At 72.5% G+C, this 57671-nt stretch carries 48 protein-coding genes and 1 pseudogene (2 of these 49 only partly in view); 34 read left to right on the forward strand and 15 right to left on the reverse strand.

The features are described from left to right. Positions 1-992, forward strand: partial view of a glycosyl hydrolase family 95 catalytic domain-containing protein gene (locus tag ACH4OA_RS22115; protein ID WP_397940499.1) — the end only. It extends 1201 nt beyond the left edge of the window; the window shows 992 of its 2193 coding nt (coding positions 1202-2193); the start codon falls outside the window, past its left edge; its stop codon occupies positions 990-992. Between the two features lie 47 nt (positions 993-1039). Continuing rightward, positions 1040-1753 (forward strand): hypothetical protein, encoded by a 714-nt coding sequence (locus ACH4OA_RS22120; RefSeq protein ID WP_397948583.1) that lies wholly within the window; start codon positions 1040-1042, stop codon positions 1751-1753. 53 nt (positions 1754-1806) lie between these two features. Here the strand turns inward: ACH4OA_RS22120 and ACH4OA_RS22125 are convergent, their stop codons facing one another. Continuing rightward, complete coding sequence (locus ACH4OA_RS22125; protein WP_365941712.1) at positions 1807-2820, reverse strand: LacI family DNA-binding transcriptional regulator; 1014 nt, start codon at positions 2818-2820, stop codon at positions 1807-1809. Positions 2821-2961: 141 nt separating this feature from the next. After that, on the reverse strand, positions 2962-3420 hold the full coding sequence (locus ACH4OA_RS22130) for a lamin tail domain-containing protein (protein WP_397970312.1): 459 nt from the start codon (positions 3418-3420) through the stop codon (positions 2962-2964). Between the two features lie 176 nt (positions 3421-3596). Here ACH4OA_RS22130 and dxr point away from each other — a divergent pair, with 176 nt between their 5' ends. From dxr to ispG, 3 genes are all read left to right on the forward strand, one after another. Next, positions 3597-4868, forward strand: a complete 1272-nt coding sequence (dxr, locus tag ACH4OA_RS22135; protein ID WP_365883857.1) for a 1-deoxy-D-xylulose-5-phosphate reductoisomerase — start codon at positions 3597-3599, stop codon at positions 4866-4868. Continuing rightward, positions 4865-6166, forward strand: coding sequence for a M50 family metallopeptidase (locus ACH4OA_RS22140; protein ID WP_397970315.1), 1302 nt, complete (start codon positions 4865-4867; stop codon positions 6164-6166). Before dxr ends, ACH4OA_RS22140 begins: the two co-directional genes overlap by 4 nt. 172 nt (positions 6167-6338) lie before the next feature. Continuing rightward, positions 6339-7496, forward strand: a complete 1158-nt coding sequence (ispG, locus tag ACH4OA_RS22145; RefSeq protein ID WP_365941710.1) for a flavodoxin-dependent (E)-4-hydroxy-3-methylbut-2-enyl-diphosphate synthase — start codon at positions 6339-6341, stop codon at positions 7494-7496. Between the two features lie 36 nt (positions 7497-7532). On the opposite strand, the gene ACH4OA_RS22150 is transcribed toward ispG, so the two are convergent. Next, on the reverse strand, positions 7533-7952 hold the full coding sequence (locus ACH4OA_RS22150) for an ATP-binding protein (RefSeq protein WP_397970317.1): 420 nt from the start codon (positions 7950-7952) through the stop codon (positions 7533-7535). 136 nt (positions 7953-8088) lie between these two features. Here ACH4OA_RS22150 and ACH4OA_RS22155 point away from each other — a divergent pair. From ACH4OA_RS22155 to ACH4OA_RS22180, 6 genes and pseudogenes are all read left to right on the forward strand, one after another. Then, a pseudogene (locus tag ACH4OA_RS22155) lies at positions 8089-8873 on the forward strand (Scr1 family TA system antitoxin-like transcriptional regulator). Further along, on the forward strand, positions 8870-9067 hold the full coding sequence (locus ACH4OA_RS22160; RefSeq protein WP_397970319.1) for a DUF397 domain-containing protein: 198 nt from the start codon (positions 8870-8872) through the stop codon (positions 9065-9067). Before ACH4OA_RS22155 ends, ACH4OA_RS22160 begins: the two are co-directional and overlap by 4 nt. Before the next feature lie 14 nt (positions 9068-9081). Then, entirely contained in the window at positions 9082-9315 is a 234-nt protein-coding gene (locus tag ACH4OA_RS22165) for a DUF397 domain-containing protein (protein ID WP_397970322.1), read from the forward strand. An 87-nt stretch (positions 9316-9402) separates the two neighbouring features. Further along, positions 9403-10251 carry a GNAT family N-acetyltransferase gene (locus ACH4OA_RS22170; protein WP_397970325.1) on the forward strand — a complete coding sequence of 283 codons (849 nt, stop codon included), beginning with the start codon at positions 9403-9405 and terminating at the stop codon, positions 10249-10251. A 19-nt stretch (positions 10252-10270) separates the two neighbouring features. Further along, the gene (locus tag ACH4OA_RS22175; RefSeq protein WP_365883308.1) at positions 10271-10801 is read left to right on the forward strand and encodes a GNAT family N-acetyltransferase; all 531 of its coding nucleotides are present in this window, start codon (positions 10271-10273) and stop codon (positions 10799-10801) included. A gap of 73 nt (positions 10802-10874) precedes the next feature. Next, the gene (locus tag ACH4OA_RS22180) at positions 10875-12578 is read left to right on the forward strand and encodes a proline--tRNA ligase (RefSeq protein ID WP_365883307.1); all 1704 of its coding nucleotides are present in this window, start codon (positions 10875-10877) and stop codon (positions 12576-12578) included. A 75-nt stretch (positions 12579-12653) separates the two neighbouring features. On the opposite strand, the gene ACH4OA_RS22185 is transcribed toward ACH4OA_RS22180, so the two are convergent. The 3 genes from ACH4OA_RS22185 to ACH4OA_RS22195 all read right to left on the reverse strand — a co-directional run bounded on the left by ACH4OA_RS22185 (position 12654) and on the right by ACH4OA_RS22195 (position 14674). Beyond that, complete coding sequence (locus ACH4OA_RS22185) at positions 12654-13553, reverse strand: aminoglycoside phosphotransferase family protein (RefSeq protein WP_397970328.1); 900 nt, start codon at positions 13551-13553, stop codon at positions 12654-12656. 117 nt (positions 13554-13670) lie between these two features. Further along, the gene (locus ACH4OA_RS22190) at positions 13671-14174 is read right to left on the reverse strand and encodes a ferritin-like domain-containing protein (protein WP_397949182.1); all 504 of its coding nucleotides are present in this window, start codon (positions 14172-14174) and stop codon (positions 13671-13673) included. After that, positions 14171-14674, reverse strand: a complete 504-nt coding sequence (locus ACH4OA_RS22195; RefSeq protein WP_397970331.1) for a hypothetical protein — start codon at positions 14672-14674, stop codon at positions 14171-14173. Before ACH4OA_RS22195 ends, ACH4OA_RS22190 begins: the two co-directional genes overlap by 4 nt. A 234-nt stretch (positions 14675-14908) precedes the next feature. Here ACH4OA_RS22195 and rimP point away from each other — a divergent pair, with 234 nt between their 5' ends. From rimP to ACH4OA_RS22235, 8 genes are all read left to right on the forward strand, one after another. Then, the gene (gene rimP, locus ACH4OA_RS22200; RefSeq protein WP_397970333.1) at positions 14909-15430 is read left to right on the forward strand and encodes a ribosome maturation factor RimP; all 522 of its coding nucleotides are present in this window, start codon (positions 14909-14911) and stop codon (positions 15428-15430) included. Positions 15431-15432: 2 nt separating this feature from the next. Next, a complete protein-coding gene (gene nusA, locus ACH4OA_RS22205) occupies positions 15433-16419 on the forward strand; it encodes a transcription termination factor NusA (RefSeq protein ID WP_365877730.1) in 987 nt (328 codons plus the stop codon). Between the two features lie 110 nt (positions 16420-16529). Then, a complete protein-coding gene (locus ACH4OA_RS22210) occupies positions 16530-16826 on the forward strand; it encodes a YlxR family protein (protein ID WP_365877728.1) in 297 nt (98 codons plus the stop codon). 145 nt (positions 16827-16971) lie between these two features. After that, the gene (gene infB, locus ACH4OA_RS22215; RefSeq protein ID WP_397970335.1) at positions 16972-20088 is read left to right on the forward strand and encodes a translation initiation factor IF-2; all 3117 of its coding nucleotides are present in this window, start codon (positions 16972-16974) and stop codon (positions 20086-20088) included. Between the two features lie 195 nt (positions 20089-20283). Next, positions 20284-20577: a DUF503 domain-containing protein gene (locus tag ACH4OA_RS22220; protein WP_365877722.1), complete on the forward strand. Its 294-nt coding sequence runs from the start codon at positions 20284-20286 to the stop codon at positions 20575-20577. Between the two features lie 42 nt (positions 20578-20619). Continuing rightward, on the forward strand, positions 20620-21096 hold the full coding sequence (gene rbfA / locus ACH4OA_RS22225) for a 30S ribosome-binding factor RbfA (protein ID WP_397940523.1): 477 nt from the start codon (positions 20620-20622) through the stop codon (positions 21094-21096). Further along, positions 21093-21998, forward strand: a complete 906-nt coding sequence (gene truB / locus ACH4OA_RS22230; RefSeq protein WP_397949178.1) for a tRNA pseudouridine(55) synthase TruB — start codon at positions 21093-21095, stop codon at positions 21996-21998. The genes rbfA and truB overlap by 4 nt, the downstream gene beginning before the upstream one ends. A gap of 467 nt (positions 21999-22465) precedes the next feature. Next, positions 22466-23410 carry a bifunctional riboflavin kinase/FAD synthetase gene (locus ACH4OA_RS22235; protein WP_397940527.1) on the forward strand — a complete coding sequence of 315 codons (945 nt, stop codon included), beginning with the start codon at positions 22466-22468 and terminating at the stop codon, positions 23408-23410. 88 nt (positions 23411-23498) lie between these two features. On the opposite strand, the gene ACH4OA_RS22240 is transcribed toward ACH4OA_RS22235, so the two are convergent. The 3 genes from ACH4OA_RS22240 to eccE all read right to left on the reverse strand — a co-directional run bounded on the left by ACH4OA_RS22240 (position 23499) and on the right by eccE (position 29430). Then, complete coding sequence (locus ACH4OA_RS22240) at positions 23499-26960, reverse strand: SCO5717 family growth-regulating ATPase (protein WP_397970338.1); 3462 nt, start codon at positions 26958-26960, stop codon at positions 23499-23501. Between the two features lie 359 nt (positions 26961-27319). Further along, positions 27320-28096: a hypothetical protein gene (locus ACH4OA_RS22245; RefSeq protein WP_365877712.1), complete on the reverse strand. Its 777-nt coding sequence runs from the start codon at positions 28094-28096 to the stop codon at positions 27320-27322. After that, positions 28093-29430 carry a type VII secretion protein EccE gene (gene eccE, locus ACH4OA_RS22250; protein ID WP_397949174.1) on the reverse strand — a complete coding sequence of 446 codons (1338 nt, stop codon included), beginning with the start codon at positions 29428-29430 and terminating at the stop codon, positions 28093-28095. Before eccE ends, ACH4OA_RS22245 begins: the two co-directional genes overlap by 4 nt. Positions 29431-29627: 197 nt before the next feature. Between eccE and eccB the strand changes: the two genes are divergently transcribed. Genes eccB through ACH4OA_RS22265 form a run of 3 tightly spaced genes read left to right on the forward strand, consistent with a single transcriptional unit; the run spans position 29628 to position 33057 of the window. After that, on the forward strand, positions 29628-31154 hold the full coding sequence (eccB, locus tag ACH4OA_RS22255; protein WP_397970341.1) for a type VII secretion protein EccB: 1527 nt from the start codon (positions 29628-29630) through the stop codon (positions 31152-31154). A gap of 11 nt (positions 31155-31165) precedes the next feature. Further along, positions 31166-32461, forward strand: coding sequence for a type VII secretion-associated serine protease mycosin (gene mycP / locus ACH4OA_RS22260; RefSeq protein ID WP_397940536.1), 1296 nt, complete (start codon positions 31166-31168; stop codon positions 32459-32461). Next, a complete protein-coding gene (locus ACH4OA_RS22265) occupies positions 32449-33057 on the forward strand; it encodes a hypothetical protein (protein ID WP_397970344.1) in 609 nt (202 codons plus the stop codon). The genes mycP and ACH4OA_RS22265 overlap by 13 nt, the downstream gene beginning before the upstream one ends. Positions 33058-33132: 75 nt before the next feature. Here the strand turns inward: ACH4OA_RS22265 and ACH4OA_RS22270 are convergent, their stop codons facing one another. The 4 genes from ACH4OA_RS22270 to ACH4OA_RS22285 form a co-directional block, all read right to left on the reverse strand. Beyond that, on the reverse strand, positions 33133-33627 hold the full coding sequence (locus tag ACH4OA_RS22270; protein ID WP_397970346.1) for a hypothetical protein: 495 nt from the start codon (positions 33625-33627) through the stop codon (positions 33133-33135). A gap of 203 nt (positions 33628-33830) precedes the next feature. Further along, positions 33831-34367 (reverse strand): hypothetical protein, encoded by a 537-nt coding sequence (locus ACH4OA_RS22275; RefSeq protein ID WP_397940541.1) that lies wholly within the window; start codon positions 34365-34367, stop codon positions 33831-33833. A gap of 23 nt (positions 34368-34390) precedes the next feature. Further along, complete coding sequence (locus ACH4OA_RS22280) at positions 34391-36670, reverse strand: hypothetical protein (RefSeq protein ID WP_397970349.1); 2280 nt, start codon at positions 36668-36670, stop codon at positions 34391-34393. Positions 36671-36738: 68 nt separating this feature from the next. Then, a complete protein-coding gene (locus ACH4OA_RS22285; RefSeq protein WP_397949167.1) occupies positions 36739-37260 on the reverse strand; it encodes a hypothetical protein in 522 nt (173 codons plus the stop codon). 431 nt (positions 37261-37691) lie between these two features. On the opposite strand from ACH4OA_RS22285, the gene ACH4OA_RS22290 reads away from it, so the two are divergent. From ACH4OA_RS22290 to ACH4OA_RS22325, 8 genes are all read left to right on the forward strand, one after another. Further along, positions 37692-38135 carry a hypothetical protein gene (locus tag ACH4OA_RS22290; protein WP_365876150.1) on the forward strand — a complete coding sequence of 148 codons (444 nt, stop codon included), beginning with the start codon at positions 37692-37694 and terminating at the stop codon, positions 38133-38135. After that, positions 38128-39987: a hypothetical protein gene (locus tag ACH4OA_RS22295; RefSeq protein WP_397970352.1), complete on the forward strand. Its 1860-nt coding sequence runs from the start codon at positions 38128-38130 to the stop codon at positions 39985-39987. The genes ACH4OA_RS22290 and ACH4OA_RS22295 overlap by 8 nt, the downstream gene beginning before the upstream one ends. A gap of 156 nt (positions 39988-40143) precedes the next feature. After that, positions 40144-41313 carry a S8 family serine peptidase gene (locus ACH4OA_RS22300; RefSeq protein WP_397970378.1) on the forward strand — a complete coding sequence of 390 codons (1170 nt, stop codon included), beginning with the start codon at positions 40144-40146 and terminating at the stop codon, positions 41311-41313. Positions 41314-41429: 116 nt separating this feature from the next. Further along, a complete protein-coding gene (locus ACH4OA_RS22305; protein WP_365876146.1) occupies positions 41430-41765 on the forward strand; it encodes a WXG100 family type VII secretion target in 336 nt (111 codons plus the stop codon). Between the two features lie 42 nt (positions 41766-41807). Next, entirely contained in the window at positions 41808-42110 is a 303-nt protein-coding gene (locus ACH4OA_RS22310; RefSeq protein WP_365876144.1) for a WXG100 family type VII secretion target, read from the forward strand. A gap of 99 nt (positions 42111-42209) precedes the next feature. Then, positions 42210-43124: a serine/threonine protein kinase gene (locus tag ACH4OA_RS22315; protein ID WP_397970355.1), complete on the forward strand. Its 915-nt coding sequence runs from the start codon at positions 42210-42212 to the stop codon at positions 43122-43124. A gap of 9 nt (positions 43125-43133) precedes the next feature. Continuing rightward, the gene (locus ACH4OA_RS22320) at positions 43134-45362 is read left to right on the forward strand and encodes a PQQ-binding-like beta-propeller repeat protein (RefSeq protein WP_397970358.1); all 2229 of its coding nucleotides are present in this window, start codon (positions 43134-43136) and stop codon (positions 45360-45362) included. A 154-nt stretch (positions 45363-45516) separates the two neighbouring features. Beyond that, a complete protein-coding gene (locus ACH4OA_RS22325) occupies positions 45517-47595 on the forward strand; it encodes a protein kinase (RefSeq protein ID WP_397970361.1) in 2079 nt (692 codons plus the stop codon). Between the two features lie 114 nt (positions 47596-47709). Here ACH4OA_RS22325 and eccCa read toward each other — a convergent pair whose 3' ends face one another. After that, positions 47710-51675, reverse strand: a complete 3966-nt coding sequence (gene eccCa, locus ACH4OA_RS22330) for a type VII secretion protein EccCa (RefSeq protein ID WP_397970364.1) — start codon at positions 51673-51675, stop codon at positions 47710-47712. 298 nt (positions 51676-51973) lie between these two features. On the opposite strand from eccCa, the gene eccD reads away from it, so the two are divergent. After that, positions 51974-53473, forward strand: a complete 1500-nt coding sequence (gene eccD / locus ACH4OA_RS22335; RefSeq protein WP_397940580.1) for a type VII secretion integral membrane protein EccD — start codon at positions 51974-51976, stop codon at positions 53471-53473. 72 nt (positions 53474-53545) lie between these two features. On the opposite strand, the gene ACH4OA_RS22340 is transcribed toward eccD, so the two are convergent. Next, positions 53546-53839, reverse strand: a complete 294-nt coding sequence (locus ACH4OA_RS22340; protein ID WP_397940557.1) for a DUF397 domain-containing protein — start codon at positions 53837-53839, stop codon at positions 53546-53548. Between the two features lie 267 nt (positions 53840-54106). Between ACH4OA_RS22340 and rpsO the strand changes: the two genes are divergently transcribed. The 3 genes from rpsO to ACH4OA_RS22355 form a co-directional block, all read left to right on the forward strand. Then, positions 54107-54394: a 30S ribosomal protein S15 gene (rpsO, locus tag ACH4OA_RS22345; RefSeq protein ID WP_365876131.1), complete on the forward strand. Its 288-nt coding sequence runs from the start codon at positions 54107-54109 to the stop codon at positions 54392-54394. A 343-nt stretch (positions 54395-54737) separates the two neighbouring features. Beyond that, entirely contained in the window at positions 54738-56981 is a 2244-nt protein-coding gene (locus ACH4OA_RS22350) for a polyribonucleotide nucleotidyltransferase (protein WP_397940559.1), read from the forward strand. Further along, positions 56978-57671: the 5' portion of a M16 family metallopeptidase gene (locus ACH4OA_RS22355; RefSeq protein ID WP_397970367.1), read on the forward strand. The gene runs 686 nt beyond the window's last position; only the first 694 of its 1380 coding nucleotides appear in the window; it begins with the start codon at positions 56978-56980; its stop codon lies beyond the right edge, outside the window. Before ACH4OA_RS22350 ends, ACH4OA_RS22355 begins: the two co-directional genes overlap by 4 nt.

Genomic DNA, 57671 nt, shown 5'->3' on the forward strand with positions numbered 1-57671 from the left:
AGTCCGGGCTGTCGTACCACTTCAGCCGCGAGTACCCGCTGCACCTGTGGACCGCCGGCGCCGACTGGCTGCTCAAACCGCTGGTCGACCACGACGAGATCCACGGCGGCCGGGACCCGCGCACCGCCGCCGCGCTCGCCGAGGCGGCCCTGTTCTACGAGGACTTCCTCACCCGCACCGACCCGGCCGGACATCTGGTCGTCGCGCCCTCGTACTCGCCCGAGAACCGGCCCGCGAACGGCAGTTGGGGCGCGGTCAACGCGGCCATGGACCTCTTTGCCGCCCGGCACGCCCTGCGCACCGCCGCCCGCTACCACCCCGAGCACGCCGACCGGTGGCGGGCGCTGGCCGACCGGCTGCCGCCGCACCGGGTCAACGCCGACGGCGCCCTCGCCGAATGGGCCTGGCCCGGCCTCGCCGACTCCTACGACCACCGCCACCTCAGCCACCTCTACGGCGTCTGGCCGCTGGAGGAGATCACCCCGTACGACACCCCGGCCCTGGCCGCCGCCGCCCACCGGGCGCTCGTGCTGCGCGGCGCCGAGAACGACTCCGCCCACGGCCATCTGCACCACGCCCTGATCGCCGCCCGGCTCCGCGACCGGGACCGGGCGGGCCGGGCGCTGCGCCGGGTGCTGGACGGCGACTTCTTCCACGCCTCCCTGATGAGCACCCACTATCCCGGCCGCGACGTCTACAACGCGGACGCCGCGCACACCCTGCCCGGCGTGCTGATCGAGATGCTCGTGCAGACCACCCCGGACCGCCTGGTCCTGCTGCCCGCCGTGCCGGACGCCTGTCCGCGCGGCGAACTGCGCGGTGTGCGCGCCCGGTTCGGCGCGGAGATCGACCTCGCCTGGGGCCCGGACGGCGCCCGGGCCGTCGTGCGGCCCCACCGCACGCACCGCGTCGAACTGCGGACTTCCTCCGGCACCGAGCCGTTGCTCCTGGTCGCCGGGGAAGACCGCGTCCTCACCCTGAGGACGTGGTGACGGAAGGAAACTCCCCACCCCCACACCCCACCCATGGAAGGGACACCATGGAAACCACCACCCTGCGCAGGGCCGCCACGGCCCTGGTCGCTCCCGCACTCGCCCTCGGCGCCACGATCGCCCTCGCCTCGGCGCCCGCCTCCGCCGCCGTGTGGAGCACCTGCGACCAGTGGGGCAACACCACGCTGAACGGCTACACCCTCTACAACAACATCTGGGGCTCGGGCGCCGGCAGCCAGTGCATCTCGGCCAACTCCGGGACCAACTGGAGCGTGACGGCGAACCACCCCAACACCGGCGGCATCAAGTCCTACCCGAACGCCAAGAAGGTGATCAACAAGCCGATCGGCTCCCTGACCTCGCTCACCAGCGACTACAACGTCACCGTCCCGGCGTCCGGCGCGTACAACACGTCGTACGACATCTGGGACACCGGCTACAAGTACGAGATCATGCTCTGGGTCAACAAGACCGGCGCCGTCGGCCCGCTCGGCACCTCGCAGGGCACGGTCACCGTCGGCGGCTCCACCTGGACCGTCTACAAGGGCACCAACGGCGCCAACGAGGTGTTCTCCTTCATCCGCAGCGGCAACTCCTCGGCGGGCACGGTGAACATCCTGCCGATCCTGAAGTGGATCAAGGACACCAAGGGCTGGTTCGGCAACGTCACCATCGGGGACGTGCAGTTCGGCTACGAGATCACGTCCTCGTCCGGCGGCCTGAACTTCACCACCAACAACCTGACGGTCAGCGGCGGTTGAGCCGAACCGGGGCCGGCTCCCGCGCGGGGGCCGGCCCCTCGGGTCCGGCGGGGTCAGGGCGCGGCCGGCGCCGGTCCCGAGCTGGCCCGGAGCGTCAGCTCGGGCCGCAGCAGCACGACCTCGTCGCCGCCGCGTCCGTCCAGCTTGGCCACCAGGTGCTCCACGGCACGCCGGCCCATCTCCTGGGCCGGGATGCCCACCGAGGTCAGCCGCACCGAGGACTGCACGGCGACCTGGTCCGGGCAGACCGCGACCACGGACACGTCCTCGGGCACGGCCCGGCCCTGCTGGCGCAGCAGCGCGAGCAGCGGCTCCACCGCCGACTCGTTCTGCACCACGAACCCGCTGGTCGCCGGGCGCTCGTCGAAGATCCGGGCCAGGGTGAGGGCCATCGCGTCGTAGCCGCCCTCGCACGGCCGGTGCAGCAGTCTCAGGCCCGTCTCGCGGGCCCGCGAGCGCAGCCCGTCCAGGGTGCGCTCGGCGAAGCCGGTGTGCCGTTCGTAGACCGCCGGGGCCTCGCCGATGACGGCGATGTCACGGTGGCCGAGCGCGGCCAGATGCTCCACGCACAGCGCGCCGGTCGCGGTCCAGTCCAGATCCACGCAGGTCAGGCCGGTGGTGTCGGCGGGCAGGCCGATGAGCACCGACGGCTGGCCGGACTCCCGCAGCAGCGGCAGCCGTTCGTCCTCCAGCTCGACGTCCATCAGGATCATGGCGTCGGCGAGACCGCTGCCGGTGACCCGGCGCACCGCGTCGGGGCCCTCCTCGCCGGTGAGCAGCAGCACGTCGTAGCCGTGGGTGCGGGCCGTGGTGGCCACCGCGATGGCGATCTCCATCATCACCGGCACGTACAGGTCGGTGCGGAGTGGGATCATCAGGGCGATGATGTTCGACCGCTTGCCGGCCAGCGCGCGGGCGCCCGCGTTCGGGTGGTAGCCCAGTTTCCGGATGCTCTCCTCGACCCGCTGCCGGGTGGTGGTGGAGATGGACCGCTTGCCGCTGAGGACATAGCTCACCGTGCTCGCCGAGACTCCGGCGTGCTGGGCGACCTCGGCGAGGGTGACCATCCGGCTCTCCAAGCTATGTGAAGCGCTTCGACTCTGCGCCTGACCGACTGTGGGGTGAAGGCGAGTACGACACTAGCTCCCGGGCAGGCGGGGTGTCCATACGACTGTCGAAGCGCTTCGACAATCCCGGCCCCGCGGGAGCTAGCAGTACTTGTCGCTCGGGTCCCGCGTGGTCCAGGAGCAGGAGGCGGCCTTGGTGCCGTTCGCCTTCGTCAGCGTGGCCGTGTCCTTGTCGTTGTTCCAGACGTAGGCGCGCCGGTCCTGGTACTTGTCCGCCGCGCTGTCCGAGCCGCTGCCGGTGTGGACCTTCAGGTACTTCCCGGCGCCGATCTTGACGTTCGGGAAGACGTACTTGTGGCGGGAGGCGTCCTGCAGCACCCAGCCCTTGAGCGAGACCGCCGAGCCGCTGGTGTTCTTGAGCTGCACCCACTCGGCGTTCAGGCTCTTGTTGGAGCGGTTGTCCGAGCCGGGGCTGTCGAACCACACGTGGTGGATCCTGACGCCACCGGCGGCCTCGGCCGGGGTGCTGAGCAGGGTGCCGGTGAGCAGGGCCGCGCCGGCGAGGGCGGGCAGGGCAGCGCGTAGGCGCACAGTGCGCATGGAGATATCCCCCCAGGATGTCGTCCGCGAAATCATGTGGAAAGAAGTGTTACCACATGATCTTCACCGTGGATTCACATCGGGAGAATCACGCCATCCGGCGAGGAAACCCGGCAACGCGCCCGCGCGGGGGACGCACTGTCCGGACGGCCGCCGCTTACCGCAACAATGGGGGGATGACCGACAGTCCCGCCCGTCCGGCACCCCTCGCCGATCCGCACCGCGTCTACGACCCCGTCCCCGGCGACGGCCCCAAGGACGTGGTGATCCTCGGCTCCACCGGATCCATCGGCACCCAGGCCATCGACCTCGTGCTGCGCAACCCCGGCCGCTTCCGGGTCACCGCCCTGTCCGCGAACGGCGCCCGGCCGGCCCTCCTCGCCGAGCAGGCGCACCGGCTGCGGGTGCGGACCGTGGCGGTCGCCCGCGAGGACGTCGTCCCCGCGCTGCGCGAGGCGCTCGCCGCCGAGTACGGCGGCACCGAGCCGCTGCCCGAGATCCTCGCCGGACCCCGGGCCGCCACCGAGCTGGCCGCCTCCGACTGCCACACCGTCCTCAACGGCATCACCGGCTCCATCGGCCTCGCCCCGACCCTGGCCGCCCTGGAGGCGGGCCGCACCCTCGCGCTCGCCAACAAGGAGTCGCTGATCGTCGGCGGCCCGCTGGTCACCGCGCGCGCCCAGCCGGGCCAGATCATCCCGGTGGACTCCGAGCACGCGGCCCTCTTCCAGGCGCTCGCCGCCGGCACCCGCGCCGACGTCCGCAAGCTGGTCGTCACCGCGTCCGGCGGGCCCTTCCGCGGCCGGAGCAGGGCCGAGCTGGCCGACGTCACCGTCCAGGACGCGCTGGCCCACCCCACCTGGGCGATGGGCCCGGTGATCACCGTCAACTCCGCGACCCTGGTCAACAAGGGCCTGGAGGTCATCGAGGCACACCTCCTCTACGACATCCCGTTCGACCGCATCGAGGTGGTCGTGCACCCGCAGTCGTACGTCCACTCGATGATCGAGTTCACCGACGGGTCGACGATCGCCCAGGCGACGCCCCCGGACATGCGCGGCCCCATCGCCATCGGCCTGGGCTGGCCCGAACGCGTCCCGGACGCCGCGCCCGCCTTCGACTGGAGCACCGCGTCCACCTGGGAGTTCTTCCCGCTGGACGACGAGGCGTTCCCGTCGGTGAACCTCGCCCGGCACGTGGGGCGGCTCGCGGGAACGGCCCCGGCGGTGTTCAATGCCGCCAACGAGGAGTGCGTCGAAGCCTTCCTGAACGGCGCGCTGCCCTTCAACGGGATCATGGAGACCGTCACCCGGGTGGTCGAGGAACACGGCACCCCGGTCACGGGAACCTCACTCACGGTGTCGGACGTCCTCGAAGCGGAGACCTGGGCCCGGGCCCGGGCCCGTGAACTCACAGCCACGACGGCGACCGCGGAGGCGCGTGCATGACGACCTTGATGTTCATCCTCGGCATAGTGGTCTTCGCGGTCGGCCTGCTCGTCTCGATCGCCTGGCACGAGCTGGGGCACCTGTCCACGGCCAAGCTCTTCGGCATCCGCGTCCCGCAGTACATGGTCGGCTTCGGCCCCACCATCTGGTCGCGGACCAAGGGCGAGACCGAGTACGGCGTCAAGGCGGTCCCGCTCGGCGGCTACATCCGCATGATCGGCATGTTCCCGCCCGACGAGTCCGGCCGGGTCACCGCCCGCTCCACCTCCCCGTGGCGCGGCATGATCGAGGACGCCCGCTCGGCGGCCTTCGAGGAACTCAAGCCCGGCGACGAGACGCGCATGTTCTACACGCGCAGGCCGTGGAAGCGGGTCATCGTCATGTTCGCGGGCCCCTTCATGAACCTGGTGCTCGCCATCGCCCTGTTCCTCACCGTGCTGATGGGCTTCGGCATCCAGAAGGAAACCACCGTCGTGGAATCCGTCTCGCCCTGCGTCATCGCGCAGAGCCAGCACCGCGACAGCTGCAAGAAGGCCGACCCCGCGTCCCCCGCCGCGCGGGCCGGCATGAAGGCGGGCGACCGGATCGTCTCCTTCGACGGCAAGCCGACCCGGGACTGGAACACGCTGTCGGACCTCATCCGCGACAGCGCCGGGAAGGACGTCGCCTTCGTCGTGGACCGGCACGGCCGGCCCGTGACCCTGCACGCGAGGATCGCCACCAACCAGGTCGCCAAGAAGGACGCCGGCGGCAACTACGTCGACGGCTACGTCAAGGCCGGCTTCCTCGGCTTCAGCCCCGCCACCGGTGTGGTCAAGCAGGACCTCGGCGAGTCCGTGACCTGGATGGCCGACCGGGTCGGCGACGCCGTCGACTCCCTCGTCGCGCTGCCCGGCAAGATCCCGGCCCTGTGGAACGCGGCCTTCGGCGACGGCCCGCGCGAGCAGGACTCCCCGATGGGCATCGTCGGCGCCGCCCGCGTCACCGGCGAGATCGCCACCCTGGACATCCCCGCCTCGCAGCAGCTCGCGATGTTCGTCTTCCTGCTGGCCGGCTTCAACCTCTCGCTGTTCCTGTTCAACATGCTCCCGCTGCTCCCGCTCGACGGCGGGCACATCGCGGGCGCCCTGTGGGAGGCGCTGCGCAGGAACGTGGCACGAGTGCTGCGCCGGCCGGACCCCGGTCCGTTCGACGTCGCCAAGCTGATGCCGGTGGCGTACGTGGTGGCCGGGATCTTCGTCTGCTTCACCCTGCTGGTCCTGGTCGCCGACGTGGTCAATCCGGTCAGAATCTCCTAGGGCCACGGGGCCTCGGGCGGCCCGGAACCGGTGTCGTACCGGGCCGCCCCCGGACGTGTGGCTTTCCGGGGCGGGATGTGCCCGCGCCCGCCCCGGTGCCGTAATCTCGGAGCCTGGAGCCCGCCGTATCACGGGACCGGATCCTGAACCACGACTTGGGGTTGCACAGCAGATGACTGCGATTTCACTCGGCATGCCGTCCGTTCCGACCAGGCTGGCCGAGCGCCGCAAGAGCCGGCAGATCCAGGTCGGAAGCGTGGCGGTCGGTGGGGACGCGCCGGTCTCGGTCCAGTCGATGACCACCACCCGTACGTCCGACATCGGTGCGACGCTCCAGCAGATCGCCGAGCTGACCGCGTCCGGCTGTCAGATCGTCCGGGTGGCCTGCCCGACCCAGGACGACGCCGACGCCCTCGCCACCATCGCCCGGAAGTCGCAGATCCCGGTCATCGCGGACATCCACTTCCAGCCGAAGTACGTGTTCGCCGCCATCGAGGCCGGCTGCGCCGCGGTCCGTGTCAACCCCGGCAACATCAAGCAGTTCGACGACAAGGTGAAGGAGATCGCGCGCGCCGCCAAGGACCACGGCACGCCGATCCGCATCGGCGTCAACGCCGGCTCCCTGGACCGGCGGCTGCTGCAGAAGTACGGCAAGGCCACGCCCGAGGCGCTGGTGGAGTCCGCGCTGTGGGAGGCGTCGCTCTTCGAGGAGCACGACTTCCGGGACATCAAGATCTCCGTCAAGCACAACGACCCGGTCGTCATGATCGAGGCGTACCGGCAGCTCGCCGAGCAGTGCGACTACCCGCTGCACCTCGGCGTGACCGAGGCCGGCCCGGCGTTCCAGGGCACCATCAAGTCGGCGGTCGCCTTCGGCGCGCTGCTGAGCCAGGGCATCGGCGACACCATCCGCGTCTCCCTCTCCGCCCCGCCGGCCGAGGAGGTCAAGGTCGGCATCCAGATCCTGGAGTCCCTGAACCTGCGCCAGCGCGGCCTGGAGATCGTCTCCTGCCCGTCCTGCGGCCGCGCCCAGGTCGACGTCTACAAGCTGGCCGAAGAGGTCACCGCCGGTCTGACCGGCATGGAGGTGCCGCTCCGCGTCGCCGTCATGGGCTGTGTCGTCAACGGTCCGGGCGAGGCCCGCGAGGCCGACCTCGGCGTCGCCTCCGGCAACGGCAAGGGCCAGATCTTCGTCAAGGGCGAGGTCATCAAGACCGTCCCCGAGTCCAAGATCGTGGAGACCCTCATCGAGGAGGCCATGAAGCTGGCCGAGCAGATGGAGAAGGACGGCGCGGCGTCGGGCGAGCCGTCGGTGTCGGTCGCGGGCTGACACGCCGCTTTCCCTCCGCTTTCCCTCCGAGTCCCGTCACCGTCCGGTGGCGGGACTCGGTCGTACCTCCGCCCAGACGGTCTTGCCCGGCTGCCTCGGTGTGACGCCCCACTTGTCGGCGAGCGCCTCGACCAGCATCAGCCCCCGGCCGGACTCGCCGCACGGGGCCCGCAGCTCGGGCAGCCGCTCGGTCCGGGTGTCCGAGACCTCCAGGCGCAGGGCGTCCGGGTCCGCGGTGAGCCGCAGCCGGAAATCCCGCCCGGGTACGTGCCCGTGCCGGACCGCGTTCGAGACGAGTTCCGCGGCGATCAGCGTGACGGTCTGGTTGGCGGGCCCGTCGTAGGGGTGCCCCCACTCGTGCAGCCGGTGCGAGACCAGCCGCCGGGCGAGCCGTGCGCCGCGCGGGGTGGACGTGAACCGCATCGAGAATTCGTGGGTGGAGATTTCTGACTTCATGCCGCTTACGGTTACGCACGCTCAGTAACGTTGAACAGCGGCCGCACCATGACTGTTCAGGCGTTGTACGACCGTGGGGCGCCGCTGTACGCGGGCGCGCCGTGACCGAGGGCGGTGCGAGGACGATGGGGTGTACATGAGCGAGGAAGTCCAGGAAGAACCTGGGGGAGTGGAGCCCGAGCCGGGATCGGCCGTCCCGCTTCTGTTCGGTCGGCTGCTGAAGCGACTGCGCATGCAGGCGGGCATGGACCGTGCCCAACTAGGTTCCCGTACCGGCTACTCGGCGGCGTCCATCGCGTCGTTCGAGCAGGGCAGGCGCATCCCGAACGAGAAGTTCATCATGCAGGTCGACGACGTGCTGGACGCGCGGGGGGCGCTGACCGATTTCCTTGAGGAGATGGAGAAGGCACAGTACCCGGCGTTCTTCCAAGATGCTGCGGCCCTGGAGCGGAAAGCCGTTGCGCTGCACGTGTTCGCCACGAAGGCTCTCCCGGGACTTCTCCAGACAGAGGAGTACGCGCGGGCGGTGTTCAGGATGTGGCGGCCACTCCTGGCCGAGGAAACGGTGCAGAAGCGTGTCGCGGCCCGCCTGGCCCGGCAGGAGATCTTCACCCAAGCCGTGTTCCCGACCATCAGCTTCGTGATCGAGGAGCATCTGCTGTACCGCCCCCTAGGCGGACAGGCGGTGATGCGTGGACAGTTGGAGCAGATCCTCCTTCACGGACAGCGTCGTAACGTCGAGATCCAGGTGATGCCGACCGCCCGTGACACGCCTACGTGGAGACGTACAAGCACAGCCGCCTCTACACCGATCGCCAAACGGTCAGGGAGCTGGAGGAGCAGTACAACCTCCTGCGTGCCCAGGCATTGACCCCGCACGAATCGCTATCCATCGTAGAGAAGTTGCTGGGAGAGACATGAACGTCGAAGAGTCGACCGAGCTGGCGTGGTTCAAGAGCAGCTACAGCACTGGCCAGGGCGGCGAATGCGTAGAGGTCGCCGCCTGCCCGATCACCATCCATGTCCGGGACTCCAAGCAGGACCCTGCCACCGCCCCGGCCCTCGCCGTGCCGACGGCTGCCTGGGAGGCGTTCCTCGGGCTCGTCCGATCCTGACCGCCGGGAGAGACATGAAGTGGTTCAAGAGCAGCTATAGCAGCGGCGCGGGCGGCGAATGCGTAGAGGTCGCCCTCACCTGGCACAAGTCCAGCTACAGCGATGGTGAAGGCGGCGAATGCGTAGAGGTCGCCGCCTGCCCGACCACCATCCACGTCCGGGACTCCAAGCAGGACCCCTCCGCGCCCGCCCTCGCCGTGCCGACCGCCGCCTGGGAGGCCTTCCTCGGGTTCGCCGTGCGTCCGTGAAGTGATCCGTTCCCGACGCGAGGCGCCGCACAACCGCACGAGGTACAGTGCCGGAACCAGCAGAACCCCCAGCGTGAGGCCCCGTACGTGTTGACCCAGACCACAACCCGGGTCCTGGAACCGAGTGACCTGGACGCGGCGCTCGCCGTACTCGACCGTGAGCCGGTCGCCAACGCCTTCGTGACCTCGCGGGTCCAGGTGGCCGGCCTGGACCCCTGGCGGCTCGGCGGCGAGATGTGGGGCTGGTACGAGGACGGCATGCTCACGTCGCTGTGCTATGCGGGCGCCAACCTCGTGCCCATCTGCGCCACGCCCCGCGCGGTCCGCGCCTTCGCCGACCGCGCCCGGCGGGCCGGCCGCCGCTGCTCCTCCATCGTGGGGCCCGCCGAGGCCACCGCGCAGTTGTGGCGGCTGCTGGAGCCGCACTGGGGCCCGGCCCGCGACGTCCGCCCCCGCCAGCCGCTGATGGTCACCGACCGCATGCCCGCCGACATCGCCCCGGACCCGTACGTCCGCCGCGTCCGCAAGGACGAGCTGGAGACGATCATGCCGGCCTGCGTGGCGATGTTCACCGAGGAGGTCGGCGTCTCCCCGATGTCCGGCGACGGCGGCCTGCTCTACCAGGCCAGGATCGCCGAACTCGTCGGCTCCGGCCGCTCCTTCGCCCGCGTGGACGAGCGGGGCCGGGTCGTGTTCAAGGCGGAGATCGGCGCGGCGACGCCCCGCGCCTGCCAGATCCAGGGCGTCTGGGTGGCCCCCGAGTACCGGGGCCGGGGCCTGGCCGCGCCCGGCATGGCGGCGGTCCTGCGCTACGCCCTGGCGGACGTGGCCCCCGTCGCGAGCCTCTACGTCAACGACTACAACACGGCCGCGAGAAGGACGTACCGGCGCGTGGGTTTCCAGGAGACCGGCGCCTTCATGAGTGTGCTCTTCTGAGCCCCTGTACGCTCCCCGCATGGACGCAGTGATCGGCCCCCTGGACCTGTCGGCCCACGTGGACGAGGCCCTGGCCGTGCAAGCCGTCGCCTTCGGACTGGGCCCGGACGAGGTGGCCGTACGCCGCCAGATCGTCCAGCGCCACATGCAGTACCAGGGCGCGCGGGCCTACGGCGCGACCGTCGACGGCCGGCTCGTCGGCTTCGTCTACGGCATGCCCAACAGCCGCACCCACTGGTGGTCCACCGTCGTGGAGCCGTACCTGCGGGCGGGCGGCAACGACTTCTGGCTGGACGACTCCTTCGTCATCACCGAACTGCACGTCCATCCCGGCCACCAGAACCGCGGCATCGGCCGGCGGCTGATCACCACCATCACCGCCACCGCCGCCGAGCCGCGCTCGATCCTCTCCGCGATCGACACCGACAGCCCCGCCCGCGGCCTCTACCACTCCCTCGGCTACGTCGACCTCGCCCGTCAGGTGCACTTCCCGAGCGCCCCGAGGCCCTACGCCGTGATGGGCGCCCCGCTGCCGCTGCGCGGGCGTTAACCGATTACCACCGGCACGGGCGGCCCGGTTAACCTCCATGCCATCACCTTTACCCGGCAGGAGTACGAGAACCATGGCCAACGTACCGGTCCAGCGCATGTCCCAGTTGATGGCGAAGACGCTGCGCGACGACCCGGCGGACGCCGAGGTCCTCAGCCACAAGCTCCTCGTCCGCGCCGGCTACGTCCGCCGCACTGCCGCCGGCATCTGGAGCTGGCTGCCCCTCGGCAAGAAGGTCCTCGCGAACGTGGAGCGCGTCGTGCGCGAGGAGATGGACGCCATCGGCGCCCAGGAGGTCACCCTGCCCGCCCTGCTGCCCCGTGAGCCCTACGAGGCGACCGGCCGCTGGGACGAGTACGGCCAGGAACTCTTCCGGCTCAAGGACCGCAAGGGCGGCGACTACCTCCTCGGCCCCACCCACGAGGAGATCTTCACCCTGCTGGTCAAGGACCAGTGCACGTCCTACAAGGACCTGCCGGTGATCCTCTACCAGATCCAGACCAAGTTCCGCGACGAGGCCCGCCCCCGCGCCGGCATCCTGCGCGGCCGCGAGTTCCTGATGAAGGACTCGTACTCCTTCGACCTGGACGACGACGGCCTCGGCCGCTCCTACGCCCTGCACCGCGAGGCCTACCAGCGCGTCTTCGCCCGCCTCGGCCTGGACTACCGCATCTGCGCCGCCACCGCCGGCGCCATGGGCGGCTCCCGCTCCGAGGAGTTCCTCGCCCCGTCCGAGGCCGGCGAGGACACCTTCGCGGACTGCCCGAACTGCGACTTCGCCGCCAACACCGAGGCGATCACCTACGAGCTGCGGCCCGTCGACGCCTCGGCCGTGCCCGCGCTGGAGGAGATCCCCACCCCGGACACCCCGACCATCGAGACGCTGGCCGCCTCGCTGGGCGTCCCCGCCTCCGCCACGCTGAAGAACCTGCTGGTCAAGGTGGACGGCGAGATCGTCGCCGTGGGCGTGCCCGGGGACCGCGAAGTGGACCTGGACAAGGTCGAGGCGCACTTCGCCCCGGCCGCCGTCGAGATGGTCACCGAGGCGGACTTCGCCGGCCGCCCCGACCTGGTCCGCGGCTACGTCGGCCCGCAGGGCCTGGGCGAGAAGGTGACGTACATCGCCGACCCGCGCGTGGCCCCCGGCACCGCCTGGATCACCGGCGCCAACAAGGAGCACACCCACGCGAGGAACGTCGTCGCCGGCCGCGACTTCGAGGTCGACGCCTACGTGGACGTCGTCGTCGTCCAGGACGGCGACCCGTGCCCCAAGTGCGGCACCGGCCTGAAGCTGGACCGCGCCATCGAGATCGGCCACATCTTCCAGCTCGGCCGCAAGTACACCGACGCGCTCAAGCTGGACGTCCTCGGCCAGAACGGCAAGCCGGTCCGGGTCACCATGGGCTCCTACGGCATCGGCGTCTCCCGCGCTGTCGCCGCGCTCGCCGAGCAGACCGCCGACGACAAGGGCCTGGTGTGGCCCAAGGAGGTCGCCCCGGCCGACGTGCACGTGGTCGCCGCCGGCAAGGCGCTCCAGACCGAACTGGCGCTGGACGTCGCCGGGAAGCTGGCCGCCGCGGGCGTCCGCGTCCTGGTGGACGACCGGGCCGGCGTCTCCCCGGGCGTGAAGTTCACCGACTCCGAGCTGATCGGCGTGCCGCAGATCCTCGTCGCCGGCCGCCGCGCCGCCGACGGCGTGCTGGAGCTGAAGGACCGCCGCACCGGTGAGCGCGAGGAGCTGACGGTCGAGGAAGCGATCGCCCGCCTGACGGCCTGACCACCTCCCGGCCGCCGCGTCCCGGCCGCCGTGCCCCGGCCGGGGCACGGCGACCAGCCGGCTGGAGTCGGCCGGCTAGAGCCAGCCGGCGAACTCCAGCAGCAGTTCCGCGTCCTTCGGCCGCCCCACGCGCAGTGCCCGCACCCCGGACTCCACCGCCCGGAACAGCGTCCAGCCGCGCAGCCGCTCCTGGTCGACCTCCAGGGACTCCGCGAGCCGCTTGATCCGGCGCCGGGTGGTGGCCGCGCCGGAGGCCTGCGCGATCAGGTCCTCCACCCGGTCCCGGACCAGCCGCGCCAGGTCGAAGGCGCTCTCGCCGACCACCGGGTCCGGACCCACCGCGAGCCACGGCATCCGCTCGCCCGAGAGCACCTTGCTCTGCCGGAACGTGCCGTGCAGCAGCAACGGCGCGGGCGGCGCGTCGAGCAGCTCCTCGCGGGCCGCGAGCGCCGCACCCACCAGCGGGGCCACGTCCGGATCGGCGTCCGCGCTCGCCCGCATGGCCGCCGCCTGCCGCCCGGTGCGCTCGGCGACGGTCTCGAAGACCTGCCCCGCCGGCGGCTCCACCCACAGCCTGCGCAGCGTCCCCGCCGCCTCCAGCAGCGCCTTCGCCTCCGGCAGCGAGCGCACCGACACGTCCGGGTGCAGCCGCTCCAGCAGCAGCGCCCCGTCCTGTGCCGCGGGCTCCAGCAACCGCACCGCGCCCCGCCCGGACCAGTGCGACAGCGCCGCCCGCTCGCTCTCCGGACGGGCCCGGGGCGGCGCCAGCTTCAGCACGGCCGGGTCGCCGTCCGGCCGCCGCACCAGCACCACCAGGCTGCTGCGCCCGCCCGGCACCTGCACCCGCTCGACGGTCAGCCCGCGCCGGGCGACGGCCTCCCCGGCCGCCGCGGGCAGCCCGGCCAGCCAGCCGTCCCCGGCCGGTGCCGTCTCGTCGAGCGCCCGCACCAGGCGGGGCGGCGGTTCCAGAGCCATGCGCGCGTGTTCCCTTCCTGTGGGGCCTAGTGGGCCCTGCCGGGCCTGTTCGCGTCCTGTCGGGGCCGTCCCCGGGCGGTGCCCCGGTCTCCGCCCGGCTCCCTTGCTCCCCGCCGCCTAGCGCCGCGCCGGAGCCGGACCAGTGGCGGAGGCCGACGGGGTCGTGCCGGCCGCGCCCGTCCGCTCGGCGGACCGCTCGGCGAGCCCAGGGAAGGCTACGCTCTCCCCGCTCCAGCGCACCGCCCGCACCGCGGCCTCCCGCAGCGCCCCGGCCGCGTCGGCCCGCCGCGCCCCGGTCGCCGCCCGCACCAGGTCCGAGTACACCCCGGCCACCCGCTCCTCCAGCCGCGCGGCCAGCCGCAGCGCGGCGGCGCCGTCCCCGACCGGGAACGGCAGGGTGTACGCGGCGCTCGCGGCGACCGGCGTGGCGCCCAGGTCCCGCACCGCGCGCACGAGCGCGTCCCGGCGGGCGCGGTGGGCGTCGTACGCCGTGCGCGCCTCCGCCCGGCGCCGCTCACCGATCCGCCCGCCGACGACGCCGTAGCCGTACACGGCCGCGTGCTCAGCGGCCAACGCCGCCTGCAACGCACCCACCTCGGCCCGCTCAGTCCCGTCGCTCACCTGACCCCCTCCGTCAGCAGGTACGCGTGTGCGGCGCCGGCCGCCGCTACCGAGGCCAGCAGTCGGGCCAGCTCGCCCGGTGCCTCCAGCAGGTCCTTGGCGCGCCGGTCGGACAGGGCCCGCTCGGCGGCGGCCAGCCCGGCGACGGCGTCCTTCCCGGCGGCCGGGACGGGCGTGGTGGTGGCGGAAGCGGAAGCGGTGGGGCTCGCCGTGACCGTGGTGCCCTCCTCGAAGGCCGCCGCGTGCGCCGCGACCTGCGCCCGCAGCGGGCGCAGCCGGTCCGCCAGCCCGGGATGCGCGGCGAGCACCGCGTCGTAGCGCCCCAGCAGCTCCCGGCTGTCGCGCGCCGCACGCGCGCGTGCCCGCGCGACGGCCGACGGGCCGTCGTCGCCGTCCGGGCCGGCCGAGCAGCCCGCCAGCAGGGCGGCACCCGCGGCCGAGGCGAGCAGGGATCTTCTGCGCGGCCCCGACGGGGCGCGCGACGGTGGCGGATACGGCACGGCTGACGTCCTCGCGGGGCTCGTACGAACACACGGGCGGGGAAGAGCGGCCCGCCGTTGATCACCGTACCCGCGCACCGCCCCGGCCGCCCTCACCGGCTCGGCGCCCCGGCGCACACCCCCGGTCCGGCCCCCCGGCCGGAGGCAGGACGCAACACCCTCCGCGACCCGATACCCTTTGACCAGACACGCGACCCATCCCACAACAGCACACGCGGCCGAGGAGTCACCCGGATGAGCACCACCCAGAGCGAGAGGCTGCGAGAGCTGCTGGAACCGCTCGTCACCTCCCATGGGCTGGATCTGGAAGAGATCGCCGTGGACTCCGTAGGACGCAAGCGGGTGCTGCGCGTCGTCGTGGACTCCGACACCGGAGCGGACCTGGACACCGTCGCCGAGGTGAGCCGCGCTCTCTCGGCGCACCTGGACGAGACGAACGCGATGGGCGAGGACGCGTACGACCTGGAGGTCGGAACCCCTGGCGCCGAGCGCCTCCTCACCGAGCACCGGCACTTCGTGCGTGCCACGGGCCGGCTGGTGAAGTTCCAGCTCACGGAGGGCGGCGAGCTGGTCGCGCGCATCCTGGAGGCCGACGACGAGGGCCTCGACGTGGAGGTGCCCGGCGTGAAGGGCCGCAAGGCCACCGCCCGCAGGATCACCTTCCCCGAGATCGCCAGGGCGCGTGTGCAGGTCGAGTTCAACCGCAAGGACAGCAAGATCAGCGAGAAGGACATGAAGGAAGAGGAGGAGGCGTAGCCGTGGACATCGACATGAGCGCCCTGCGGGGTCTGGTGCGGGAGAAGGAGATCTCCTTCGACCTGCTGGTCGAGGCGATCGAGTCGGCCCTCCTCATCGCCTACCACCGCACCGAGGGAAGCCGCCGACACGCGCGCGTGGAGCTCAACCGGCAGACCGGTCATGTGACCGTGTGGGCGAAGGAGGACCCGGAGGACCTCGCGGAGGGCCAGGAGTCCCGCGAGTTCGACGACACGCCGTCCGGTTTCGGCCGTATCGCCGCCACCACCGCCAAGCAGGTGATCCTGCAGCGGCTGCGCGACGCCGAGGACGACGCGACGCTGGGCGAGTACGCCGGCCGTGAGGGCGACATCGTCACCGGCGTGGTGCAGCAGGGCCGCGACCCGAAGAACGTGCTGGTGGACATCGGCAAGCTGGAGGCCATCCTGCCGGTGCAGGAGCAGGTGCCCGGCGAGACCTACCCGCACGGCATGCGCCTGCGGTCGTACGTCGTCCGGGTGGCCCGGGGCGTCCGCGGACCGTCGGTCACCCTCTCGCGTACCCACCCGAACCTGGTGAAGAAACTCTTCGCCCTGGAGGTCCCGGAGATCGCGGACGGCTCGGTGGAGATCACCGCGATCGCCCGTGAGGCCGGTCACCGCACGAAGATCGCCGTACGGTCCACCCGTTCGGGCCTGAACGCCAAGGGCGCCTGCATCGGCCCGATGGGCGGCCGGGTGCGCAACGTGATGGGCGAGCTGAGCGGCGAGAAGATCGACATCGTCGACTGGTCGGACGACCCGGCCGAGATGGTCGCGAACGCCCTGTCACCCGCCCGGGTGAACAAGGTGGAGGTCGTGGACATGGCCGCCCGCTCCGCGCGGGTGACCGTGCCGGACTACCAGCTGTCGCTGGCGATCGGCAAGGAGGGCCAGAACGCCCGCCTCGCGGCCCGGCTGACCGGCTGGCGGATCGACATCCGGCCGGACACCGAGCAGACCGGGGAGTAGGCGCGGGGGTCCGGGAATAGATCCGGACCGTCCGACGCTGAGATCACGACAAGAGCCGTTCGATTTTTGCCCCACAGGGGTGAGGTCGCTACGGGGAGGTAGACTTAACTGTGTCTGGCCGGACGCACGCCGGATCATGCCCTGAACGCACCTGTCTGGGGTGCCGGAAGCGGGCGGCCAAGGACGATCTCCTGCGGATCGTGGAGAGCGGGGACGCATGCGTCCCCGATCCTCGCGGTACGCTGCCCGGCCGGGGTGCGTACGTGCACCCCGCCCTGGTCTGTCTCGACCAGGCGGTTCGCCGCCGGGCGTTCCCGCGGGCACTGCGCGTCCCGGGACCGCTCGACACAAAGGCGTTGCGCCGATACGTCGAGCAGACGACAGTTGCCGAGCAGGCAACACCGTAAGACGTGCCGTACGGAACACCGTGCGGCTTGGTACCTCGCGAGTCGAAAGCAGGTCGAGATTGCGATGAGCACTCGATGAGTACGCGATGAGTACGCCCATGAACTAGCGACGGTCCGGCTTCAACCCGGACCTCAAAGGAGCGAAGTGGCTAAGGTCCGGGTATACGAACTCGCCAAGGAGTTCGGAGTAGAGAGCAAGGTCGTCATGGCCAAGCTCCAGGAACTCGGTGAATTCGTCCGTTCGGCGTCTTCGACCATCGAAGCGCCGGTTGTACGCAAGCTGACCGACGCCTTCCAGGGCGGTGGCAACGGCAGGTCCGCCGGCAAGCCCGCCCCGCGCAAGGCCTCCCCGAGGCCCGCCGCGCCGTCCCCGGCGCAGGCGGCCCGTCCGGCTGCCCCGGCCCCCCGGCCGGCGGCGCCCAAGCCCCAGTCGGCACCGGCGGCACCCGCCGCCCAGCAGCCCGCCGCCCCGGCGGCGCCCGCTGCGCCGTCTCCCGCGGCATCCGCGCCGGCCCCGGGCCCGCGCCCGGTGCCCGGCCCCAAGCCCGCGCCGCGTCCGGCCCCGGCCGCCCCGGAGTTCACCGCTCCGCCGGCCGCCCCCGCCGCGCAGGCACCCCAGGCCCCGCAGGCTCCGCAGGCTCCGGCCGCCCAGGGCCAGCGTCCCGGCTCCCGTCCGGGTGCCCCGAAGCCCGGTGGCGCCCGTCCGGCCTCCGGCCAGGGCCAGGCGCCCCGTCCGGGCCAGGGCGGCGGCCGCCCCGGCGGCCAGTCCGCGCGTCCCGGTGCCCGTCCGGCCGGCCCGCGTCCGGGCAACAACCCCTTCACCTCCGGCGGCAACGCCGGCATGGCGCGCCCGCAGGCGCCCCGTCCGCAGGGCGGCCCGCGCCCGGGCGGTCCCGGTGCCCCCGGCGCCGGTCCCCGTCCGCAGGCGCCCGGCCAGCAGGGCGGCGGTCCGCGTCCGCAGGCCGCGGGCGGTTCCCGTCCGTCGCCGGCCGGTATGCCCCGTCCGCAGGGCGGCCCGCGTCCCGGCCCGGCCGGTCCGCGTCCTAACCCCGGCATGATGCCGCAGCGTCCCGCTGCCGGCCCGCGTCCGGGCGGCGGTGGCCCCGGCGGCCGCGGTCCCGGTGCCGGCGGTCGTCCCGGTGGCGGCGGCGGTCGTCCGGGCGGTGGCGGCTTCGCCGGCCGTCCCGGCGGCGGTGGCGGCGGCTTCGCCGGCCGTCCGGCCGGTCCCGGTGGCGGCGGCGGCGGTTTCGCCGGCCGTCCGGGTGGTCCCGGCGGTGGCGGCGGTGGCCGTCCCGGCTTCGGCGGCCGTCCCGGCGGTCCCGGTGGCCGCGGTGGCACGCAGGGCGCCTTCGGCCGTCCCGGCGGTCCCGCGCGCCGCGGCCGCAAGTCGAAGCGGCAGAGGCGCCAGGAGTACGAGGCCATGCAGGCCCCGAGCGTCGGCGGCGTGATGCTGCCGCGCGGCGGCGGCGAGACCATCCGTCTCTCCCGCGGCGCGTCGCTCACCGACTTCGCGGAGAAGATCAACGCCAACCCGGCGTCGCTCGTCGCGGTCATGATGAACCTCGGCGAGATGGTCACCGCGACCCAGTCCGTCTCCGACGAGACCCTCCAGCTCCTCGCCGGCGAGATGAACTACACGGTTCAGATCGTCAGCCCGGAGGAGGAGGACCGCGAGCTGCTCGAGTCCTTCGACATCGAGTTCGGCGAGGACGAGGGCGACGAGGAGGACCTGGTGGTCCGCCCGCCGGTCGTCACCGTCATGGGTCACGTCGACCACGGTAAGACCCGGCTGCTCGACGCCATCCGCAAGACGAACGTCATCGCGGGCGAGGCCGGCGGCATCACCCAGCACATCGGTGCCTACCAGGTCGCGACCGAGGTCAACGACGAAGAGCGCAAGATCACCTTCATCGACACCCCGGGTCACGAGGCGTTCACCGCCATGCGTGCCCGTGGTGCGAAGTCGACCGACATCGCGATCCTGGTCGTCGCGGCCAACGACGGCGTCATGCCGCAGACGGTCGAGGCGCTCAACCACGCCAAGGCGGCCGACGTGCCGATCGTGGTCGCGGTCAACAAGATCGACGTCGAGGGTGCCGACCCGACCAAGGTGCGCGGTCAGCTGACCGAGTACGGCCTCGTGGCCGAGGAGTACGGCGGCGACACCATGTTCGTCGACATCTCCGCCAAGCAGGGTCTGCACATCGACTCGCTGCTGGAGGCCGTGATCCTGACGGCCGATGCCTCGCTCGACCTGCGGGCCAACCCGAACCAGGACGCGCAGGGCATCTCGATCGAGTCCCGTCTCGACCGCGGCCGCGGTGCCGTGGCGACGGTCCTCGTCCAGCGCGGCACGCTGCGGGTCGGCGACACGATGGTCGTGGGCGACGCCTACGGCCGGGTGCGCGCCATGCTCGACGACAACGGCAACAACGTCGCCGAGGCCGGACCCTCGACGCCGGTGCAGGTCCTGGGCCTGACCAACGTCCCGGGTGCGGGCGACAACTTCCTGGTGGTCGACGAGGACCGTACGGCCCGTCAGATCGCCGAGAAGCGCGCCGCCCGCGAGCGCAACGCGGCCTTCGCCAAGCGCACGCGCCGCGTCTCGCTCGAGGACCTGGACAAGGTGCTCAAGGCCGGCGAGGTCCAGCAGCTGAACCTGATCATCAAGGGTGACGCTTCCGGTTCCGTCGAGGCCCTCGAGTCCTCGCTGCTCCAGCTGGACGTCGGCGAAGAGGTCGACATCCGCGTCCTGCACCGCGGCGTCGGTGCGGTCACGGAGTCCGACATCGACCTGGCGATGGGCTCCGACGCCATCGTGATCGGCTTCAACGTCCGTGCGGCAGGCCGCGCGGCGCAGATGGCCGAGCGCGAGGGTGTGGACGTCCGGTACTACTCGGTCATCTACCAGGCGATCGAGGAGATCGAGGCGGCCCTCAAGGGCATGCTCAAGCCGGAGTACGAAGAGGTCGAGCTGGGCACGGCGGAGATCCGCGAGGTCTTCAAGTCGTCCAAGCTGGGCAACATCGCCGGTGTCCTGGTCCGCTCGGGCGAGGTCAAGCGCAACACCAAGGCGCGCCTCATCCGCGACGGCAAGGTGGTCGCGGAGAACCTCACCATCTCCGGTCTGCGCCGCTTCAAGGACGACGTCACCGAGATCCGCGAAGGCTTCGAGGGCGGTATCAACCTCGGAAACTTCAACGACATCAAGGTCGACGACGTCATCGCGACGTACGAGATGCGCGAGAAGCCGCGGGCGTAACACGCCTACGGCGCACGCTGGCCGACGGGACTTCCGGTCCCGTCGGCCGGCGTGGCTTTTCCGGTGCCTCCGGGCACCCGGCCGTGCCGAAACCCTGTCGAGCCACCGGCGGGTACGCGGTACGGTTCTTGATGTCCCCGGCCACACGGACCCGGGGCCGTCGATCCCGTACCGGCGGGTGAACCGGTTACACACATGTACGTGGGGACTCTGTCCTTCGACCTCCTCCTCGGTGACGTCCACTCGCTGAAGGAGAAGCGCTCCGTGGTCCGCCCGATCGTCGCCGAACTCCAGCGGAAGTACGCCGTGAGCGCGGCCGAGGTGGACCACATGGACCTGCACCGGCGGGCGGTCATCGGCCTCGCCACGGTCTCCGGGGACGCGGCGCACCTCACCGACGTGCTCGACCGGTGCGAACGGCTGGTCGCCGGCCGCCCCGAGGTGGAGCTGCTGTCCGTACGACGGCGCTTCCACGGCGACGACGACTGACCACGAAACGCAAGCAAGAAAGAAAGAACGGGAGACGGACCAGTGGCCGACAACGCGCGGGCGAAAAGGCTGGCGGACCTCATCCGGGAGGTGGTGGCCCAGAAGCTGCAGCGCGGGATCAAGGACCCGCGGCTCGGCTCGCACGTCACCATCACGGACACCCGGGTCACGGGTGACCTGCGGGAGGCGACCGTCTTCTACACGGTCTACGGCGACGAGGAGGAGCGGGCCGCCGCCGCGGCGGGCCTGGAGAGCGCCAAGGGCGTCCTGCGCTCCGAGGTGGGCCGCGCTGCCGGGGTGAAGTTCACCCCCACCCTGACCTTCGTCGCGGACGCCCTGCCCGACACCGCCCGGAACATCGAGGACCTGCTCGACAAGGCCCGGCAGTCCGACCAGAAGGTGCGCGAGGCGGCCACGGGCGCCGCGTACGCCGGCGGAGCGGACCCCTACAAGAAGCCGGCCGACGAGGATGCCGCCCCGGACGACGGCACCGACACGGACGGCGACGTCGCGGAATGACCCAGAAGCACACCACGCCCGACGGCCTCGTCATCGTCGACAAGCCGTCGGGCTTCACTTCGCACGACGTGGTCGCCAAGATGCGCGGGATCGCCAGGACCCGCCGCGTCGGCCACGCCGGCACCCTCGACCCGATGGCGACCGGCGTGCTGGTCCTCGGTGTCGAGCGCGCCACCAAACTGCTCGGGCACCTCGCGCTCACCGAGAAGGAGTACCTGGGCACCGTCCGCCTGGGCCAGAACACCGTGACCGACGACGCCGAGGGCGAGATCACCTCGTCCACCGACGCCTCCAAGGTCACCCGGGACGCCATCGACGCGGGCATCGCCAAGCTCACCGGCGACATCATGCAGGTGCCGTCCAAGGTCAGCGCCATCAAGATCGACGGCGTGCGGTCGTACAAGCGGGCCCGTGACGGCGAGGACTTCGAGATCCCGGCCCGGCCGGTCACCGTCTCCTCCTTCGCCGTGTACGACGTCCGGGACGCGGTCGCCGAGGACGGCACGCCCGTGCTCGACCTGGTCGTGTCGGTAGTCTGCTCCTCCGGCACCTACATCCGCGCCCTCGCGCGCGATCTGGGCGCCGGCCTCGGCGTCGGCGGCCACCTCACCGCGCTGCGCCGCACCCGGGTCGGCCCGTACAAGCTGGACGCGGCCCGGACCCTGGACCAGCTCCAGCAGGACCTGACCGTGATGCCGATCGCCGAGGCCGCGGGCGCCGCGTTCCCGCGCTGGCAGGTCGACGCCAGGCGGTCCCGGCTGCTGCTGAACGGCGTCCGGCTGGACATGCCCGACGAGTACGCGGACGCCGGTCCGGTGGCCGTCTTCGATGACGACGGCCGCTTCGTCGCGCTCGTGGAGCAGCACCGGGGCAAGGCCAAGAGCCTGGCCGTCTTCGGCTGAGCCGGGCCCTCGCCGGGTCCTTTGCCGAGGGTCCTCCAGGCCCTCCGCCGCTTCCGCGTTGCCCGCCGCTCCGGTGGCGTCCGCCGCTCCCGCGTTGCCCGCCGCTCCGGTGGCGTCCGCCGCTCCCGTGTTGCCCGCCGCTCCCGTGTTCTCCGCCGCTCCGGTGGCGTCCGCCGTGGAGCGGCGGCCGGCCACGGGTCCGGCCCTGCCGCCACTCCACGGCCCCCCTCGGTTCCCCCTCTCCCAGAGTTGTCCAGCGGGCCCCGCCGATTCACCCGGCCGGCCGGGCGCGCGGAGTGAACCGGGGAGCGGAAAGGGGCGCGTTCCCCGGCCCGGACGGCGGCGCGGAACGTGCGCCCGGTCACAGCCCCCATGCCGATGCGGGGGCGCGGCACCCGGCATGGCACCCTTAGACCTGCACCACGAGGTCAAGGTAGACACGGACAAGGGTTCGAGGAGCGGTCACAGTGCAGCGCTGGCGTGGCTTGGAGGACATCCCCCAGGACTGGGGGCGCAGCGTCGTCACCATCGGTTCCTACGACGGCGTGCACCGCGGCCACCAGCTGATCATCAAGCACGCCGTGGACCGCGCCCGGGAACTGGGCGTGCCGGTCGTCGCCGTCACCTTCGACCCGCATCCCAGCGAGGTCGTCCGCCCCGGCAGCCACCCGCCGCTGCTCGCCCCGCACCACCGCCGCGCGGAACTGATGGCCGGGCTGGGCGTCGACGCGGTGCTCGTCCTGCCGTTCACCACGGAGTTCTCGAAGCTGTCACCGGCCGAGTTCGTGGTGAAGGTGCTGGTCGACAAGTTGCACGCCAAGGCGGTCGTGGAGGGCCCCAACTTCCGCTTCGGCCACAAGGCGGCCGGCAACGTCGAGTTCCTCGCCGCACAGGGCAAGGTCTACGACTTCGAGGTCGACGTGGTCGACCTGTACGTGACCGGCGAGGCGGGCGGCGGCGAGCCGTTCTCCTCCACGCTGACCCGCCGCCTGGTCGCCGCGGGCGACGTCGCGGGCGCCCGGGAGATCCTGGGCCGTCCGCACCGCGTGGAGGGCATCGTCGTCCGTGGCGCCCAGCGCGGCCGCGAGCTGGGCTTCCCGACCGCCAACGTCGAGACGCTGCCGCACACCGCCGTCCCCGCCGACGGCGTGTACGCCGGCTATCTGCACGTCCAGGGCGAGGCCATGCCGGCCGCGATCTCCGTCGGCACGAACCCGCAGTTCGACGGCACCGAGCGCACGGTGGAGGCGTACGCCATCGACCGCGTCGGCCTCGATCTGTACGGCCTGCACGTCGCCGTCGACTTCCTCGCCTATGTGCGCGGCCAGGCCAAGTTCGAGTCGCTGGACGCCCTGCTGGAGCAGATGGCCGAGGACGTGCAGCGCTGCCGGGAGATCGTGGCGGCGCAGTAGTCCGCTCACCGCCCCTCGGGGCCACGACACGGAAGGGCGGCCGGTGCTCGACGCACCGGCCGCCTTTTTCCCTTGGCGCCTGTAGCCCCTACTGCTCGGGCGGAGCCTGCGGCGGCTGCTGCCCCGGGTGCGGCTGGGGCTGGGCCTGCGGCTGTCCGGGCTGCGGGTAGCCCGGCTGCTGGGCCGGGTACGGCTGCGGCCCGCCCTGCTGCGGCGGGTACGGCTGCTGCTGCGGGGCGTAGGGCCGGCCCGGTGCCTGCGGGTACGGCTGTCCAGGAGCCTGGGGGTACGGCTGATCCGGTGCCTGGGGATACGGCTGGCCCGGTGCCTGGGGGTAGGGCTGGCCGGCACCGTACACCTGGCCGGGCGTCTGGTGTCCCGGCATCGGCGGGGCGGCCACCGGCGGCGGGTTGCCGTCGCTCGTCCACAGGCCCTGCGACTGCTGGTGCCGGGTGAAGTCCTCGGCGATCAGCGCCGCGAGGTTGAAGTACGCCTCGCGCGTCTTCGGCCGCATCATGTCGAGGTCGACCTCGGCACCGGCGGCCAGGTGCTCGTCGAACGGCACCACCACGACCCCGCGCGTGCGGGTCTCGAAGTGCGCGACTATGTCCTCCACCTTGATCATCTTCCCGGTCTCGCGCACGCCGGAGATCACGGTCAGGGACCGGGAGACCAGATCGGCGTACCCGTGCGCGGACAGCCAGTCCAGCGTCGTACTGGCGCTGCTCGCGCCGTCCACGGACGGCGTGGAGATGATGATCAGCTGGTCGGCGAGGTCCAGCACACCGCGCATGGCGCTGTACAGCAGACCGGTGCCCGAGTCGGTCAGGATGACCGGGTACTGCCTTCCGAGGACGTCGATCGCCCGCCGGTAGTCCTCGTCGTTGAACGTGGTCGAGACGGCCGGGTCCACGTCGTTGGCGATGATCTCCAGACCGGAGGGCGCCTGGGAGGTGAACCGCCGGATGTCCATGTACGAGTTCAGGTACGGAATCGCCTGGACGAGGTCGCGGATGGTGGCCCCGGTCTCCCGGCGCACGCGCCGCCCGAGCGTGCCGGCGTCCGGGTTGGCGTCGATGGCGAGGATCTTGTCCTGCCGCTCGGTGGCCAGGGTGGAGCCGAGCGCGGTCGTCGTGGTCGTCTTGCCGACGCCGCCCTTGAGGCTGATGACCGCGATCCGGTAGCAGGACAGCACCGGCGTGCGGATCAGCTCCAGCTTGCGCTGCCGCTCCGCCTCCTCCTTCTTGCCGCCCAGCTTGAACCGGCCGCCGGCCGCCGTGGGCCGGCCGCTCTTGGCCTTCTGCTTCTTGTTGTTGAGCAGCCGGTCCGAGGACAGCTCGACGGCGGCGGTGTAACCGAGCGGCGCGGCACCGGGGTTGGTCGGCTGCCGCTGGTCGTGCTGCACGGCCTGCGGCCACGCGGCACCGGTACGCGGGTCGACCGGCGCCTGCGGGGCCTGCGGAGCGCCGGGACCGGCGTCCTGGCCCTGCGGAGGCTGCGGGAAGCCGTAACCGGGCTGCTGCGGCGGGGCGCCGGGTGTCCCCGGCTGCGGGAACCCGTAACCGGCCTGCTGTGCGGCGGTGTTGGGGACGCCGGGAGGTGGGAAGCCGTAACCGCCGGGTGCGGCAGGGCCGTTGGCGTGCGGCTGGGGCCCGCTGCCGGGGGCCGGGGGCTGCGGGAAGCCGTAACCGCCGGGCTGGGGCGGGGTGTCGGGACCACCGGGCTGCGGAAAGCCGTAACCGTCCGGGGGAGTGGGGCCGTTGGGGGCCGGCTGGGGGCCGCCGGGAATCGGCTGCGGAGCGCCCGCCGGTGCCCCGGGCTGACCCGGCTGTCCCTGCTGGCCCGGCTGGTGCCACGCGGTGGGTGCGGGCTGCGGGGCCTGCGGGTGGAACGGCGGCTGCGGGAAGGGCCCCTGCTGGGACGGCGGTTGCGGGAACGGCGGCTGCTGACCGGGCGCGCCGGCCGGTGACCGGCCGTCCGCCGGCTGCGGCTGGTGACCGGGCATGGGGCCGGGCTGCTGCGGGACGCCCTGCTGCGGCCACTGGGCGGCGGGCGCCGGGGCCGCGGGCTGGTACGAGGGCGGCAGCGGAGGCAGCCCGTCCTGCGGCGCCGGCGGCGTCCAGCCGGGCTGGGCGCCCTGGGCGCCGGGCGGCACGGCGGCGTACGGGGCGCCGGGACCGGGCTGCGGCACACCGGGCTGGGACACGCCGGGCGGCGGGAAGCCGTAGCCGCCGGGCTGCGGTGCACCGGGAGGAGCCGCCTGAGGCAGCGGCCCGCCGGGCTGGGCGGTGCCGGGCTGGGCAGTGCCCGCCGCTGCGGTGCCGGGCTGCTGGGCGCCTGGAGCGGTCGCGGCGGCCTGCTCGGCGGCGTACGGGACACCGGGGCCGGGCTGGGGCACGCCGGGCGGCGGGAAGCCGTAGCCGCCGGGCTGCGGTGCGCCGGGCGGGGTCGCGTCAGGCAGCGGCCCGCCGGGCTGGGCGGCGCCAGGCCGGGCGGTACCGGGCTGCTGGGCCTCCGTGTCGGGTGCGGCGGTGTGCTCCGGGGCGTGGTCCGATGTGTCGTCACCCGGGGCACCCTCGCCCGGGGCCTCGTCCCCGGGAGCACTGTCCGGCGCGGCGGAGTCCTCCGGCGCGGTCTGCCGGGACGTGCCGTCCTCGGCCGCGCCCTCCGTCTCCTCGGCGCCGTCGTCCTCGGCGGCACCGTCCTCCGCTGCGGAATCCCCGGCCGCCTCCGCCGGGCCGCTCTCGCCCCGTACCCCGTCCGTCTTCTCGTCGTCCTCCTGGTCCCGCTCCCCGCTCCGCTCCTCGTCGGACGCGGCCTCCTCCGCAGCGGCGGTCCGCGCCACCGCGTCCTCGGCCGGGGCGGCTTCGTCGTCTCGGGAGTGGCCGTCCGCGCCCTCCGCCGAGCCGGTGCCCGCGGACGCGGTCCGCTGCCCGGCCGCCGCCACGCGCTCGGCGATCTCGTCCATCTGGCGTTGCAGCGAGCCGGCGGAGAACCGCATGGTGGCCCCGCTCCGCAAGTCCCCGTCGTCCGGCTCCGGTTCCACCGCGGCGGCCGGGGCCGCCTGCGGCTGCTGCGGCTCGAAGCCCTCGGGCAGCCGGGGCACCGGGACGGGACCGCCGGCCGGCGGCGCGGGCTGCGCGGCCGGGGCGTACGGCGTGCCCGGCGCGGGCGGAGCGTACGGCGTGCCCGGCGGCGGGAAGGCGGTCCCCGGGACGGGCGGGGGCGGCGGGTACGCGGCACCCTGCGGCGCGGTGAACGGGGTTCCCTGCGCGGGAGTTCCCGGCACCGGAGTGCCCTGCGGGGGAGTGCCGGCCGGCTGGGCGGCCGGCGCGGGCGGCGTCGGACCCGGGACCGGCGGGCCGGCCGGGAACGACGGCACACCGGGTCCGGCCGGGGCGCCCGGCGCCCCGGAGGCGTTCTGCGTGTACCAGGCGGGGGGAGCGTAGTCGATGGTGAACTCGCCGGTGGTCTCGACGGCCTCCGCGTCGGGCTGGTCATCGCCGGGTGTGTCCCAGCCCCCGCGCATCCCGTCCCGATCGCTGCTCACAGTTCCTCCTGGTGTGGTCGAGCACCCTCATGCCGTGCCGGGGCGACCATGTCGTGTCGTACCGAATCGTCCGTAGTCGTTCGGGGCGGCCCGGCTCAGCGGACCTGCCCCGGGACACCGACGCCCGGCCCACGGGTCCTGCCATCGCGCCCACTCCCAGCCTAATCACCAGGAGCCACCCCCCGGCAGGCCCGCCCGCCTCCGTGTGGACGCATCGCGAGGCCGCCGCCCGCCCGGAGACCGGGTGCCCGCCTCCGCCCCGGCCGGAGGAAACAGGGAGCAAACGGCAGGCATGCGGCGAAGACGGACCGGGCGGGACGTGCGCACGGGTATGAACAAATGGGACGCGCAGGGGCAGTTCAGTCCATCCGCCGCGGCGTGCCCAACAATCCGATCTCGGCGTCGGTCGGTTGGGTCAGCACATATTGCCGGTCACGGTCGGTGCACCACAGGGTGACGCCGTCGGGCAGCGCCGGCAGCGACTCCACCTCGGTCCGCGACAGGCCCATGGTGCGCCCGAGTTCGGCCGCCTCGTCCGGCGAGACCCGCTGGATGCCGGCCAGCCGCGCCTGCCGCAGCAGCCGGGGCGCGACCGGGCTGAGGTACGGCAGCAGGGTCAGCACCGACTGCCAGGGCCCGGACACCACCCGGCCGCGCGGCGGACGCATACCGCAGTCCCGCACCACCAGCACCGGCGTACCGGCGGAGGCGCCCTGCGGCGGGACCCGCCCCACCTCGTACACGGACAGGCCGTTCTGCCCGCCGCCCATGGCGTGCACCATCTGCATCCACGCCTGCGGCCGGCCGGTCTCCACGGCGACCCGGGCGCCGGTGGCCGCCGTGCGCAGCGCCAGCACCTGCGCCGTCCACAGACCGCCGATCAGGACCACGTCGTAGGGCGTGGGCCGGTTGATGCCCAGCACGGCCGGCTGGCCCTCGGCGTCGACACCCGCCACCACGCCGTCGTCCCCGATCGGCAGGGCGAGCGCGTCCAGGTGCTGGGCGGACAGGCCGTGCCGGCCGTGCCGGGGCCCGATCAGACCGAGTCCGTGCCGCAGCAGCCCGGCCGCCCGCCGCGGCCCGGAGGGCTCCCGCGCGGCCGGTCCCGCCGGGGAGGTCGTGCCCATCGTCGTCATCGCGCACCTCCGAGGGGCAGAGTGGCCAGCATGCCGGGAAGCTGCTCGCGGTCGAGCCGGGCCAGGCCCGCCCCGGACCGCCGGGCCGCGTCCTCCAGCGCGCGCCGGGCCGCCACGAGTTCGTCGTCACTGCGCCCGGTCACCCGCAGGTGCCCGCACAGCGACACCTCCTGCCGCTCGCCGCGCGCCAGCGTCAGACTGAAGGTGGTCGCCAGGGCCGGCACCGCCGTGACCCGGGCGACGAACTGCGGCAGGGACTCGGCCCCGCCCCCGCCCAGCGGCGGCCACCGCCGCACCCAGTACGTCGTGTGCCGCCGGTTGTCGCAGCGCCAGCTCCGCCCGGACTCCTCCGTGCGCCGCTCCCGGGTCTCGCTGCGTCCCGCCTCCGCGGTGACCAGCGGGTTCGCGCAGGCCGAGGTGGCGACGGCGGCGACCAGCTCCTCCTCGTCCAGCACCCGCGCCCGGAACCCGGCGCCGGTCAGCCGGCTCGCCAGATGGTCCGCGATCCGTACGACGCACTTCTGCGCCCCTTCCAGCCCGCCGCCGCGCGCCGCCACGGCCTCCGCGCACAGCTCCGGGTCCAGCTTGAGCGCGATCCAGGTGATGCGCACGGCCGGGGCGCCGGTCTGCTCCTGCAACGGGACGTAGTTGGCGACGGCCACCGACTGCTGGGGCAGGTGCAGCGCGGGCGCGGGCTGGGTGTGCAGCACGACCTGGGCGGACTCCAGGCGGATGCCGTCCACCTCCAGCGCGTCGCGCACCAGGCCCAGCGGCAGCGGCTGGCGGCTCCGCTCGGCGCGCAGCGCGGTCGCGTCGGCCTCCACCTGGAGCACGGCGGTGACGAACGTGCCGTCGCCGATGACGCCGACCGGCCGGCGGTCACGCCCGCCGTACGAGGAGGTGCGCAGGGCCGGTTCGCACTCCACCGCCGGGACCAGCCCGGGCTCCGTGCCCGGCGGCACCGGGGTGTGCGCGGCCCGCTTCTGCCGCGCCCGCAGCTCCCGCGCGGTGGCGAGCCACTCGGGCAGGGACCGGCCCCGCCGCCGTACGAACGCCAGCAGGAGCAGCACCAGCGCGAGCACCGCGGCCGGTACCAGGGCCGCCATGCCGACGGCCCAGCCGGCCAGCAGCACGCCCGCCGCCAGCTCCACCAGCACCAGCCGTTGCAAACGGAACGAACCGGCCTGGCCCGGCCGTTGCCTGAGGCCGGGCGTGACCTGCTGGCGGTCCGCGCCGCGCCGGGCGGACGCGTCGCGCGCCGGCGTCCCGGACCCGGCCGCACGGCCTCGTGCCGCCGACCGGCCGCGTGCTCGCGTCCGCGTTCCGGAAGCCATCACTCCATCCCCCCGTTTTGCTCACAACTCACTGGAACCAGGCCACCGAACAAGGCCCTTGAGGGCCCCGGTACCCTACCCGCTCCACGCGGTCCGCTCCGTACCAGGCATAGTAGGGGCCGGGTCCGACAACGGAGGGCGGGGGAGCGTGGTCCCCGGGCGCGCTCCGCGGGAGACACGGGGAGAAACAGGCACAGATGGCATCTCGGCGGGACCAACTCAACGCCTACACCTTCGCGAAGCGCCGCATGCTCGCGTCGTTCGTGCAGTCGTCACCGGATGCCTCCGACGAGGGGGCGCCCCGGCCGCTGCGCGCCATCCTGCCCGGTGCCATCGTCGGCGTGGTCGTGCTGGCGGCCTTCGGGGCCTGGGGCATGTTCAAACCGACGGCCCCGCAAGGCTGGGACGATCCCGGGCAGAAGGTGATCATCGCCAGCAAGTCCACCACCCGCTACGTCGTTCTGAAGACCAAGGACAAGGTCCAGCTCCACCCGGTCCTCAACATGGCCTCGGCCAAGCTGGTCCTCGACACCCAGAACGACGTCGACGTGGTCACCGTGGACGAGTCGGTCCTCGACAACGGCAAGATCCCGCACGGCGTCACCATCGGCATCCCCTACGCCCCGGACCGGCTGCCCTCCGGCAAGGAGGCCGGCGCCGCCAAGGAGTGGGCCGTCTGCGAACGCCCGAGCGGCAACGGCGGCGCCCTCCAGAAGGCCGCGTTCGTCCTGGCCGAACGGGACCGCGGCAAGCTGGGCGGCCGGCAGCGGCTGCACGGCGGCGAACTCCTCTACGTCGCCACCCCGGACAAGCAGCAGTACGTCGTCGACGCGCACGGCCGGGCGTACCCGCTGGACGCCGGCGACAGCCTGCTCCTGCAGACCATCGTGGGCGCCGACCGCGTCCCGCAGAAGGTCACCAAGGAGTGGATCGACACCCTGCACCCCGGCGACCGCATCAGCTTCCCGCCGGTCGACGGCGTGCCGGGCGCCCCCGCCGGCGCCCCGGGCCAGCTCGACCCGGACGCCAACCGCGTCGGCATGGTGCTCCGGGCACCGGTCAACGGCCAGGAGCAGTACTTCGTCGTGCTGCCCCACCGGGTCGCGCCCGTCTCCGACTTCGTCGCCCAGCTCCTCCTGGTCAGCGAGGACCTCGTGAAGCTGGGCCAGGCCGGACACCCGCTGGAGGTCAGCGCGGGCGCCATCACCCGGGGCGAGCCGTTCGCCGCCGACCACCAGTGGCCCACCGAGAAGCCCAAGGCGGTCAACAACCCCGCCACCGCCGACGGCAGCCGCAACACCCTGTGCAACGTGCTGAACCACGTCGACCCCGGCAACGGCGACACGACCCTGACCACCTGGGCCGGCACCGACTTCCCCGCGGTCCTGCCCACCGGCTCCTCCAGCGCCTACGTCACCGCCGGATCCGGCCAGCTCTACCGCCAGTTCAAGGGCAGCGAGACCAAGGCCGGCCCGGTCTTCCTCGTCACCGACACCGGCCTGCGCTACGCCCTGCAGTCCAACGACGACAGCGCCGGCGACGACAAGGGCGTCGGCGTCGACGCCAAGCAGCGCCAACAGCTCCGCCAGGAAGCCAAGCTGGCGCAGACCCGCCTCGGCTACGCCGACCTCGACCCCGCGCCCGTCCCCGCGGCCTGGTCGCAGTTCCTGCCGACCGGCCCCCGCCTGTCGACCGCGGCGGCCCGCCAGCCGCAGGGCTCCTGAGGAGTACGACGATGGGTACGACGACGACGCCCGGCCCCGGCCGCCGCGCCACCCTCGCGGCGGTGCCCCGCGGCCGCGCGGCCCTGGCCGCCGCCGCGGCCGTGGCCGCGGTGCTGCCGGCCGCGCCGGCCGCCGCGGCCGATCCGGGCTCCGGCCAGTGCGAGTTCTCCAGGACCAACCACAAGTACGCCGGCACCCCCTGGGCGCTCCAGCGCGTCAACCTCGACGAGCTGTGGAGCGAGTCCAAGGGCAAGGGCGTACGCGTCGCGGTCGTCGACACCGGCGTCGACACGGCCAACCCGCAGCTCACCCAGGCCGTGGACGCCTCCCTGGGCGCCAACTTCCTGCCCTCCAAGGACAGCCAGGGCGAGCCCATCGACCGCGGCAACACCAAGGGCACCACGGACACGGTCGGCCACGGCACCCGGGTGGCGGGCATCATCGCGGCCCGCCCCATGAAGGGCACCGGCTTCGTCGGACTCGCCCCCGAGGCCACCATCATCCCGGTCAAGCAGAACGACGCCGAAGGCCACGGCACGGCCCTCACGCTCGCGCGGGCCATCCGGCACGCGATCGCCAAGAAGGCCGACGTCATCAACATCTCCCAGGACACGACCGACGCCGCCCGACCGGACCCCGACCTGCAACGGGCGGTGGACGAGGCGCTGGCGGCCCGTATCGTCGTGGTCGCCTCGGCGGGCAACGGCGGCGGCAACGGCGCCTCGAAGAAGACGTACCCCGCGTCCTACCCCGGCGTCCTCGCCGTGGGCGCCTCCGACCGCAACAACGAACGCGCGGCCTTCTCCCAGTCCGGCGACTTCGTCGGCGTCTCCGCGCCCGGCGTCGACATGATCTCCACCGTGCCGAAGGGCGGCCACTGCCCGGACAACGGCACCAGCTTCTCCGCGCCGTACGTGGCCGGCGTGGCCGCGCTGATCAAGGCCAAGCACCGCGACTGGACGCCCCGCGAGGTCGTGGCCCAGATCGAGCAGACCGCCGAACGTTCCATCCCGGGCCACGACCGCCTGGTCGGCTGGGGCGTGGTGGACCCGGTCCGCGCCCTCACCGAGGACGATCACCCCATCGAGTCGCCCCACCCCGACGCCGGCCTCACCCACGCGGAAGCCCCCACCCCCGCCAAGCTCACCCTCGGCGAGACCCCGCGCGAACGCACGGCCCGCATCGCGACGTACGTCGCCGTGGCCGTGGCGGTCCTGGTGGCGGCCCTGAGCGGCGCGGCGGTGGCGGTGCGCGACGCCCGCCGCAGGCGCCGCGGACTCAGGGGAGGCGGAGCATGGACGCGCTGAACCAGCTGAACGTGATCGGCCTGGTGCTGTCCGCCGTGCTGGGGGCCATGGCCTGCGTGAAGGCCGACTGGGTGCGCTCCTGGCGCGCGAACGTCAACCCCTCGGCCCCGGAACTGCCCGGCTCCGCCTTCGTCACCGCCCGCGTCCTCTTCCTGGGCCTGGCGGCCATCGGCGTCTACCTGGCCGTCCAGGGTTTCGGCGTCTCCGACGACGGGTCCTGGAGCGACGACGAGCTGAGCAGCGCGGTACGGCACGCGACCGACGACCTCGACGGCTTCATGTTCCGCACCGATCAGGGCGACAACCCCGACTCCTTCACCGACTACGCCTCGCTGGTGCAGGACCGGGTGACCGAGGCCGGCGGCGGCGACGCACCGGAGTTCGGGGTGGCGGTCGAGCCCGCCGAGGGCAACACGGCCGCCGACGCCTCCCTCACGATCACCGCGGACGGCACGGACGCCGAGTTCTGCGCCCGCCTGCGGCGCGTCCGCTCCAAGAAGGACGACTACACACCGCCGGGCATCACCGGCGGGCAGGGAACGATCACCTACCAGGCGTACCGTCTGCGGACGTCGGTACGCGAGGGAGGGTGCTGACGACCGCCGGGCCGCTCAGCCCGCGGACGCCGTGAGCCGGGCCGCTCAGCCCGCGGCCGCCGTGAGCCGGGCCGGTCAGCCCGCGGACGCCGTGAGCCGGGCCGACGGCTCGTCGCCCGCCTGGGCCTGTGCGGCCCGCCGCGCGAAGACGCCGGCGAACCGGTCGGCGAAGGAGTCCGCGGTGGGGACCCCGGGACCGGCTTCGGCCATGGACAGCATGATGACGCTGCCCACCCGCACCTGGACCATCAGGCCCTTCGAACCCTCGGCCGTCGACGCGCTCAGACCGGCCACGGCGTCGCGCTGGTCGCCGAGGTGCGGGGCCGGCACGGTCCTGGCCGCCGGCACCCACTGCTTCCACGCCTTCCAGACGGTTCCGTACGCGGCGCGGGCCGTGTCCTCGTCGCGGTACGTCTGGACGACGAAGGAGAGGTCCGGCTTCCCCTGCCGGCGGAACACCGAGGCACCCAGCACCCGGACGTGATCGCAGGAGTTCCGCCCCGCCACGTCATGGCACCGACGCAGGCCCATCTCCTTGGCCTTTTTCACCGGGTAGGCGACCGGCTCCATGGAGGCCTTCCACCCCGGCAGGGCCGCGGCATCCGGCAACACCGCCGCGGCCTGACCGGCCCCGAGAGCGGAATGTGCTCCCGCTTCCTCACTCCCGCACCCGCTCACCAGCACAAGGGAACCAACGAGGGCCAGAGCAGCCTTACGCACAGGCATCGGACTTCCCCACGGACGGCTGTGACAAGGTCTGGCCCGGCATGCCCTCACTGACACACACTGGATCGCTCCACCGCTGCCGTGTACGTGGTGATCAGCTTCTTCATGGCTGCGGCATCACTGTGCTTCGAGCCTGTAGCCAGCACAGCCGTGTAAAGGATCTGGTCACGCTTGTTGCGGCAACCCTCCGTCTTGCCGAAAGCCTGGTTCCCCGAGTAGGCGAACCGGCCGTCGTCAGTTCGGTGACCGACCTTTTCAAGGGTCAGCCCTTTGGCGAACTCGAGCACCGACATGTCGCTCCACCACTCCTGTGCGGTGTAGACGACGCGTGTTCCGTCGACGGAGACAGCGCAGCGAGTGGCCTTGGGCGAAGTAGCCGTGACCTTGGTCGAGACCTTCTCTCCAGGTGGGAGGAAGTCGGCCAGCGCTGCGGCATCGATGGCGGTGCCACACGCGGAGCGCGGCGTCGAGTACTCGCGCTGCTGCCCCTCTCCGGAGCAGCTCGCGAGTGCGAGGAGAAGGGCGGAGACCGCGATGGACGCCCCTGCACGGCGGCCCCGGCGGGGGCCGAAAGTCACATTCATGGCACTCTCGTCATGGCAGGTTGTCAGGAAGTCGTTCTGCTGCCGGGAGCCTGTCCCTGCAAGATGTCGTTGGCGTTGATGTAGCCCTGGCGAGCCCCTTCGCGCGACCACGTCCCGATGTCGTCCACGTTCCCGAGGTGGTACTGCTTGGCGGCCCCTTGCGCGCCCATCGCCACGTATTCGTTGTTCTTCTCCAGGCCGGCCTGCCAGCGGCTGCCCATCTCATCGGCGGCCTCTTCGAGCGCGTGTCCCTCGGCGTCCTTGTAGATGTGTTCCAGAAGCATGCTCGTGGCCGTACCGGCCGCCCCGCCGGCAGCCGCGCCGACCCAGGGAGTTGCGATGAACGACGTTCCGACGCCCACGACCGTTCCCACACCACCGGAAATAGCGTTCTTGCGCTGCGAGACGCTGTAGTCGAAGTCGTGATCCTTGTCACCGGCCGGCTTCGCGATCTCCTCCTGCCGTCCGAGACCGAGGACACCCGACACTTCGCCGGACCGCTGGGCGATGTACTTGACCGTGGTTTCCTGATCCTGGGAGAAGCGCTGGTCCGCCGGCAGGTCCGGGTCCAGGTGGTATTCCATCAGTTTGGACATGTAGGCCTGCTGCCCCACTTCGACTGCCGCGTAGCCCTTGGGATCCTGGCCGACGGTGAAAAGGAACTTGCTGACATCCCGGTGCCCCACCTCGGAATCGGTTCCCGCGATCGGATAGAGCTTCTCGATCTGCTTCCAGTCCTCCGAGTCCCGGCTCACGTCGGTCGTGGCGCGGTTGATGTCCGGCAGGTACTCGGAAGCGATCTGTCCCATGCTGTCGGACATCACACTGTGATCGGTGAGCCGTTCCGGATCGTCTCCCACCGACGAGACGATGGCGTTGAAGAGCTTGGCCTGTTCCTTGCTGTGCGGCGCGGTGTCCTGTGTGGGGATCTCTCCCGCGGGATGCCCGGTTGCCGCGGCTTCCAGGGCCGACGCGAGGTTGTTGCGGCCGTCCGTGCTCTCGCCGCGGCTGAGGTCGTTGTTGCTCTCGTGCGGCCAGTGGCGGTCTTCGAAGAGGTACTTGAAGTTGGAGACCGCGTGCTTGCGGTCGCCGTCCTTCGGGAGGAAGTCGTCGTTGAAGAAGTCGGTCGCGGCGTCGGGGTTGTTGGACAGACCCTTGAGGTAGCCCGACAGGGGGTCGAAGCCGGTGTCGCCGCCTTTCATGTGGTTCAGGTACGGGTCGAAGCCCATGCGCTGCCAGGCGTAGTGCGAGCCGTCGCCCGTGAACTTCCGCTCCGTCTCCATGAGGCCCTTGCCGTACTGCTTCATGAAGTCGTCGTCGTAGTCGCCCACCCGCATGAGGTTGCTCATGACCTGGAAGCCGAGCAGACCGCCGCGCTTGCCGCCGACCTCCTGGTCGCCGATGTCGACCATGTGCCGCTTCCACTCGGTCATGTCGGCCGTGTCGCTCTGGGTGGCGGTGGCGAGGGTGAGGCCGAGGTTCTTCTGCAACTCGCCGAGTTGGTCGCGCCGTTCCCGGTTGATGTCCCAGGAGACCTGGCTGTCGCTGACGTTGGCCCAGAAGGACAGCGTCTTCTCCGGCCCGAGGTCCTTCGCGAACCGCTCCGAGAACAGCGGATCGTCGTGGTACTTCTTCAGCCCCGCGTTGAGCCGGTCGAAGTCTTCCACCGACAGGTCGTCGGGGTCCTTCCTGGCCAGCTTCGCCAGTTCGTCGGCTTCCTTGACGGCTGCTGCCGCGGTGTCCCGGTCCTGGTAGCTGGCGTCCGAGAAACCCATCCGGGACTGGTCGACGATGGCCGTGAGGACGTCCTTGGCCGAGTTGTCGCTCTCGGTGGCCTTGCCGAGGATGCCCTGGATCTCGTCGCGGAGGTCGTCGACGTCCTTCTGGTTGGTGGCGCCCGTGTTGCCGCTCGGGTCCGAACTCCAGTCGGGCCGCGTGTTGCCCATGACCGTGAACTTGCCGCCGCCCGCGTCGATGACGGTCAGGTTCTTCTTCTGCCCGCGCGAGACGGCGTCCGTCAGCTGCTGGTGGAACGACTTCAGCTCCTCCCGGGTGTCCCGCAGGATGTTGTGGATGGTGGTCGCCTGCGTGTGGGCGTCACCGAACTCACCGGCCGTCTTGCCGATGAACTGCTTGGACACCTGGGCGTTCACACCGGCCCAGTCGGCCGTCGTCGCGGCCTTGTGTAGACCGTCCTCGGCGTCCTTCTTCAGGTCCGCGAGGTGCTTGACCAGCGTCGACCAGTCGGCGATGGCGTCGTCCAGCAGCTTGAAATTGGCGTGGTAAAGAGCGTTGAAGTCCATTGGTGGTGGTCCCCCGGAACAGCGGTGCCGATGGTGTGATCGTCTGCGTCGTCTACCGCCCGACGCCGCTACTCGTCCTTCTTGCCCTTGTCCTTGCCGTCGTCCCCGTAGTCGTTCTTCTTGCCCGGCGCCCCCACCCGCTCGTCGAACCCGTCGTCCAGCGCGTCGATGCTGCTCATCTGGCGCTGGATGTAGTGCTCGTCGTTCGCGTGCACGGCCTTGGTGGTCTGCATGTGGTTGGCGATCTGGGCGCAGGCGTCCATCAGGGACTTCAACTGCTCTTCCCAGCGGCTCGACACGTGCTGGAGCCCGGCGCCGAGGGCGAAGCCCTGCGTGGACAGGTCGCCCGCCGCCGAGTCGCTGGACGGGGTGGCCACCCGGGCCTTGTCCCACAACTGGTCGTACAGGTGGTGCGCGGAGCTGCCGATCTTCTCCAGGTCCTTGTGGCCGACCTTCAGGTCACCGGTCTTGCTGGGGAGGACGTACGGCCCGTACGTGCCACCGCCCCCGTCGACATGGTTGAGCTGCATGTGCGTCGACTGCCCCTGGGCAGCGTCTGCCTTGAGCTGCTCCCATTCGTCCCATGCCATGGAAGGGCCCCTTCCCCCGCGATTAGTCCGATGCCGTGTCAACCTAGCAATCAACGCCGGGGAAAATTTGCGCCATGTCTGCCATATGCGATGTACCGGGCGTGAAAATTCGGCGGAGGGACCGGCCGCCGGCCACCTGGCGCGACTGCCCGGACGGGACGGCGGGTAAGCGCGCGCATGTGAATCTTCTGCGCAGACTGCGGTCCCTTTCTGTCGTTATCAACCGCCTTGTCGGTCTCCGGTGACCCGGAGCCGGTCGGATCCGGACAGCATCGCAACTGAACCGTCGCGGAGTTCAGTTGGCCGCCATTTCCGCAATGACTACAGTGGTCGCCGGTGGACCGGTGCGCGGCCCTGCGCCGCCCGGTCTGCTGGCTGTACCAACGGGGAACGGGGAAGGGGTCGCGGTGAGCGGCGGTAGCGGCTCGGGTATGAGGCGTGGCATCGATGCGCTGGCGAAGTTCAAGAAGAAGGTCGACGACGCGCTGAAGGCCTTCGAGGGCGCTCCCGGCAGCCCGTCCAGGCTCGCGGAACACAGGATCAGCGCCTCCTCGTTCAGCGGCTCGAACATCCCCTTCCACGAGGCGACCGAGCTGCACGGCAAGTACGAGCAGGTGCACGAGCGCCTCACCACGCTGTCGCGGAACCTCGGGATGCAGATCGAGGCCCTGACGCTCGCGGCCCACGCGGCCGACGTCACGTACGACGGCACGGACGACGAGGTGCGGCGCCGCTTCTGGCAGATCCGCGCGCACCTGGACCACGAGCACCGCGAGGCCACGGAGCCCAAGGAGAAGCACGCCGACCCGAAGCCCGCCAAGACTGCCGAGCACGGCGGCGACCACCAGTCCGCGGGGGCGAGTTCCATTGACTGACAACTGGCAGCACAAGTCCGAGTACAAGACCGACGTCGAGCAGGCCAACCGCCAGGTCGGCATGGTCAACAGGCTCAGCCGGCTGCAGAACGGGCTCAGGGGCACCCCGATCGGTGCGGCCCTGTCCCTGGGCCGCACCGACTTCGAGGACCGCGATCTCAACGCGATGATCGACCTGGTCCACCACGCCAACCCCGAGCACCTGGAGACGGCCAGCAAGACGCTGTGGGACGCCCGCACGGCGATCCACGACGCGGCGACGGACCTGGAGACCCACCTCAAGGGCGTCGACTGGGAGGGCGAGGGCGCCGAGCAGTTCCGCACCTGGACCGACGGCCTCGTCGACTGGACGAAGAAGCTGGCGACCTTCGCCGACGTCGCCGCCACCGAGATCTCCGCCGCCGCGACGGGCCTGGCCTCGGTGCGCAGCGCCATGCCCGAGCGCGACCCCCGGCCCGCGGCCGAGCAGAAGCGTCCCCACGAGCTGCCCAAGACCAAGCAGGTCGACGACGACCCGGAGTACGCCGCCGCGCTGAAGGTCGAGAAGAACCGGCAGGAGGCGATCAACCAGATGAACCGGTTGGCGTCCTTCTACGCCGTGTCCGCGACCGCGCTGGGGCTGGCGATGGCTACGGACCCGAAGCCGTACAAGGCCATTCCGGACGTGGGCGTGCCCCGGCCGACGGGGCGGAGCGAGGACCGGGTTCCGTACGGCCCGGGACCGGGTGGCTCGGCGACGCCCCGGCAGAGCGTGGGACGCAGCCACGCAAGCGTGGCGGGGGGCGGCTCCGGCAGCGCAACGTCGCACGGAACGGGTGCCGGCGGACACGTGCCGCCCCTGAAGGAGGTCCACGACCCTGTCGTGCCTTCCACCGGCGGTGGCCACGACGTCGGCACGGAGATCAACACGACGACCACGCTGCCTCCCCAGACTCCGGCCGCACCGCCCGGCACCCCGACGCCGACCGTCCCGACCAGCAGTGGCGGCGGCCCGCTGCCTCCGCTGCCCACGGGCCCGATGGGACCGCCCGTCACACCGACGTCCGGCCGCACCCCCGGCTACGGGCCGCCCGGCCGTCCGGCCGTCCCCGCGCAGGGCCGTACCGGTCCCGCGGGCACCGGGAACGGCCGGGTGTCGCAGGGCCGTACCGGTCCCGCGGGCACCGGGAACGGCCGGGTACCGCAGGGCCAGCCGGGACGCACCACCGCCGGCGGCCGGGCTCCGCAGGGTCCGACGGGACAGGCCGCCCGTGCCATGGGACGCGCGACCCCGGCGGGCCAGCCGGGCGCGCGGGGACCCGTGCAGACCGGGCGCACCGCACAGTCGGGACGCGCACCGGTGGGACGCCCCGTCACCGGCGGGACGCCGAGGACGACCGGCATGCCCGGCGGACGCACCGCGGCGACCGGCCCCGCCGGTCCCGCCGGTGCGGCGCGCAACGGCGTCGTGGGCGGCAAGCAGGTCACCGGCCGTACGTCCGCGGGGGCGGCCAACCCCCGGGTCCCGCGCGGCATGGTCGTCGGCGCCGAGGAACCGGCGTCCTCCACGCCGTCCAAGGGCGCGCTGGGCCGGCGGGGCGTCGTCGGCGCCCCCACGGCCAAGCCGGAACCCGGCGCGGGCCAGGCGGCGCTGCGCTCGGCGGCCAACCCCGAGGGCGTCGTCGGCGCACCGCGCAACACCTCCGGCTCCCCGCTCAAGGGCTCCGAGGCCGGTGCCAAGGGGCTCGGCCGCGGAGCGGTGGGCGGTCGCCAGGCACCGGCCGCCGAGACCGGCCGCACCGGCGCACCCGCCAGGACGGAACAGCACCGCTCGTCGCAGGAGCGGCGTGATGTGCCCCAGAAGAGCGACTGAACACGAGCGAGGACGTACACAGGCATGAAGCCAGGGACCGGCCGACGCGGCCCGAGGACCGCCCTCCTGACGAGGCGCACCGCGAGACGGCTGTCTGCGGTGTGCTCGGCACTGGGCACGCTGGTGATCGCGTCGGCGGGACTGGCCTCCGGAGCCGTGGCCGCGGACGGCGCTCCGCCCAAGCAGTGGTATCTGGACGCGATGGGCGCCGACGAGATCTGGAAGCACAGCACCGGCAAGGGGGTGAAGGTTGCCGTCATCGACACCGGAGTGAATCCGCAGACGCCTTCGCTCAAGGGGCAGGTGCTCGTCGATGAGGTCCCGAGCGCCGCGAAATACCACGTCACTCAGGACTACGACGGACACGGCACGTCGATGGCGGAGATCATCGCCGGCACGGGAGCCGGTGGCGGCATCAAGGGGCTTGCTCCCGGCGCGAAGATCATTCCGATTCGTATCGGACTCGATCAGCTGACGGACGAGACGGAGCGGGCGAAGTCCCTCACCTCCGAGAAGGCGATCAGGGTCGCGGCCGACAGCGACGCCAAAATCATCAACATGTCGTTCGGAAGCCCGTACTACAGTTCCGAGGAGGAGGACGCCATCAAGTACGCCGCCTCCAAGGGAAAGTTGATGTTCGCCTCCGTCGGCAACAGCGGGAACAAGGGGAACAAGGGCGAATATCCGGCCGCTGACCCCTACGTTGTCGGTGTCGCCGCCATCGACAAGACCGGCACCGTGGGCGACTTCTCCACGTACGGCAACGACGTGGACCTCTCGGCACCCGGTCTCAACGTCCCCACGTGGTGTGACAAGACCTTCCGGAAGTACTGCCCCGGGCAGGGGACGAGCCAGGCCTCCGCCATAGCCTCCGCCTCCGCCGCCCTGGTCTGGTCCGCCCACCCCGACTGGACGGCCAACCAGGTCCTCCGTTCCTTCATCGACACCGCCGGCCGCACCTGGGCCAAGGACGAGCCCAGCAAGTACCTCGGCTACGGCATCATCCGGCCCCGCCGTGTGCTGATCGACAAGGACATCGATCCGGGACCGGCGAACCGCGACCCCCTCGCCGCCGAGAACGGAACGGACCCGGACGAGGACGTCACCGCCACGCCGAGCCTGTCGGTCGCGCCCTCCTCCGGGGAACCCGCCGAGGGAGCCAAGGAAAAGGAAGCCGGTTCCGCCGGCGGACCCACCTCCGCCGCCGCGAAGGACACGGAATCGGGCGGTGACACCCGGACCTGGGTGATCATCGGCGCCGTGGCCGCCGTACTCGTCATCGGAGGCGCCGGTTTCGCCGTGCTGCGCGCACGCCGTAACGCCTGAGCGGTCTCCCGCATACCCGCTCGTCCGCCGAGTGGGCAGAAATCCGCTTGCCGGCCGTACCGACGCCGCCTCAGGCTCGGCACCCGGCAAGGTCAGTCACAACGAAAGGCATCGACATGGCGACGCAGCGCCAGAAGGTAAGCGACAAGGACATCGTCGTCCTCGAAAAGGAGCTTCTGCACCGTTTCGAGGGCATCAAGGGCCAGCTCAAGGAACTGCAGGCCCTCATCGACAGCCTCGAGGGCAACTGGAAGGGCATCGGCGCCGGTGCCTTCAACTCCAAGCAGACCGAGATCAACGAGCGCATGGTCAAGATCGGCAACATCCTGGCCAAGTTCATCGAGGCCATGAGCACCACCCGGAAGATCAAGGACGGCACGGAGGACGAGGTCCGCTCGCAGGTGCAGAGCATCGACGTCGGCCTCGGCGGCTCGGCGCTGTCCAGCTACTGATCCCCTCCAGACCACCACCTCCTCGTAAGCAACGGAGCAATCATGGGCGCCAACAACAGCGGCGAGCTCGAAGTTTCCTACGGCAGCCTCGACGAGACCGCCACCCAGCTGGCCAACCACGCGCGGCGGCTCGAAGAGGGCCTCGAGGCCATCAAGCAGAAGGTCGCCGGCGTCGCCAGCATGTGGGAGGGCGAGGCGCACAACGCCTACGCCGAGCAGCAGGCCGCCTGGGACCGTGAGGCCAAGGGCATCCACGAAGCCCTGGTCCAGATCGGCAAGGTCGTGCACGCGGCCGGCGGCGACTACCAGGGCGGCGACCGGAAGGCCGCCAGCTACTTCATGTAGGACCGGCCGGCACGGTACGGCAGCGGGGTGGGCACGCACGGGAGGTGCCCACCCTCTGTCGTGCCGCACGGCCAGCGCGGAACGGACACCAGGACAGCGATGCATGCCACAGAGGGCGCCACGGGCGTGGCCGCCGGGGGAGGAGCGGGCGGCACCGGCCCGGCGCGGCGGCGGGTGGGCCCGTACACCCTGATCACCGCCCTGGACGAGGCGCGCACCCGGCTCCCCGTCCCCGAGCGGCGGTACATCGCCCGCGGCGCCGACTCCACGGACACCGTCCTGCTGTCCCTGCCGCTGCCCGGCGCCGATCCGCGGCGCTTCCTCGCCGAGGCCGAGGACTCCCGCTATCTCCTCGGCCCCTGCGCCGCCCCGGCCACGGCCGTCGCCGGCCCGGACGGGCCCGCCTGGCACGCCCGTCCCTATCTGCCCGTCCTGCCGCTGCCGACCGCCCTCGCCGTGCACGGCGGGCCGCTGCCCGAGCGGACGGTACGTGCGCTCGGCGCGGCCCTCGCCGAGACCCTGGCCATCGTGCACGGGCAGGGCCTGGCCTTCGCGGGCGTGTCCCCCGCGGCCGTGCTCCTCGCCGCCGACGGCCCGCGCCTGACCTGCTTCGGCGCCGTACGCGCCGCCGCCCCGGACGGCACGCCCCGGTCCGGGCTGCCCGGCCTGGAGGCGGGCAGCCTGCCGCCGGAGCAGGCGTCCGGCGGCCGCCCGCGCCCGCTCGGGGACGTGTACGCCCTCGGTGCGACGCTCGCGTACGCCGCCACCGGCCACACGGCCCCGGAGCGCGACGAACTCCCGGCCGCCCTGCGCACCGTCATCGGCCGGTGTCTCGCCCGCGACCCCGGCTCCCGGCCACAACTTGCCGAACTCATAGCGGAGGTGGGGGATACCAGCGACTCCCCGCTCGCCCCGGGCCGGCTTCCCGGCCGGGTGATCGCCGCCCTCGCCCACCAGTCGGCGGCCCTCCTCACGGCGGAGACGGCCGTCGGGGCCGCCCCCGTCCGGAACTGACGTACGCCGATGCCCACTCCCCTCACCCACGACGACCCCCGGGCGATCGGCCCCTACCGGCCCGTCGCCCGCCTCGGCACCGGCGGCATGGGCACCGTCTATCTGGCCCGAACCGCGGGCGGCCGTACCGTCGCGCTGAAGACCATGCACGCCCGTATCGCCTCCGACCCGGCCTTCCGCACCCGGTTCCGGCTGGAGACGGACGCGGCCCGGGTGGTCGGGGAGCGGTACGGCGCCGGGGTCGTGGCCGCGGACGTGCGGGCCGAGACACCCTGGCTGGCCACCGAGTACGTGCTCGGACCGCCCCTGGACGAGGCCGTCGAGCTGTGCGGCCCGCTGCCCGAGGCGACGGTGCGGGCCCTCGGCGCGGCGCTGTGCGGGGCGCTGGGACAACTGCACGCCTCCGACGTCGTCCACCGGGACCTCAAGCCGTCCAACGTCCTCGTCACCGCCTACGGCCCGAAGGTCATCGACTTCGGCATCGCCCGCGCGGCCGGCGACGAGCACCTCACCCGGGTCGGGGTCGCGGTCGGCACGCCCGCCTTCATGTCACCGGAGCAGGCGGCCGGGCAGGAGCACTCCGCGGCGGGCGACGTGTTCGCGCTCGCCGGGCTGCTGGTCTTCGCGGCCGCCGGGCACCCGCCGTTCGGCCACGGCCAGGCCGCCGACCTGCTGTACCGGGTCCAGTACGCCGAGCCCGGCCTGACCGGCGTACCCGACGCCCTGGTGCCCGTCCTCGCGCAGTGCCTGGACAAGAACCCCTTCCGCCGGCCGACGACCGGCCGGCTGGCCGCGCAACTGCACGACGGCACCGGCGAGTTCGCCGACCATCTGCCGGACGCGCTGCTGGCCGACATCGGGCACCGCGCGACCGAGGTCTGGCAGCTCGCCCCGCGGCGGCTGCCGGCTCCGGCCGACGCGCCGGACACCGCGGCGACGGCCGCGCCCGCGCGGTGGACCCGCCGCCGGCTGCTGTTCACCGGCGCGGGCACGGCGGCGGCGGTGGCCGGCGCGGGCGCCGGCGCGTGGGGCCTGTACGCGGCGGCCGGCGGCGGTCCGGACCGGCCGCTCCCGGGGCCCGGCAACAGCGTGCTGCCGAAGAAGCAGCTCGACTCCCTCTGGCAGATCCAGGTCCCCGACCCGGACCCCGGCTGGGTGCAGTGGCCGCTGGGCTACCTCCCGGCCCAGCTGTACCCCGCCGGAGACCTGGTGGCGCTGGTGGCGGGCAAGGGCCTGAAAGGCGTCCTGGCCGAGACCGGCGCGACCCGGTGGACGACGGACCTGGACGAGTCGGTCTGGCAGTCCGCCTCCGACGGCGAGCGGCTGGTCCGGGTGGCGTCCATCCTCGACGACGTGCCCTACCAGGAGGCGAAGTCGTACCCGCTGTACCTGGCCGCGGTCGATCCGGCCACCGGCGCGGCCGAGAAGGCCTTCGCGCACTTCGACGACCTCAACGGAGCCTTGGTGGAGACCCAGATGCTCTGTGTCGCGGACGGTGTGGCCTATGTGGTGGCGGGCACCGGCGCGTACTCCCTCGAAGGCTTCAAGGCCGGCCAGTCCTGGTACCTCCTCGCCGTCGACACCGGCACCGGCAGGCGGCTGTGGAAGACCCCGCTGCCGGCCCGCCGGCCGGGCGCCCAGGACCTGTACTTCGTCGCCGCCGCCGCGGTGGGCCGGCATCTGGTGGCGTTCCAGGAGGCCGGCGACGGCAGCGTGCACGCGGTCGTGCGCGACAACCGCACCGGCGCCGTCCGCTGGGACCACCCGCTGCCCGGGATCAAGCCGGACCGGGTGCGCCGCCCGCTCGCCGTCGACGGACGGCACCTGTACGTGGGCGCCGGCCGGCTCACCGCGCTGCGGCTCGCCGACGGCGCGAAGGTCTGGGACTCCGGGACCGGGCGGCCGGGCCGGACCTACGGGCTGCCGGCGGTCAAGGACGGCACCGTGTACGCGGTGGAGAAGGGGACCGGGCTGGTCGCCCTCGACGCGGCGGACGGCCGCGTCAGGTGGCGGGAGAAGGGCGGCGGGGGCGCGGAGGCGGACCTGAACGCGGCGCCCGTCATCGGCGCCGACTACGCCTACAGCAAGCGCGGTAAGCGGCTGTGGGCGATCGACCTGTCCTCCCGCACCCCGGCCCGCGCCTACAAGACCACCGGCGACCGGTTCACGGCCCACGAGAAGGCCGGGCTGGTCCTCGCACTGGGCGGCCGCTTCCTCGCGGCCTTCCCGCTGCGGTGAACGCCGCCCCCGCCAACCACGGGACCAGCCGCCCCGTCAGCCATCCGGCCGGTCGTCCGATGAGCCATCCGGTCAGCCGCCCGGCCGGTCGTCCGGTCAGCCGTCCGGCGAGCCGCCCGGCCGGCCGTCCGGTGAGAAGAGAGAGCGAACAGCGATGAGACCCCTGGAGACCGGCGACCCCATCCGGCTCGGCCCCTACCGGCTGCTCGGCGTGCTGGGCGAAGGCGGCATGGGCAAGGTGTACGTCGGTCAGGACCAGGCCGGGACCGTCGCCGCCGTCAAGGTGCTCCGGCCCGAACTCGCCCACGACGGGAACCTGGCCCAGCGCTTCGTGCGGGAGGCGCTGGCGGCGCGGGCCGTGAGCAGCCCGGGTGTGGCGGCGGTGCTGGGAGCGCAGACCGAGGGCGGCCGGCCCTGGATCGCCACCGAGTTCCTCGCCGGACCGACCCTCGACCAGATCGTGGACCGGCACGGCCCACTCGACGACGCGCGGCTGCGGGCCCTGGCCGCGTCGGTCGCGCGGACCCTGCGCGACATCCACGCCGCCGGCTTCGTCCACCGCGACCTCAAGCCGCCGAACATCGTGCTCACCGCGCGCGGCCCGCGGGTCATCGACTTCGGCATCGCCCGCCCCGAACACGGCCTGACCCTCACCACCACCGGCCAGATCCCGGTCACCCCCGGCTACGGCGCACCGGAGCAGGTTCTCGGCCGGCGCGTGGCACCGGCCGCCGACGTGTTCTCGCTCGGCGCCGTCCTCGTCTACGCGGCCACCGGCCACCGCGCGTTCCGGGGCACCCATGTGGCCGCCGTGCAGTACGACGTCGTGCACGGCGAACCCGACTGGCAGGGCGTCACTCCCGAGTGGCACGCGCTGATCGCGCCCTGCCTCGCCAAGGACCCGGCGGCCCGGCCCACCCCGGAGCAGATCGCCACCGCGTTCGCCGGGCCGAAGAAGGACTCGGCGGTGTGGCGGCGCGGGCCGGTGGCCGACGCGATCCGGGAGCGGGAGCGGGCGATCCGGGAGCTGTCCGCGCCGCTGCCGACGGCACGGACCGGGCCGTCCCGGCGGGGTCTGGTCACCTCGTTCGCGGCCGGCGGCGCGCTGCTCGCCGCGGGCGGGGGCGGCACGGCGTGGTGGCTGCTGCGCGCGGGCGGCGGCCCGCGCACGGATCCGTTCCGTATCCCGCCCGCCGTGCGCACGCCCGCGGCCCGGGTCCTGTCCGCCGACGACGGCGACTACCTCGTCGGCGGCCATCCCAAGCCGCTGTGGAGCCATGACGGCGTGGTGGGCAAGGACTCGCCGGCGCCGCTGCCGATCCGGGACGTCGTCGTCACCGGCGCCCTGTCCGGCGGCGTCTGCGCCGTCAACGTCGTGGACGGCAAACGCCGCTGGACCGCTCCGGACCTGGAGATGACGAGCCGCTATCTCTCGCTGTCCGACCGGCTCCTCGTGGGCGCCGACCGGGAGGGCACGCTGCACACCTTCGTCCCGTCCACCGGAGAGGCGAAGTGGACGGCACCGGCCGGCGCCAAGGCACTGCTCGCCGCCGACGCGACGGCGGTGTACGTCTGGACGAAGGACCACCGGCTGCGCGCGGTGGGCCGCTCCGACGCGCGGATCCGCTGGACCGTGTCGCCGCCGGCGGAGTTCCGCGACACCATCGCGCCCGAGGGCGCCGTCGCCGACCACGGCATGCTGGTCCTCGCCACCACCACGGGCCACGCCTTCGCCCTGGACGCGCGGACCGGACGCACCGCGTGGACGCTGTACCACCAGGCGAGGAAGCGCGCGCTGCTCCCGGCGGCCCGGGACGGCGTGGTCTACCTCAACGGCAAGTCGCTCTCCGCGCGCCGCATCACGGACGGCAGGGAGCTGTGGCAGGACACGGACAAGTACGCCGACCCGCCGGAGTACAGCCGGCCCAGCGTCTTCGGCGACTCGGTGTACGCCTGCGTCGGCGGCACCACGGTACGGCTCGCCGTCCGCGACGGTGACCAGGTGTGGTTCTCCCTGGAGAGCGGGGAGAAGTGCCCCGTCGTCGTCCAGGGCGGCGGCGCCTGGCTGATCGACGACTCCAGCGGCCTGACCGTGCACACCGCGAGCCTGGACAGCGGCGACGAGATCTGGTCCTACGACGTGCCGCTGGCCGGCGACCCCGGGCTGGCCGCCGCCGGCAACCGCGCCTTCGTCCGCTCCGGCGACACCCTGCTGGCCCTCCCGGTCTTCTGACGGGGCGCACCCCGGCGCACCCGGCACCTCCCCGGTGGGGTCCCGCTCCTCCCCGGCAGCCGTCGGTCCGCGTCACGGCCGACGCGACGACGGGCCACCGGGGAGGAGCGCGCGTCAGTACTCCCCGTCCACCCAGCCCGTCTGGACCAGCGGCTTGCCGCGCTTGCGCGAGACGAAGACGCCCCGGCCCGCGGGCATCGGGCGCGGGCGGACCCCGCCGAGGATGTCTCCCTCGGCCGGGTCGCCGGACAGGAGGAGGCCCTGGGCGCCCAGTTCCTTCATGCGCTGCATGAACGGCTCGTAGGAGGCGCGGCCCGCGCCCGCGGAGGAACGGGCGATGATGAAGCGGACGCCGACGTCCCGGGCGAAGGGCAGCATCTCGGTCAGTCCGCCGAGCGGGTTGCCGCTGGACGTGGACACCAGATCGTAGTCGTCGATGACGACGAACACCTGCGGCCCCCGCCACCAGCTCCGGTCCCGCAGTTGCTGCGCCGTGACGTCGGCCGTCGGCGTGCGGCGCTGCATCAGGTCGCCCAGCGCCACCATGTGGTGGTCCATCTGGTTGGACATCGGGATGTACTCGGCCAGGTGCGAGGCCGGCGTGACGTCCAGCAGCGAGCGGCGGTTGTCGACCACGAAGAACTTCGCCTCGTCACCGCCGTACCGCAGCGTGAGCTGCCTGATCAGCAGCCGCAGCAGGTTGGACTTGCCGGACTCGCTCTCGCCGAAGACCAGGAAGAACGGGTCCTGCTCGAAGTCGACGAACACCGGCTCCAGGTTCTCCTCGTCCAGCGCGAAGGCGACGCCCCGCTGCCGGAACCGGTCGCCCGGCGGCAGCTCGACCGCGTCCAGCCGGCGCGGCAGCAGCCGTACCTTGGGCGCGCCCGGCGCCTGCCAGTGCCGCCCGACCTCGGTGGTGAGCGCGGCCGTGGCCTCGGCCAGTTCGGTGTCGGAGGTGAGGCCGTCGATCCGCGGCACCGCCGCCATGAAGTGCAGCTTCTGGGGTGACAGACCGCGGCCGGGGACGCCGGCGGGGACGTTCACCGCGACCTTGCGGTCGATCTCGGAGTCCATGACGTCGCCCAGGCGCAGCTCCAGGCGGTTCATCAGATGGTCCTTGAGGTTCGCCCGGACCTCCATCGAGCGGGAGGCGGTGAGGACGAGGTGGATGCCGTAGCCGAGGCCCCGCGCGGCGATGTCCAGGACCGCCGGCTCCAGGCCCTCGTAGTCGGTACGGAAGTTGCCCCAGCCGTCGATGACCAGGAACACGTCGCCCCAGGGCTGGTCGGTGACCGAGATGTCGCCCCGGGCGCGCCGGGCGCGGTAGTCGGCGATCGAGGCGATGCCGGCCGTGCGGAAGTACTCCTCGCGCCGGGTGAGGACGCCGTACACCTCGGAGACCGTACGGCGCACGCGCTCCGGGTCCAGGCGGGAGGCGATGCCGCCGACGTGCGGCAGCCCGGCCACCGCGGCCATGCCGCCGCCGCCGAAGTCGAGGCCGTAGAACTGCACCTCGTGCGGGGTGTGGGTGAGCGCGAAGGCGCAGATCAGCGTGCGCAGCAGGGTGGACTTGCCGGACTGCGGACCGCCGACGATCTGCATGTGGCCCGCCGCGCCGGAGAAGTCGAGCATCAGCCGGTCGCGGCGCTGCTCGTACGGCTTGTCGACCAGACCGGCCGGCACGACCAGGCGGCCCGCGCCCTCGTAGTTCGGCTGGGTCAGACCGCGGCCCTGCACCGCGGCCAGGCCCGGCAGCAGCGCGTCCAGCGACGGCGGGCTCTCCAGCGGCGGCAGCCACACCTGGTGCGCCGCCGGGCCCTGCGCCTCCAGCCGGCGCACGATCACGTCGAGGACGGTGTCGGCCAGCGCCTCGTCGATCTCGGGCGCGGACTGCGTGCGCTGCTGCGGGATCGCGGAGTACTGCACCGGCACCTCGGTGGCCGTGAACAGCACCGGGCGGCGGTCCACCGGGAGCCGGCCGTCGGGCAGGGCCGCCCGCTGGCCGCCCGAGCGGTACACACCGGAGACGTACGCCGCCTTGAACCGGACCATCTCGTCGGTGCCGTACTTCAGGAAGCCGGAGCCGGGGACGTTCGGCAGCTCGTAGGCGTCCGGGACGCCGAGCGCGGCGCGCGACTCGGCCGCGGAGAAGGTGCGCAGACCGATCCGGTACGACAGGTACGTCTCCAGACCGCGCAGCCGGCCCTCCTCCAGGCGCTGGGAGGCCAGCAGCAGGTGCACGCCCAGCGACCGGCCGATACGGCCGATCTGCACGAACATCTCGATGAAGTCCGGCTTGGCGGTCAGCAGCTCGCTGAACTCGTCGATCACCAGCACCAGCGACGGGATCGGCTGGAGCGGGGCGCCGGCCGCGCGCGCCTTCTCGTAGTCGTGGATGTTGGCGTAGTTGCCCGCGTCGCGCAGCAGCTCCTGGCGGCGGTTCAGCTCGCCGCGGATCGAGTCGCCCATGCGGTCGACCAGGGTGAGGTCGTCCGCGAGGTTGGTGATCACGGCCGCCACGTGCGGCATCTGCGCCATGCCGGCGAAGGTCGCACCGCCCTTGAAGTCCGCGAGGACGAAGTTCAGGGTCTCCGAGGAGTGGGTGACGGCGAGGCCCAGCACCAGGGTGCGCAGCAGCTCCGACTTGCCGGAGCCGGTCGCGCCGACGCACAGGCCGTGCGGGCCCATGCCCTCCTGCGCGGCCTCCTTCAGGTCCAGCATCACGGGCCGGCCGTCCTCGCCGAGACCGATCGGCACCCGCAGGCGTTCCGCGAGCGCGCGCGGGCGCCAGGTCCGCTTGGTGTCGACGGACGCCGCGTCCCCGAGCCCCAGCAGGTCGGTGAACTCCAGGTTGGCGAGCAGCGGCTGGTCGTCGTCGCCGCCGGAGGCCATGCGCAGCGGCGCGAGCTGGCGGGCCAGCGCCTCGGCGGACTCGTAGGACAGGGCGTCGGGGCTGCCCTCGTACACCTCGCCGTGCCCGGACTCCAGGCGCAGCAGACCGGGCTGCACGACGACGGACAGGTCGCCGCCGGCCGTCGTCAGCTCGCCCGGCACCACCTCCAGGACCGTGACGCCCTGCAGTCCCTCCGGGTTGGCGAGGACGGAGTCCGGCAGCAGGGACAGCTCGTCCAGGACGAGCACGATGTGCGGCTCGTCCAGCAGCGGCGGGGCGGCCGGGTGGAAGCGCGGCCGGCCGGTCAGCCGGGCGGCCAGCAGGTCCTCCAGCTCGCGCGGGTCGCCGCCGATCAGCCGGCGCGAACCGGCGCCGTCCACCGCGCCGGGCGCCTGGGCGTGCGGCAGCCACTTGACCCAGTCCCAGTGCGGCAGCGCCTCCCGGCCCGCGGCCACCGCGACGATCAGGTCCTGCGGGGAGTGCAGCGAGGCCAGCGAGCCGACCAGGGCGCGGGCCGAGGCCCGCACGGACCGCGCCTCGCCGCTGACCGTGACGTGGTAGAAGGCGCGCAGCGACACGGCCATCGGCAGGTCGCCGACGCTGCCGTGCGCGGCGAGGAAGCGCTGCATCGCGCCCGCGGTCAGCGGCTCCAGCTGCTCGACGGGACCGGTCTCCGGGGCGACGAGCGGGGTCGCCAGCGGCTGCGGGCCCAGGCCGACGCGCACGTGCGCGAAGTCCTCGTCGCCGGGCCGCCGCTCCCAGACCCGGCTGCCCTCGGCGACGAGCGCCCAGAGCTGTTCGGGGGAGGGGTGCAGGTAGTACTGCGCGTCCCGCTGGGTCTTCGCCGTCGCCACGGCGGACTTGCGCGTCTGGGACAGATAGCTGAGGTAGTCGCGGCGCATGTCGGCCAGCTGGCCCTGGGAGCCGCGGCGGAAGCGGACCACCATCGCGACGGACATGCCCACCGTCGAGGCGATCATGATCATGCCCATGATCTTCATGAACGGCTGGCCGTTCGTGAAGAAGAAGACCACCGAGCCGCCCATGCCCAGCGTGGGCAGGAGCTGCATCAGCACGCTCTCCTGATGCCCCCGCGGCAATTCCGGCGGCGGCTGGACAACGACCTCATCCGTGGGCACTTCGGACGGCAGCGCCCTAGGGGGGCGCTTTACGACAATCTGGCTCACGCTCACCAATTCCCTTGCCCGACCCAGGCGTTCCGCCCGCCGCCCCGTGTCCGGCGAGCGCAGGCCGCCGCGTGATCCTACTGAGTTCACGCGGCACGGGTGAGCGGTAGGGTGCCGGATGTTCGCGTGAGCACACGCCGAGCAGGCCGGAATACCCGGGCAAACCCCTCAGGGAAGAGGCGGCGGAACCCCGGAATCCCGGTCTGCGGCACCCGGGTCGCCGCGCACCGGGCAAACCGGCACGGGACCTTCACGACACAGACGCACCACCACCACTGAGGGGGAGCAGCAGGTGAGCATGACGGCCGCCGCCACCGGCGGACCCGGGACGGGAGCACCTTCCGGGTCCGGCACCGGACTCGGCTTCTGCCGGGTCACCATCGTCGCGCCGGACAGCCGTATCGACGTGGCACTGCCCGACGACGTCCCGGTCGCCGACCTCTGCCCGGAGATCCTCCGGCTGTCCCGGCAGAGCCCCGAGGCCGGCGCCCCGGTCGGCTACCACCTGGTCCGCACCGACGGCACCGTGCTGGACAGCGCCCGCTCCTTCGCCGCCCAGCGCATCCTCGACGGCGAACTGCTCACCCTGCGCCCGTTCGCGGAATCCCTGCCGCCGGCCGTCTTCGACGACGTCGCCGAGGCCGTGGCCTCCTCCGTCACCAAGCAGCACAAGCTGTGGAGCGGCGACCTGACCCGGGCCGCCGGCCTCGTCGGCGGCGGCGTGCTGCCCGCACTGCTCGCGTTCGTCGCCTGGACCGCCGACCCGCGCCACGACATGCACGGCCTGGCCGGCATCCTCGCCGCCGTCACCGGCGTCCTCCTCGTCGTGCTCTCCGCCGTCCGCGCCCGCGTCTACGACGACCGCGGCTCGGCCGTCGCCCTCGGCCTCGGCGCGCTGCCCAACATCGGCGTCGCCGGCAGCGGACTGCTGCCGCTCGCCGCCGGCGAGGGCATCGGCAGGCTCCAGTTCCTGCTGGCCTGCGCGGCCGTCCTCGTCGCCGCCCTGATCCTCGCCCTGTGCTCACCGCACGGCGACGGCCCCTTCGTCGCGTTCGTGTTCGCCTCGGCCCTCGCCCTGGCCGTCGTCTTCGTCGCCACCCTCACCGGCTGGGCGCCCCGGGAGACCGCCGCCCTGTGCGCGCCCGTCTCCGTCGGCGCGCTCGCCTTCCTGCCCGGCATGTCCATGCGGTTCGCCCGGCTGCCCATCGGCTTCGAGAACCCCAGCAGCGGCGCACCCCGCCCCGCCTACGGCACCGAGTCCGCCCCCCAGGAAGCGGTGGACACCGAACGCGTCGAGGCGCAGGCCCGGCGCGGCCACGAACTCCTCGTCGGCCTGGTCGGCGGCTGCGCGCTGCTCGCCGTCGGCGCGTCGGCCGTGCTGGGCTTCTCCGACGACGTCTGGGCCCAGCTGCTCGCCCTCGCCACCGGGGTCGCCCTGCTCATGCGCGCCGGCCTCTTCCGCTACACCGCCCAGGTCGCCCCGGTGCTGGCCGCCGGCCTCGCCGCCCTGGTCCTGCTCGGCCTCGGCCTCGCCCTCAACCCGCCGCAGCACATCATGCGCGCCGCGCTGGCCGGAGACCGCACCGACCTGAGCATCCGCACCATCTGGCTGATCGCGGCGATCGCCCTGGCCACGGCCCTGGTCACGGCCCTCGGCCTGATCCTGCCGCGCGGCGGACCGACCCCGTTCTGGGGCCGCTTCCTGGAGATCGGCGAGGGCTTCGTCCTGCTCACCCTGATCCCGCTCGCTCTGGCCGTCTTCGACGTGTACGCCAAGGCGCGCGCCATGACCAGCTAGCGGACGGACGCGGGAACGAAAAAGGGGCGGCACGCGCGCGTGCCGCCCCTTTTTCGTTCCCGTGCGGGCCGCTCACTGCACGTCCAGGCCCCCGTTGTGCGCCATCGGCTTCAGATCGAACTCGCCGTCCCGCGCTCCGAGCACGAACGCGTTCCACTCGGCCTCGGTGTAGCGCAGCACGGTGTCCGGGTCGAGGGAGGACCGCATCGCCACCGCGCCGCCGGGCAGGTGGGCGATCTCGACCCGCTCCTCGTGCTCCTCCGTGCCGGGCGCGCTCTGCCACTCGACGCCCGAGATGTCGAGCGCGTACAGCTCGTCGCGCTCCCGCTCCTTGCGCGCCTTGATCTCCGCTTCCGATTCCGCCATGTGCGGCGACCCCTTCCCGAGATAGGTACGGTCCCGGCGCTCACCCTAGTGGCGCACACCGGGCCGCCAGGACGGTTCGGCGACCCCGCGCAAGGCGCCCGCCGTCCCCTGGTACCCTGAGTGACGGCCGTTCGTGTACGCACCCCCGGAACCCTTGCCGTTCTGGAGGCCGCGCCCAGCGGATCCCCGCCTCCCGAGTAACGGAAGCTCCCCCGCGATGCAGACCGGGGGCACTCGGTGGCCGTTCACAGACTATGAGGAGTATGCGTGTCGCTCGACGCCGCCACGAAGAAGCAGATCATCTCCGAGTTCGGTGCCAAGGAGGGTGACACGGGCTCCCCCGAGGTCCAGGTCGCTCTGCTCTCCCGTCGGATCTCCGACCTGACGGAGCACCTCAAGACCCACAAGCACGACCACCACTCCCGCCGTGGCCTGCTGATCCTGGTCGGTCAGCGCCGCCGGCTGCTGCAGTACCTGGCGAAGAAGGACATCCAGCGCTTCCGTGCGCTGGTCGACCGCCTCGGCATCCGCCGCGGTGCGGCGGGCGCCCGGTAGGACGCCATGAGGGGAGCGGTTTCCCGGCAGGGCCCGGGGACCGCTCCCTTTGCCGTATGCGGGGCCCCGCCGCGCATCCGGTGAGTAACCGTCGTCCGTTGCGGGAACGTGCGGAGTGTCACTCACGCTTTGTAGTGTGGTAGCACAACGCAATACGGACGACACAGCAGGATAGGAAGAGGAGAAGCGCGCCCAGTCGCCGCCGGTCCTCGGTAGTGGCCCCCGGAGAAGCGAACCCCGGGTGCTTCGATCGAAGACCGGCCCGCACCGCACGGAGCGCCTCTCCATCACCGTCCCCCTGCCACACGGGCAGCCAAGGGACGAAGACGAGGAGAAAACGCTAGTGGAGAACGAGACCCACTACGCCGAAGCCGTTATCGACAACGGATCCTTCGGCACCCGCACCATCCGCTTCGAGACGGGCCGCCTGGCCAAGCAGGCCGCCGGCTCCGCCGTGGCGTACCTGGACGACGACACCATGGTGCTGTCGGCCACCACCGCCTCCAAGAACCCCAAGGACCAGCTCGACTTCTTCCCCCTCACGGTGGACGTCGAGGAGCGGATGTATGCCGCCGGCAAGATCCCCGGCAGCTTCTTCCGCCGCGAGGGCCGGCCCTCCGAGGACGCGATCCTCACCTGCCGCCTCATCGACCGCCCGCTGCGCCCGTCCTTCAAGAAGGGCCTGCGCAACGAGATCCAGGTCGTCGCCACGATCATGGCGCTCAACCCCGACCACCTGTACGACGTCGTGGCGATCAACGCCGCGTCCGCGTCGACGCAGCTGGCCGGCCTGCCCTTCTCCGGTCCGATCGGCGGCGTCCGCGTCGCGCTGATCCGCGGCCAGTGGGTCGCCTTCCCGACCCACACCGAGCTGGAGGACGCCGTCTTCGACATGGTCGTCGCCGGCCGCGTGCTGGAGGACGGCGACGTCGCGATCATGATGGTCGAGGCCGAGGCCACCGAGAAGACCATCAAGCTGGTCGAGGGCGGCGCCGAGGCGCCCACCGAGGAGGTCGTCGCCTCCGGTCTGGACGCCGCGAAGCCCTTCATCAAGGTCCTCTGCCGCGCCCAGGCCGACCTCGCCGCCAAGGCCGCCAAGCCGGTCGGCGAGTTCCCGATCTTCCTGGACTACCAGGACGACGTCTTCGAGGCCCTGGCCGCCGCGGTCAGGCCCGAGCTGGCCCAGGCGCTCACCATCGCCGGCAAGCAGGACCGCGAGGCCGAGCTGGACCGCGTCAAGGCGCTCGCCGCCGAGAAGCTCCTGCCGGAGTTCGAGGGCCGGGAGAAGGAGATCTCCGCCGCGTACCGCTCGCTCACCAAGCAGCTGGTCCGCGAGCGCGTGATCAAGGAGAAGAAGCGCATCGACGGCCGCGGTGTCACCGACATCCGCACCCTGGCCGCCGAGGTCGAGGCCATCCCGCGGGTGCACGGCTCCGCGCTGTTCGAGCGTGGCGAGACCCAGATCCTGGGTGTCACCACCCTCAACATGCTCCGCATGGAGCAGCAGCTGGACACCCTCTCCCCGGTGACCCGCAAGCGCTACATGCACAACTACAACTTCCCGCCGTACTCCGTCGGCGAGACCGGCCGCGTCGGCTCCCCGAAGCGCCGCGAGATCGGCCACGGCGCCCTCGCCGAGCGCGCCCTCGTGCCGGTGCTGCCCACGCGCGAGGAGTTCCCGTACGCGATCCGCCAGGTGTCCGAGGCCCTCGGCTCCAACGGCTCGACGTCCATGGGCTCGGTCTGCGCCTCCACCATGTCGCTGCTGAACGCCGGTGTGCCGCTGAAGGCCCCGGTCGCCGGCATCGCCATGGGCCTGATCTCCCAGGAGATCAACGGCGAGACGCACTACGTCGCCCTCACCGACATCCTCGGTGCGGAGGACGCCTTCGGCGACATGGACTTCAAGGTCGCCGGCACCAAGGAGTTCGTGACCGCCCTCCAGCTCGACACCAAGCTGGACGGCATCCCGGCCTCCGTCCTGGCCGCGGCCCTCAAGCAGGCCCGCGACGCCCGCCTGCACATCCTCGACGTGATGATGGAGGCCATCGACCGGCCCGACGAGATGAGCCCGCACGCCCCGCGGATCATCACCGTCAAGATCCCGGTCGACAAGATCGGTGAGGTCATCGGCCCCAAGGGCAAGATGATCAACCAGATCCAGGAGGACACGGGCGCCGAGATCACCATCGAGGACGACGGCACGATCTACATCGGCGCCGCCGACGGCCCCTCCGCCGAGGCCGCCCGTGCCACGATCAACGGCATCGCCAACCCGACGATGCCCGAGGTCGGCGAGCGGTACCTGGGCACGGTCGTCAAGACGACCACCTTCGGCGCCTTCGTCTCCCTGCTGCCCGGCAAGGACGGTCTGCTGCACATCTCGCAGATCCGCAAGCTGGCCGGCGGCAAGCGCGTGGAGAACGTCGAGGACGTCCTCGGCGTGGGCCACAAGGTCCAGGTCGAGATCGCCGAGATCGACTCCCGCGGCAAGCTGTCCCTCATCCCGGTGATCGAGGGCGAGGACGGCGACGCGGCGTCCGACAGCGGCTCCGCCGCCGGTGCGAAGGACGACGCCGAGCAGTGACGTCCCGTAGCTCCGAGGCGACGGCCCGCCCCTCTTCGGAGGCGCGGGCCGTCGCCCGTACCCAAACCCTGATCAAGGGAGCAGGCGGCATCGGCACGGTCCGCAAGACCACCCTCCCGGGCGGCCTGCGCATCGTCACCGAGACCCTGCCCTCCGTCCGCTCCGCGACCTTCGGCATCTGGGCGCACGTCGGCTCCCGCGACGAGACCCCGGCCCTGAACGGCGCCACGCACTACCTGGAGCACCTGCTCTTCAAGGGCACCGAACGCAGGTCGGCGCTGGACATCTCCGCCGCCCTCGACGCCGTCGGCGGCGAGATGAACGCGTTCACGGCCAAGGAGTACACGTGCTACTACGCACGCGTGCTCGACACCGACCTGCCGCTCGCCATCGACGTGGTCTGCGACATGCTGACCGGCTCGCTCATCCGCGAGGAGGACGTCGACGTCGAGCGCGGCGCGATCCTCGAAGAGATCGCGATGACCGAGGACGACCCGGGCGACTGCGTACACGACCTGTTCGCGCACACCATGTTCGGCGACAACGCACTCGGCCGCCCGGTCCTCGGCACGGTCGACACGGTCAACGCCCTCACCGCCGACCGCATCCGCCGCTTCTACAAGAAGCACTACGACCCGACCCACCTCGTGGTCGCCTGCGCCGGCAACGTCGACCACGCCAAGGTCGTCC

The organism is Streptomyces sp. NPDC017095, from assembly GCF_044332325.1.
GTDB lineage: Bacteria > Actinomycetota > Actinomycetes > Streptomycetales > Streptomycetaceae > Streptomyces.

Coding starts and splice junctions, on each gene's coding strand:
- dxr (WP_365883857.1), top strand. CDS start 3,597: ATGACCGACAGTCCCGCCCGTCCGGCACCCCTCGCCGATCCGCACCGC.
- ACH4OA_RS22120 (WP_397948583.1), top strand. CDS start 1,040: ATGGAAACCACCACCCTGCGCAGGGCCGCCACGGCCCTGGTCGCTCCC.
- ACH4OA_RS22325 (WP_397970361.1), top strand. CDS start 45,517: ATGAGACCCCTGGAGACCGGCGACCCCATCCGGCTCGGCCCCTACCGG.
- ACH4OA_RS22315 (WP_397970355.1), top strand. CDS start 42,210: ATGCATGCCACAGAGGGCGCCACGGGCGTGGCCGCCGGGGGAGGAGCG.
- ACH4OA_RS22165 (WP_397970322.1), top strand. CDS start 9,082: ATGAAGTGGTTCAAGAGCAGCTATAGCAGCGGCGCGGGCGGCGAATGC.
- ACH4OA_RS22160 (WP_397970319.1), top strand. CDS start 8,870: ATGAACGTCGAAGAGTCGACCGAGCTGGCGTGGTTCAAGAGCAGCTAC.
- ACH4OA_RS22140 (WP_397970315.1), top strand. CDS start 4,865: ATGACGACCTTGATGTTCATCCTCGGCATAGTGGTCTTCGCGGTCGGC.
- ACH4OA_RS22220 (WP_365877722.1), top strand. CDS start 20,284: ATGTACGTGGGGACTCTGTCCTTCGACCTCCTCCTCGGTGACGTCCAC.
- ACH4OA_RS22270 (WP_397970346.1), bottom strand. CDS start 33,627: ATGGAGCCGGTCGCCTACCCGGTGAAAAAGGCCAAGGAGATGGGCCTG.
- ACH4OA_RS22305 (WP_365876146.1), top strand. CDS start 41,430: ATGGCGACGCAGCGCCAGAAGGTAAGCGACAAGGACATCGTCGTCCTC.
- mycP (WP_397940536.1), top strand. CDS start 31,166: ATGGGTACGACGACGACGCCCGGCCCCGGCCGCCGCGCCACCCTCGCG.
- eccE (WP_397949174.1), bottom strand. CDS start 29,430: ATGGCTTCCGGAACGCGGACGCGAGCACGCGGCCGGTCGGCGGCACGA.
- ACH4OA_RS22340 (WP_397940557.1), bottom strand. CDS start 53,839: ATGGCGGAATCGGAAGCGGAGATCAAGGCGCGCAAGGAGCGGGAGCGC.
- ACH4OA_RS22310 (WP_365876144.1), top strand. CDS start 41,808: ATGGGCGCCAACAACAGCGGCGAGCTCGAAGTTTCCTACGGCAGCCTC.
- ACH4OA_RS22150 (WP_397970317.1), bottom strand. CDS start 7,952: ATGAAGTCAGAAATCTCCACCCACGAATTCTCGATGCGGTTCACGTCC.
- rimP (WP_397970333.1), top strand. CDS start 14,909: ATGAGCACCACCCAGAGCGAGAGGCTGCGAGAGCTGCTGGAACCGCTC.
- ACH4OA_RS22175 (WP_365883308.1), top strand. CDS start 10,271: ATGGACGCAGTGATCGGCCCCCTGGACCTGTCGGCCCACGTGGACGAG.
- truB (WP_397949178.1), top strand. CDS start 21,093: ATGACCCAGAAGCACACCACGCCCGACGGCCTCGTCATCGTCGACAAG.
- eccD (WP_397940580.1), top strand. CDS start 51,974: ATGACGGCCGCCGCCACCGGCGGACCCGGGACGGGAGCACCTTCCGGG.
- ispG (WP_365941710.1), top strand. CDS start 6,339: ATGACTGCGATTTCACTCGGCATGCCGTCCGTTCCGACCAGGCTGGCC.
- ACH4OA_RS22125 (WP_365941712.1), bottom strand. CDS start 2,820: ATGGTCACCCTCGCCGAGGTCGCCCAGCACGCCGGAGTCTCGGCGAGC.
- ACH4OA_RS22285 (WP_397949167.1), bottom strand. CDS start 37,260: ATGGCATGGGACGAATGGGAGCAGCTCAAGGCAGACGCTGCCCAGGGG.
- ACH4OA_RS22275 (WP_397940541.1), bottom strand. CDS start 34,367: ATGAATGTGACTTTCGGCCCCCGCCGGGGCCGCCGTGCAGGGGCGTCC.
- eccB (WP_397970341.1), top strand. CDS start 29,628: ATGGCATCTCGGCGGGACCAACTCAACGCCTACACCTTCGCGAAGCGC.
- ACH4OA_RS22130 (WP_397970312.1), bottom strand. CDS start 3,420: ATGCGCACTGTGCGCCTACGCGCTGCCCTGCCCGCCCTCGCCGGCGCG.
- ACH4OA_RS22185 (WP_397970328.1), bottom strand. CDS start 13,553: ATGGCTCTGGAACCGCCGCCCCGCCTGGTGCGGGCGCTCGACGAGACG.
- ACH4OA_RS22280 (WP_397970349.1), bottom strand. CDS start 36,670: ATGGACTTCAACGCTCTTTACCACGCCAATTTCAAGCTGCTGGACGAC.
- ACH4OA_RS22265 (WP_397970344.1), top strand. CDS start 32,449: ATGGACGCGCTGAACCAGCTGAACGTGATCGGCCTGGTGCTGTCCGCC.
- ACH4OA_RS22245 (WP_365877712.1), bottom strand. CDS start 28,096: ATGACGACGATGGGCACGACCTCCCCGGCGGGACCGGCCGCGCGGGAG.
- ACH4OA_RS22290 (WP_365876150.1), top strand. CDS start 37,692: ATGAGGCGTGGCATCGATGCGCTGGCGAAGTTCAAGAAGAAGGTCGAC.
- ACH4OA_RS22180 (WP_365883307.1), top strand. CDS start 10,875: ATGGCCAACGTACCGGTCCAGCGCATGTCCCAGTTGATGGCGAAGACG.
- ACH4OA_RS22320 (WP_397970358.1), top strand. CDS start 43,134: ATGCCCACTCCCCTCACCCACGACGACCCCCGGGCGATCGGCCCCTAC.